Here is a 57,671-nt window from a genome sequence, read left to right as displayed (position 1 = left end):
CCGATAACCCGGAGCAAAGCATTCCCAAAGCAACCAACCAGGTTATCTACCGTATCCTGATTTTCTATGTAGGTTCGCTGGCGGTTCTGCTTTCCCTGATGCCGTGGACGCGCGTCACGGCTGATACCAGCCCGTTTGTCCTTATTTTCCACGAGCTGGGCGACACCTTTGTTGCTAATGCCCTGAACATCGTAGTGTTGACCGCCGCCCTTTCTGTCTATAACAGCTGCGTATACTGCAACAGCCGTATGCTGTTCGGTCTGGCACAGCAAGGCAATGCGCCAAAAGCGCTGATGAACGTCGACAAACGCGGCGTACCAGTAAACACCATTCTGGTCTCCGCACTGGTTACGGCGCTGTGCGTACTGATCAACTATCTGGCGCCGGAATCCGCCTTTGGCCTGCTGATGGCGCTGGTGGTTTCCGCACTGGTGATCAACTGGGCAATGATCAGCCTGGCGCACATGAAGTTCCGCAAAGCCAAACAGCAGCAAGGCGTTACCACACGCTTCCCGGCGCTGCTTTATCCGCTGGGTAACTGGGTGTGCCTGATTTTCATGGCTGCGGTGTTGGTGATTATGCTGATGACGCCGGGTATGGCGATTTCGGTATACTTAATTCCGGTATGGATTGCCATTCTTGGCATCGGCTACCTGTGCAAGCAGAAAACCGCTGGCGCGGTTAAAGCGCATTAATTCTCCCTCCCCCACCTGCATCGGGTGGGGGTTGTTACCTGCCTCACACTTTCCCACTCACGACTGTTTAGTCCATATCAGCGGCGTTATCCTGCAACGCAAAAACAACGGTGCCAGACAATAATTCTCTCCATATCTCATTAATGGAGTGCAGTTGATGGAAACCAGTAAGCTCACGGTGAAAGAAAAGATCGGCTATGGAATGGGCGACGCCGGATGCAACATCATATTTGGCGCCATCATGTTGTTTGTTAACTATTTTTATACAGATATTTTTGGTCTTGCGCCTGCCATGGTCGGCGTATTACTGCTCTCAGTACGCGTTATCGATGCCGTTACTGACCCTATAATGGGCGCGATGGCCGACCGCACCCGCAGCAAATATGGTCGATTTCGTCCATGGCTTTTGTGGATGGCTTTCCCTTACGCATTATTCATGCGTACTTATGTTTACCACCCCTGAGTGGACATATAACAGCAAAGTTATCTATGCGTTCGTCACTTACTTCCTGCTCTCTATCACCTATACGGCAATCAACATTCCTTACTGCTCGCTCGGCAGCGTCATCACCAACGATCCAAAGGAACGCGTCGCCTGCCAGTCATATCGCTTTGTATTGGTCGGTATTGCAACCCTGCTGCTGTCCCTCACCCTGTTGCCTATGGCTGACTGGTTTGGTGGGGAAGACAAAGCCAAAGGCTATCAGATGGCGATGGCGGTCCTTGCCTTCATCGGTATGTGTATGTTCCTGTTTTGCTTTGCAACTGTGCGTGAGCGCGTCCGTCCTGCGGTCCCGACTAACGACGACTTAAAAGCAGACCTGAAGGACGTGTGGAAGAACGATCAGTGGGTAAAAATTCTGCTGTTAACCCTGTGCAACGTCTGTCCGGGCTTTATTCGCATGGCCGCCACTATGTACTACGTGACCTGGGTTATGCAGCAAAGCACGCAGTTTGCCACGTTGTTTATCAGCCTTGGCGTTGTCGGCATGATGATCGGCAGCATGCTGGCAAAGGTGTTAACCGATCGCTGGTGCAAACTGAAAGTCTTCTTCTGGACCAATATCATCCTGGCGATTTTCTCCGGCGCGTTTTACTTCTTCGATCCAAAAGCCACCATGATGATTATGGTGCTCTACTTCCTGCTCAACATTCTGCATCAGATCCCTTCCCCACTGCACTGGTCGCTGATGGCGGATGTCGATGACTACGGCGAGTGGAAAACCGGTAAACGCATCACCGGAATCAGCTTTTCCGGCAACCTGTTCTTCCTGAAACTGGGCCTGGCGATTGCCGGAGCGATGGTTGGCTTCCTGCTCTCCTGGTACGGCTACGACGCAGGGGCGAAAGCGCAAAGCGACTCCGCCATTAACGGTATTATGCTGCTGTTTACCATCATACCAGGCGTAGGCTACCTGATTACCGCAGGCGTGGTTCGTCTGCTGAAAGTTGACCGCGAGTTTATGCAGCAAATCCAGGCAGATTTAGAAAAGCGTCGTGCCAACTACCGTGAACTGAATGAATACCACGATATAAAAACGACTGAAACCGTAAGGAAAGCCTAATGAATCAGTGGCCTAATCCCTTTATTGAACAACGTGCCGACCCGTTTATTTTACGTGACGGTAGCCACTACTATTTCATTGCTTCAGTGCCCGAATACGATCGACTGGAGCTCCGTCGCGCTGACACGCTGGAAGGGCTGCGCACCGCCGTCCCGGTTGTCGTCTGGCGCAAACCAGAAAGCGGCCCCATGAGCCAACTCATCTGGGCGCCTGAGATCCATCATCTGGCTGGTAAATGGTACATCTATTTTGCCGCCACCCACACACAGGTGCTCGACAAGCTGGGGATGTTCCAGCACCGTATGTTTGCGCTCGAATGTGCGGACACCGATCCGCTGGCAGGCAAGTGGACAGAGAAAGGCCAGATTAAGACACAGTTTGATACCTTTGCGCTTGATGCCACCACCTTTCATCACCAGGGAAAACAGTGGTATCTGTGGGCGCAAAAATCTCCCGATATCGCCGGCAACTCCAATATCTATCTCGCTGAGCTGGAAAATCCATGGACGATTAAAGGCGATCCGGTCATGCTCAGCCATCCAGAGTATGACTGGGAATGCCGGGGTTTTTGGGTCAACGAAGGTCCGGCTGTCATGGTTCACGGCGACAAGCTGTTTATCAGCTATTCGGCCAGCGCCACCGATGAGAACTACTGTATGGGATTATTGTGGATTGACCTCAACGCCGATCCGCTCAACCCGCAGAACTGGCACAAATCACCACGCCCGGTCTTTTCCACCAGCTACGAAAACCGCCAGTACGGACCGGGACACAACAGCTTTACGCAAACGCCGGAAGGTGAGGATGTGCTGGTGTACCACGCGAGAAATTACACCGAAATTGAAGGCGATCCGTTGTACGATCCAAACCGCCACACTCGCCTGAAGCTCGTGCGCTGGGACGAAAACGGGATGCCTGATTTTGGCGTGCCGCCAGCGGATACGTATTGAGTCATTGCGCCGTTATCCGGCCTACATATGCGCCAGGCCGGATAAGGCGGTTATGCCGCTATCCGGCAACAATCGCTAGATCAGTGTTCCATAAATTGTCAGCAGCGCAATGACCACCACCACCACAAACGAAGTCTTCTTCGCCATTGAAACAGCCGCTTTTGGCGTTTCGACTTTATCGGTATGGGGTTCACGCGCCAAAGAGAACTGCGCCAGGCGCGTTAGTACCTGATATTGCGAAGTATGTAGATCGGCAAGCGATGCAAACCAGGCTGGCAACGCCTTCTCGCCGTGTCCTAACAGCGCATAGACCACGCCCGCCAGACGCACTGGGATCCAGTCCAGCACATGCAGGATCGCATCAATACCCGATTGCAAACGCTGGTGCGGGGTCTGATAGCGCGCCAGCCAGGACTGCCAGGCACGTAAAAAGGCGTAACCCACCAGCGTTACCGGTCCCCACGGGCCACCGACAATCAGCCAGAATAACGGCGCCAGATAAAAGCGAAAGTTGTTCCATAACAGCGCGTTCTGCAGTTCGCGCAGGAACTCACGCTCATCACAGTCCGGCGGAACACCATGGATAAGCGTCAGCTCGCTGGCCATCGCCTCACGGGCGTGAGCGTCATCGCGAGCCGCCGCGTTCAGATAGGCATGATAATGAAGACGCGTTTTGCCAGCCCCAATACACAGCAAGCCAATTAAGATCCATACCACCAGCAAGGGCACGTTAAACAGCAGTCCATGAAGTGCGCGCAGCAACAGAAACGTCACCCCCATCGCAATCAGGGCCATGCCTACGGTACGCATCATTGAGAAATGCTTCACCCGGCGGAAAAATGCTTCAACCCGGTGATCAAGCTGCCAGTGCTCACCCAGCTTAAACAGGCGTTCAACAATCAACACCAGTAATGTTGTAAACAGCGTCATGTCATCTCCTTTTGCGACGAGGGGGTGACCAGGGCGCGAAACCTTGCCCAGTCAAAAGAGGGCCCGGGATCGGTCTTACGCTCGGGCGCAATATTGCAATGTCCTGTCATATTGTTAGCAATAGCCGGATAACGCGTAATCAGGGCATTGGTCACGGCTGCCAGTTGCTGGTACTGCACGTCGGTATAGGCCAGCGTATCCGTCCCTTCCAGCTCAATACCAATTGAAAAATCATTACAGCGTTCGCGCCCTTGATAGTTCGACACGCCAGCATGCCAGGCGCGTTTATCAAAGGGGACATACTGAACGATTTCACCATCACGGCGAATTAAACAATGGGCCGACACGCGCAGATGGGCGATCCCGGCAAAATAAGGATGGGCATTAGGATCAATCGTGCCGGTAAACAGCGCATCAATCCACGGTCCGCCAAACTCGCCGGGCGGCAGGCTGATATTATGCACCACCAGCAGAGAAGGGTTTTCGTCATCCGGGCGGCAATCGTAATGAGGAGAGGGTACGCGTCGCGCCTCTGCCAGCCCTCGTCTAACAACATGCAGAATCTCCTTATTGGTGGTGCTCATATCAGGTTCAGGGTAGCATGTTTCCACCTTATGATTCGTTAGCAATTTGGAGTTTTATCATGCCGCCTCGCCGCTATAACCCTGACTACCGACGTGACGCGCTGTTGGAACGCATAAATCTGGATATCCCTGCCGCTGTAGCTCAGGCGCTGCGTGAAGATTTAGGCGGAGAAGTTGATGCCAATAACGATATCACCGCACAGCTTTTGCCCGAAGATATGCGCTCCCACGCCACCGTGATCACCCGCGAAGATGGCGTTTTTTGTGGAAAACGCTGGGTGGAGGAAGTCTTTATTCAACTGGCTGGCGATGATGTCAACATCACCTGGCATGTTGAAGATGGCGACAGCATCAAGGCCAATCAGCCGCTGTTTGAACTGGACGGCCCTTCCCGCGTGCTGCTGACCGGCGAACGTACCGCGCTTAATTTTGTGCAGACCCTTTCAGGTGTGGCGAGCGAAGTGCGTAAATACGTCGACCTGCTGGCGGGAACAAAAACCCAGTTGCTGGACACGCGTAAAACCCTGCCTGGGCTGCGCACCGCCCTGAAATACGCCGTATTGTGCGGCGGCGGCGCGAATCATCGCCTGGGGCTTTCTGACGCTTTCCTGATTAAAGAAAACCACATTATTGCTTCTGGCTCAGTACGTCAGGCCGTTGAAAAAGCCTTCTGGCTGCACCCGGATGTGCCGGTTGAAGTCGAAGTGGAAAGCCTGGATGAACTTGATGACGCGCTGAAAGCCGGGGCCGACATCATCATGCTCGATAATTTCGAAACTGACCAAATGCGTGAAGCGGTCAAACGCACCAACGGCCAGGCGCGTCTGGAAGTGTCGGGTAACGTCACCTATGAAACGCTGCGCGAATTTGCCGAAACCGGCGTGGATTTCATCTCTGTTGGCGCACTGACCAAGCATGTTCGCGCACTCGATCTCTCGATGCGTTTTCGCTAAATACTGATGGTTTAGCCCGGTAGTGATTTCGCTTATCGGGCCATTCTGCATGCCGGAGAAGGCGTTTTCGCCGCTATCCGGCAGTTTCTTCGAGCCTCTTCGCAAATACGTTGTTTGATTCTGTAATCTCGTAAAGATCCTCGGAACCCGCCTTCCCATTCTGTTTTTTGCCTCTCGCCGTGACCCCGACCGTTTGCCAAAGTAGCGCCAGCTAACTCAAGGAGCGAACGATGGACAAGCAACGCGGCTTCACGCTTATCGAACTCATGGTGGTCATTGGCATTATTGCCATCCTTAGCGCCATCGGCATTCCGGCCTATCAAAACTATCTGCGCAAAGCTGCGCTGACAGACATGCTGCAAACCTTTGTTCCCTATCGCACGGCGGTTGAGCTTTGTGCGCTTGAGCATGGCGGAACAGCAACCTGCGATGCCGGAACGAATGGCATCCCTTCTCCAGCCACTACCCGTTATGTCTCCGCCATGAGCGTTGAAAAAGGGGTGGTCAGCCTCAGCGGACAAGAAAGTCTGAACGGACTAACCATCACCATGACGCCAGGTTGGGACAATGCCAACGGCATTACTGGCTGGAGTCGTAACTGCGTCATCCAGAATGACAGCGCACTGCAACAAGCCTGTGAAGACGTTTTCCGTTTCGACACCAATTAAGGAAAAGAGATGAATACCACCCAACTTACGGCACTGTGCCAACGTTATCAGGGAATATTACTGGATGCAGACAATGAAGTGGTGCACATCGCCGTCGTGGATGCCCCGTCCCACGAACTTCTGGACGCGCTGCATTTTGCCACCACCCGACGTATAGACATTGTCTGCTGGACGCGTCAGCAAATGGAAGGCCACACGCATACGCCGCGGAACATGCTCCCGGCTGTAGTCACCAAAAGCAGCGCCAGCGCAGCAGACCTGCTGAATCAGACGTTTCATTCTGCTCTGGTGCAACGGGCTTCTGATATTCATATTGAGCCAGCGGAAAATCACTACCGAATCAGATTACGTGTAGATGGCGTACTGCATGCTTTACCGGAAGTCACAACTGAGATGGGCATCGCTATCACTGCAAGACTAAAAGTTTTAGGCAGTCTGGATATTGCCGAGCACAGACTTGCGCAAGACGGACAATTTACCGTTGAGATTTCTGGAGAGCCGGTCTCGTTTCGCATCGCCACCCTGCCCTGTCGCTATGGCGAAAAAGTAGTGCTGCGGCTACTGCATCAGGTCGATCAAACGCTGGAGATCGCCGCGCTAGGAATGCAGGACGCGCAACTGGGCGCATTTTCGCACGCGTTACAGCAGCCTCAGGGGTTGATTCTGGTCACCGGACCGACCGGGAGCGGTAAAACAGTCACGCTGTACAGTGCGCTGCAAACCCGAAACACCCCGGATATGAATCTTTGTAGCGTAGAAGATCCGGTAGAAATCCCGATCGCAGGTCTTAACCAGACGCAAATTCATCCTCGCGCCGGTCTCACTTTTCAGGGCGTATTACGCGCGCTGCTGCGCCAGGATCCCGACATTATCATGGTGGGTGAAATCCGCGATGGCGAAACGGCTGAAATAGCCCTAAAAGCCGCACAAACCGGTCATTTGGTTCTATCAACACTGCACACTAACTCCACCACTGAAACGCTGATACGCCTGCAGCAAATGGGGGTCGCACGCTGGATGATCGCCTCCGCGCTGACGCTCGTCATTGCGCAGCGGTTGGTGAGAAAATTGTGTCCCCATTGCCGACAACGACTGGAAACGCCGATCGCGCTCCCGGAAGCGATATGGCCTGCGCCACTGCCACATTGGCAGGCCACTGGCTGTGAACATTGCTATCAAGGATTTTATGGTCGTACGGCATTGTTTGAAGTACTCCCCGTTACGCCGGCATTGCGCCAGAGCATCGCCAACGGTACGTCCGCAGAAGAAGTGGAGTCAGATGCAAAGCAATTGGGGATGAGTACGCTTTTCGAAACTGGTTGCCAGGCAGTCGAACAAGGGCTAACGACATTTGAAGAGCTGATACGCGTACTGGGCATGCCTCATGTCAGCTAAACAGCTTTGGCGCTGGCAAGGCATTAACAACGAAGGTCAACCGCTGGAAGGTGTATTGTGGGCCGATACCCGCCCCTCATTAATGCTTGCTCTCGAGCAACAGCGTATTACACCGCTACGTATAAACCGTATGCGCGCCAAAGCCTCACACTGGAGCCGTGAACGAAGCGCCGAAACCATACACCAACTGGCAACATTACTAAAAGCCGGGTTAACGCTCTCGGCAGGCCTAACCCTGCTGGCTGAACAGCATCCCAGCCGTCAGTGGCAGGCGCTACTGCGCACGCTGGCTCACGATATGGAGCAGGGCATTTCTCTCTCCACCTCTCTGTCGCAATGGCACCACGTTTTTCCGCCTCTTTATCAGGCAATGATCCGCACCGGAGAGCTTACGGGGAAGCTGGACGACTGCTGTTTTGAACTCGCCCGTCAGCAGAAGAATCAACAGCAACTTGCCGATAAAGTAAAAAAAGCCCTGCGCTATCCGATTATCATTATCACGATGGCGGTAATGGTCGTGTTTGCGATGCTGCAATTTGTACTCCCTGAGTTTGCCGCCATTTACCGGACGTTTAACACTCCGCTACCAGCACTCACTCAGTGGATTATTGCCATCGCGCACTTTAGCGGCCAATGGGGAGGGCTGATCGGAGCATTCAGCCTGGTCGCGGTTGCTGTATATTATTTGATAAAGCAGAAACCGTACTGGCTTATTCTGCGCCAGACATTACTGCTCGGTCTGCCGATTATAGGGCCGATGGTGAGAGGCCAAAAACTCACGCAGATCTTCACCGTGCTGGCGTTAACGCAAAATGCAGGAATTCCCTTTTTGCAGGGTCTTGAGAGCGTGACTGAAACGCTGGACAACCCTTTCTGGTCACAGCGCTTAGCGCGGGCACACCACGACATCAGCGCCGGAAAACCGGTCTGGTTAGCGCTTAAAAATTGCGGTGAATTCAGCCCATTGTGTATACAACTGGTCAGAACAGGTGAAGCTTCCGGCTCACTGGATGCCATGCTGCGCAATCTCGCACATCACCACGGCGAGAAAACGTTGTCTCAGGCGGAGAATCTGGCCGCGCTGCTTGAGCCTGCGTTGCTGGTCATTACGGGGCTTATCATCGGTACGCTGGTCGTCGCGATGTATTTACCGATTTTCCATTTGGGAGATGCGATGAGCGGGGTGGGATAGATTCAAATGCCTGATGGCGGCGTAACGCCATCAGGCATTTCACAGAACGACCTGTTTTTACAGGCTATTGAAAACGCGGTTTTCTTGTTCCTGTACGCGAATAAACGTTGTACGTTTGGTCAGTTCTTTCAGACGAGAAGCACCAACATAGGTACAGGCAGAACGCAGGCCGCCGAGGATATCACGCGCGGTATTATCAACCGGGCCACGCAGAGGCAGCTTAACGGTTTTACCTTCCGCTGCACGGTATTGCGCAACACCACCAACGTGACGCGTCATGGCTGATTCAGAGCTCATTCCGTAGAACAGCATGAATTTCTCACCGTTCTCTTCGACAATTTTGCCGCCGCTTTCTTCATGACCGGCCAGCATGCCGCCGAGCATCACGAAGTCCGCGCCGCCGCCAAACGCTTTTGCCACGTCACCCGGCATTGTGCAGCCGCCGTCGCTGACAATCATGCCACCCAGACCGTGGGCTGCATCGGCACATTCAATAACCGCAGAAAGCTGTGGATAGCCAACGCCGGTTTTTACACGCGTGGTACATACAGAACCCGGGCCGATGCCGACTTTAACAATGTCCGCGCCGGAAAGTACCAGCTCTTCACACATTTCGCCGGTGACCACATTGCCCGCACAAATTGTTTTTGTCGGCCATGCTTCACGCGCTTTCGACACAAACTGAACAAAATGCTCTGAGTAGCCATTTGCCACGTCAATGCAGATAAAGTTCAGCGCTGGGTTAAGCGCCAGAATCTGTTTGGTTTTTTCGAAATCTGCGTCAGAGGTACCGGTTGAAACCATCACGTGTTTGAGCACATCGGCAGAACTCTGCGCGATAAAGGCAGCCCAGTCTTCAACAGAATAGTGTTTGTGCACAGCGGTCAGGATGTCGAAGGATGCCAGTGCCGTTGCCATGGCAAACGTCCCGACAGTGTCCATGTTCGCCGCAATAATGGGGACGCCGGACCAGGTCTGACCTGAATGCTTAAAGGTAAATTGACGCTCCAACTCAACATCGGAACGGCTTTTGAGAGTAGAACGCTTAGGGCGGATAAGAACGTCTTTGAAACCTAACTTCAGATCTTCTTCGATACGCATGTGCGGATTCCTGGGGTTAATGGCGAAAAATCGAAACTCACAACTCCAGTGACGCTATCATACGCACTAATCAATGCCGCGCAAGACTGCGAAATTCTCTTTTTTTACGCTACAATCCCATAAATTTACCTGGCGAATAGTAGGTTAATCCTGCAACAGCCTCGCCTTCGCACGCTTAACTTTTAACTGTTTGATAATCAAACTCAAACTCCAGGATCTGCATCTATGAGGTATACGGTAGCCTTAACCGGCGGCATTGGCAGTGGTAAAAGTACCGTTGCAAATGCGTTCGCTGACCTCGGAATAAACGTCATTGATGCAGATATTATTGCGCGCCAGGTGGTTGAACCCGGTACACCTGCCCTTAAGGCGATCGAAGAACATTTTGGTTCCGAGGTTATAGCCGCGGACGGATCGTTGCAGCGGCGCATTTTACGCGAACGTATTTTTTCCAATCCTGAGGAGAAAAGCTGGCTAAATGCCCTGCTTCATCCGCTTATTCAGCAGGAAACGCAGCGCCAGTTTCAGCAAGCGACCTCCCCTTATCTGTTGTGGGTTGTACCGTTGCTGGTAGAAAATTCGCTGTATAAAAAAGCCAACCGTGTACTCGTGGTGGATGTTACCCCCGAGACACAGCTCAGACGCACGATGCAGCGCGATGACGTCACGCGTGAGCATGTTGAACAAATTCTTGCTGCCCAGGCAACGCGTGAAGCGCGTCTGGCCGTGGCAGACGATGTTATTGATAATAATGGCGCACCGGAAGCCATCGCCTCGGATGTCGCCCGCCTGCACGCGCTCTATTTGCAATGCGCGTTGCAGTTTGTCTCACAGGAAAAACCGTAATGCACACCCAGGTCCTTTTTGAACACCCTCTCAATGAGAAGATGCGTACATGGCTGCGCATTGAGTTTTTAATCCAACAGCTCTCCGTTAATTTACCTATTACAGACCATGCAGGCGCACTGCATTTTTTCCGTAATATCGGCGATTTACTGGATGTCTTTGAACGCGGTGAAGTCCGCACCGAACTCCTCAAAGAGTTAGAGCGACAACAGCGAAAACTCCAGGCCTGGGTTGAAGTTCCCGGCGTCGATCAAAGCAGGATCGACGCATTGCGCCAGCAGTTAAAAAGCGCGGGCAGCGTTCTGATTTCGGCCCCGCGTATTGGACAGACACTACGCGAAGATCGTCTGATTGGCCTCGTGCGTCAGCGTTTAAGCATTCCTGGCGGGTGCTGTAGTTTCGATTTGCCAACCCTGCATATTTGGTTGCATTTACCACAGCCGCAACGCGACGCGCAGGTTGAAGCCTGGCTTGCCAGCCTGAATCCGCTCAATCAGGCGCTAGCACTGGTGCTGGATTTGATTCGCAACTCTGCGCCGTTCCGTAAGCAAACCAGCCTGAATGGTTTTTACCAGGACAACGGCGAAGATGCCGATCTGCTGCGCTTGCAGCTGCCGCTTGATTCGCAGCTTTATCCGCAAATTTCTGGTCATAAGAGCCGTTTTGCCATTCGCTTTATGCCGCTGGATAGCGAAAATGGCCAGGTGCCTGAGCGTCTCGATTTTGAGCTGGCGTGCTGTTAAGGAGTCAACATGTCTGAACAAACTATCGTCAACTGCCCAACCTGTGGCAAACCCGTGATATGGGCTGAAGTCAGTCCGTTTCGCCCATTCTGCAGCAAACGCTGCCAGTTAATCGATCTGGGTGAGTGGGCCGCGGAAGAGAAACGCATCCCAAGCTCTGGCGATCTGTCGGAAAGCGATGACTGGAGTGAAGAGCAGAAGTAATTGCGCTAAAACGGTTGGCCGGGCAAGCATTGCGCCCCGTTAATAATTTACCGGATGCGGCGTTGCCTTATCCGGCCTACGAACACCATTAGCCAGCAATCAGCTTTTCAATGACCGGCGCATTCGCCGGCGGAAAATCTTCCGCATTTAGAGCAGCTTGCGCAATCCACTGCGCTGGTTGCCCCTCTTTTCCCCATGGTTCGCCTTCCCAGCTTTCAACCAGCCAGAACCACAGAGTGATATGCCGGTCCGGAAACTGATACTCCAGCTTTTCGAACAGCGAGCTATGGGTCGGCGTAATGCCCACTTCTTCCTGTAACTCGCGAATCAGCGCCTGCTCTGGCGTTTCACCCGCTTCAATTTTTCCGCCGGGAAACTCCAGCTTATTTGCCATGTGGGCATCAGCCGCACGCTGAGTTATGAAAATTTCATGGTGCTGATTACGAATAATCCCGACGGCGATCTGCAATATTTTCATCTTCATCGTCCATAAAAAAGGCGCAGAATTCTGCGCCTTTTCAGTAAGTTATTTTATTAGCTCAGACGGCCATGGCACTGTTTGTACTTTTTGCCAGAACCGCAAGGACACGGATCGTTACGACCCACTTTACGATCGCCGGTTTGTGCTGCCAGCTCTTCTGCCGCGGCAGAATCGTCACCTTTATGGCTCAACTGCTGCATCTGCGCTAAACGTTCAGCTTCTTCACGACGCTGCTGCTCCATCGCTTCTACTTCTTCAGGCATACGTACCTGAACTTTGCTCAGGGTGCTGATCACTTCGTACTTCAGTGATTCCAGCATTGATGCAAACATAGAGAAGGATTCACGCTTGTATTCCTGCTTCGGATCTTTTTGCGCATAACCACGCAGGTGAATACCCTGACGCAGGTAGTCCATCGCCGCAAGGTGCTCTTTCCACAGAGAGTCGAGAGTTTGCAGCATCACGCCTTTTTCGAAGTGACGCATCATCTCCGCGCCCACAACTTCTTCTTTACGCTGATAAACTTCGATAGCGTTTGCCAGAATACGTTCACGCAGCGTTTCTTCATGCAGCTCAGGCTCTTTATCCAGCCATTCTGAAATCGGCATGTCCAGATCGAAGTCGTTTTTCAGACGTTCCTGCAGACCCGGGATATCCCACATTTCTTCCAGAGACTGCGGCGGAATATAGGCATCAATCGTCGCTTTGAAGACATCTTCACGGATGCTGTTGATGGTCTCGCTAACGTCAGTTACGTCCAGCAGTTCGTTACGCTGGGTGTAGATTGCGCGACGTTGGTCGTTGGCAACGTCATCATATTCCAGAAGTTGCTTACGAATGTCGAAGTTACGGCTTTCCACTTTACGTTGCGCGTTAGCAATCGCTTTAGTTACCCACGGGTGTTCAATCGCTTCACCTGGCTTCATACCCAGTTTACGCATCATGCCGGACACGCGGTCAGAGGCAAAAATACGCATCAGCGCATCTTCCATCGACAGATAGAAACGCGAAGAACCCGCATCACCCTGACGACCCGAACGGCCACGCAGCTGGTTATCGATACGACGAGATTCGTGGCGCTCAGTACCGATAATATGTAAACCACCGGCGGCTAACACCGCATCATGGCGAACCTGCCACTCTGCTTTGATCTGCGCAATTTGTTCCGGAGTCGGGTTTTCCAGCTCGGCAACTTCCGCCTGCCAGCTACCGCCCAGTACGATATCGGTACCACGACCCGCCATGTTCGTCGCGATAGTCACGGCTGACGGATAACCCGCCTGAGCAACGATATCCGCTTCGCTGGCGTGGAACTTAGCGTTCAGGACGTTGTGCTTGATACCGGCTTTAGTTAATTCGTTAGAGACCACTTCCGATTTTTCAATGGAGATAGTACCCACCAGCACCGGCTGGCCATTTGCGGTACGTTCTTTAATATCTTCAATGATCGCCTGAATTTTTTCCGCTTCGGTCATGTACACCAGATCCGGTAAATCCTTACGGATCATCGGACGGTTGGTCGGCACAACCACGGTATCCAGTTTGTAGATGGAACTGAATTCAAAGGCTTCAGTGTCTGCTGTACCAGTCATACCGGCCAGTTTTTCGTACAAACGGAAGTAGTTCTGGAAGGTAATAGATGCCAGCGTCTGGTTCTCGTTCTGGATATCTACGCCTTCTTTGGCTTCAACGGCCTGGTGCAGACCATCGGACCAGCGACGGCCCTGCATGGTACGACCGGTGTGTTCGTCGACGATGATCACTTCACCGTCTTTCACGATGTAGTCAACGTCGCGGGTAAACAGTACGTGTGCGCGCAGCGCGGCAGTCACGTGGTGCATCAGCATAATGTTGCCCGGAGAGTACAGCGACTCGCCTTCATCCATAATGCCTTCGTTAACCAACAGTTCTTCAATCAGCACCAAACCACGTTCAGTCAGGTTAACCTGGCGCGCTTTCTCATCAACGGAGAAGTGGCCCTCACCCTGGAACGTGTCGGAATCTTCCTTCTCCTGACGAATCAGGTGCGGGATGATTTTGTTCACTTTTTTATACATTTCCGAGCTGTCTTCAGCCGGACCGGAAATGATCAGCGGTGTACGCGCTTCATCGATCAGGATGGAGTCGACTTCATCGACCAGCGCATAGTGCAGTTTTCGCTGAACGCGCTCTTCCGGGCTAAACGCCATGTTGTCGCGCAGGTAGTCAAAGCCGTATTCGTTGTTGGTACCGTAAGTAATATCGGCATTGTAGGCTTCACGCTTGGCTGGCGCAGGCAGGCCAGACATGTTGATACCCACGGTCATGCCGAGGAATTCAAACAGCGGGCGGTTATTTTCGGCGTCACGCTGAGCCAGGTAGTCGTTCACGGTAACCACGTGTACGCCCTTCCCGCTTAATGCGTTCAGGTAGGCAGGCAGTGTGGCGGTCAGGGTTTTACCTTCACCTGTACGCATTTCCGCGATGCAGCGATCGTTCAGGACCATACCGCCCAGCAGCTGAACGTCGAAGTGGCGCATGCCGAACACACGCTTACTCGCTTCGCGGACCACCGCGAATGCTTCCGGGATCAGGCTCTCAACGCTGGCGCCTTTTTCCAGACGGGCGCGGAATTCAGCGGTCTTCGCTTTCAGCTCATCATCGGAGAGTTTTTCCATCTCCGGTTCCATTGCGTTGATGACATTGACCACTTTGCGCATACGACGCAGCGTACGCTCGTTACGGCTACCGAATACTTTTGTTAATAATTTGATTAGCATAATAAAATCTCAAACGCCCCGCATTGCGGAGTCAAAAATTATAAGTTGGAAGGTTCTTTTTTAGCTGAGGCGTTGAGGGCCAGCGCGGATTCCCTGCAGCTGACTGATCCAGACCGGAACGCTAAACGCGGCCTGAGAGGTAAAATGGGCGTATGTCACGCGACTCACGGTCGCGGGCGGTCTGCCTTCTTGCGTCAGCATCGCGCTGAGCGTATTCAGTAACGCAAGATGGTGCGCCTGGATTGGCAACGGCTCTTCGGCAACGGGTAGCGCCTGAGGGGCCATAGCAAAAGAAAGATGGCGAATAACCGTACGAATAGCATGCTGATGCCAGTAGTCGACGGTAAAATTCGGGCGGCGATTGGTCGCTTCCAGCAAAGCAAGCTGGTTAAAGTTAACTTTAGCGCCTTGATCGTGATTGCTGGCGGTCGCCTTCGCAGGGGTATTAGGTTCAGCAGCATTACCGAGCGCGGGCAGGCCAAAACTAGCCGCGACCATCCCCAACAGGAGATGCGGCCAGAAGTACCGTCTGCCTAACTGTCGCCAGCGCGTCAGTATTCCACTCACGTTATTGCCACCTGATATACCCTGCGTTTGGGGTTACAAATGCAAAACCATTTTTGCGCACAAATATTACCATTAATGCGTTCGCACCACAGCAGTAATGACGCAAGTCGCGGGTAAATATGCTTAAGAAAGCAGCGATCGAACGGTATTTTAATCTACCTGTGGGAAAAGTCGCTTCAGAGAAGGTGGTTTGCAATCGGAAGATAAAAAAAACGACTGGCTCACCTGGCCGGAGAGAGTGCCAGATTAACCAGTCGAATTTATGCGACAGGTATACACTTCATCTTTCAAGCTGCCCCTTTGTTGGCTGCTTTCTCTCACCCCAGTCACGTACTAGTGTACGCTCCTGCGGATTCGTTCAGTTGCCGCCTTGATGCAACTTGAATGATTTTGTGTATAGTTATTATGCCAGTACGGTCGAAGGTGCTTTGAACGCCAGTGGCAGTTCTGCATCGTCCTGGAAGGTCACATATTCCCAGGCTTCCTGTTTTGCCAGGACCGCCTGCAACAGTTTGTTATTCAATGCATGACCGGATTTATACGCGGTGAATGCACCAATAATGTTATGACCACACATGAACAAGTCACCAATCGCGTCGAGCATTTTGTGACGAACGAATTCGTCTTCAAAACGCAGGCCGTCTTCGTTCAATACGCGATAATCGTCAACAACGATGGCACAATCGAAGCTGCCGCCCAGACACAGGCCGCGGGACTGCAGATATTCGATATCACGCATGAAGCCGAAAGTACGCGCGCGGCTGATCTGGCGCATGAACGCATCCGCAGAGAAGTTCATCGCGTAGCGCTGCGTGCTGGAGTCGATTGCCGGATGGTTAAAGTCGATGGTGAAATCCAACGTAAAACCATTGTATGGCTTAAACTCAGCCCACTTATCGCCATCTTCGACACGAACGGTCTCTTTGATGCGAACAAATTTTTTGGCGCTGCTCAGTTCTTCAATACCTGCATCAAGCAGCAGATAAACGAACGGAGCGGCACTGCCATCCATAATCGGGATTTCCGGGGCGTTAACTTCAATAACGATGTTATCGATACCTAAGCCCGCCAGAGCAGCATTAAGGTGCTCTACGGTTGAAATCCGCACATCATGCTCATTGACCAGACACGTACAGAGCATGGTATCACGCACAGATTTGGCATCGGCCGGGAAATCTACCGGAGGATTCAAGTCGGTGCGACGATAGATGACCCCGGTGTTGGCCGGCGCAGGGCGTAATGTCAGGGTGACTTTTTTGCCGGTATGCAAACCGACGCCAGTCGCCTGAACGATACGTTTAAGAGTCCTTTGTTTGATCATCGTATAATCTCGCCAAATTACCTATCCAACCGAAGTGTACTATACATTCGGTGGGCCAGTTTAGCACAAAGAGCCACAATTCCCAAATTCCAGCTAATTCTTAATCAGCTTGCTTACGCAGGAATGCTGGGATATCCAGATAATCCGGCTCTTTCGTGGTTTGCGGCGTATTGTCGTTAACCACTTTCGCTACCGGTTTCTGCTCTTGCGTCAACGGCGCCATACCGTGCTGCTGGTAACGATCCATTACCGGCTGCTGTACCTGCTTGTTGGTCACCAGAGTGATTTCAGGACGCTTGTCCATACCAATTCCAGTCGCCACAACGGTCACGCGCAGTTCGTCGTTCATATCCGGATCCAGAGAGGTACCGATAACCACAGTCGCGTTATCCGATGCAAATGCACGGATCGTGTTACCCACGGTTTCAAACTCATCCAGACGCAGGTCGAAGCCCGCAGTAATGTTGACCAGCACACCACGCGCGCCGGACAGATCGATGTCTTCCAGCAGCGGAGAAGAGATAGCCATTTCAGCCGCTTCTTCTGCACGGTCTTCACCGCTTGCCACGCCGGAGCCCATCATCGCGTAGCCCATTTCGGACATCACGGTGCGCACGTCTGCAAAGTCGACGTTCATCAGACCCGGACGAGTAATCAGTTCAGCGATACCCTGAACCGCGCCTTTCAGCACGTCGTTCGCTGCGCCAAACGCATCCAGCAGGGAGATACCGCGACCCAGCACTTTCAGCAGCTTGTCGTTCGGGATAGTGATCAGAGAGTCCACATGTTTGGACAGCTCGGTGATACCCTGCTCTGCGAATGCCATACGCTTCTTGCCTTCAAAGTTGAAAGGCTTAGTCACGACGGCAACGGTCAGGATACCTAAATCTTTTGCTACTTCAGCCACCACTGGCGCTGCACCGGTACCGGTACCGCCGCCCATGCCAGCTGCGATGAACACCATGTCTGCGCCGTCAAGCGCTGCACGCAGAGCTTCACGATCTTCGTCTGCCGCATTACGACCGACTTCCGGGTTTGCACCCGCGCCCAGACCTTTGGTGATGCCGCTACCAATCTGAATGGTCTGTCCAACCGCCGTTTTACGCAACGCCTGAGCGTCGGTATTCACAGCGAAGAATTCAACACCTTCGATGCGCTCACGCACCATGTGTTCAACGGCATTACCGCCGCCGCCGCCGACGCCGATGACTTTAATCACCGCGTCATTGGTAAGTTCCATAGGTTCAAACATAGTTTCTCTCTCCGTTGTGCCTGTCGCCTGAGACCGTGAATGTGCGTTGGTCTCTTTAAAAATTAAAACTCTTTTCGCAGCCAGCTATTGAGTCGTTTGATCCACGAGCCAACTGATGCCGTTACGCGTTTTTCAACTTCAGCTTCACCACTCAAATGGGATTCTTTCCCGTAGTGAAGCAGCCCCACCGCCGTGGAATAATACGGCTCCTGAGCATAATCCGTCAGACCGGTAATATTCAGCGGTGCGCCAATACGTACTTGCGTATGGAACACGCGCTGTGCGCAGGCCGCAAGACCTTCAATTTGCGCAGCACCGCCGGTTAACACAATCCCCGCCGCCAGATGATGTTTCACACCCTGCTGGCGAAGCTGTTCCTGTAATTGCAAAATTTCTTCGTTGACCAGGTTGAGCAGCTCGGTATAACGCGGCTCAATGACCTCTGCCAGGGTCTGACGTTGCAGGCTACGCGGTGGACGCCCCCCCACGCTTGGCACTTCAACGCTCTCGTCTTTACCGACGATGGAACCCAGTGCGCAACCATGGCGCACTTTGATAGCTTCTGCATCGCTCGGCGGCGTACCGAAGGCATACGCGATATCGCTGGTCACGACATTCCCTGCATAAGGGATCACTTTAGTGTGGCGCAACGCCCCGCCAGTATAAACGGCGATGTCCATTGTACCACCACCAATATCCACCACGCAGACACCCAGTTCACGTTCATCTTCCGTCAACACGGAATAACTGGCTGCCAACCCGGCAAAAATCAGTTGGTCAACTTTCAGGCCACAACGTTCAACGGCTTTGACAATATTCTTCGCCATGTCGTTGTGGCAGGTAATAAGATGGACTTTTGCCTGCATACGCACGCCGGAAAGACCGACCGGATTTTTGATACCTTCCTGGTAATCGATGGCGTATTCCTGCGGAATAACGTGCAGAACACGATGTTCATCGCGAACGCGTACGGATTTTGCCGTATGTACCACGTTCTCCACATCTTCCTGCGTCACTTCCTCTTCGGAAATGGGCACCATACCAATTTCATTCTGACAGCTAATATGCTTACCGGAAAGCGCCAGATACACAGAGGAGATCTGGCAATCTGCCATCAGTTCAGCCTGGTCAATGGCGCGTTGTACGCACTTCACCACTGACTCAAGGTCATTCACCCCGCCTTTATCCATACCTCGCGATGGGCAACTGCCCACGCCAATGATATTGACCATACCGTCGGGCAGAACTTCCCCTACTAAAGCGGCTACCTTCGCGGTGCCAATCTCCAGTCCAACTACCAGTTTTCTGTCCGTCGCCTTGATCATTGTTGTTCTGCCTGTGCCTGATTCTGTTGCTGATTAGATTCCTCAGGAGGCAAGGGAACCCAGCCTACTGCCGCTCCTGAGTCATAACGCAAATCAACGTAGCTAATCCGTTTGCCATCGGTTTGCGCCTGCTGCTGTAAAACCGGGTAGAGTTCCACAAAGCGAGCCAAACGTTTTATCGTATCGCCCCTGCCCAGATTGAGCTTAATATCGTTATTCAGCGTCAACTGCCAGGAACGACGCGCGGTCATCGCCGCTTCCTTCAGGGTGAATCTATCCTTAGCCAGCACCTGCCCCATATCACGGAACCCTTGCAACACTTCACTTGCGCTGCCTTCCGGTCCGTACAACATAGGTAATACCTGCTTATTGGCCCGACCGGTTGGGACGCTGAACGTATTTCCTTCTGCATCCACCATGTGTTGGTCATTCCAACGCGCTATTGGCACATATTCAACCAGATGAATCTTCAATTCATCAGGCCATTGCTTTCTGACGCTCGCCTGTTTTATCCAGGGGAGACGTTCAATCTGGCTCTGGATGATGTTCACATCCTGAGTCATAAAGGTACCCGGAGCGCCCAGCGCAAGGATGGACTGACGGATATCGTCATTGCGCGTGTAATGCCGTTCGCCGGTTAACACCAGTTTTGACAATGGCAAACGCTGCGCATCTTCCATCCACCCCAACACTACCCAGCCGCTGACAAACACGGTGCACAGCACTGTCAGCAGGAACAGTATTCCTGCAAGACGCGTTCCATTATTGCGGCGTGAGGAGTTTACTTCTTCTTCATCACCGTTTCGCGTGTTCAGCGCAGCCTGCGACATATCAGTCCGCCAACTCCAGAATTCTTACCACCAACTGCGAGAAGCTCAGGCCTGCCTGACGTGCCGCCATCGGCACCAGGCTGTGGCTGGTCATACCTGGAGAGGTATTGGCTTCCAGCAGATAAAACTGGCCATCGCTGTCCAGCATGACGTCAATGCGACCCCAACCTTTACAGCCCAATGCGGTCCATGCTTTCAGGACTAATTCCTGCAAACGGGCCTCTTGTTCGGCTTCCAGACCTGCAGGGCAGAAATATTGTGTCTCATCAGAGAGATACTTCGCCTCATAATCATAGAAGGTTCCCGCGGGTTGGATACGTATTGACGGTAAAATTTCTTCGCCGAGTATCGCAACTGTAAATTCCGGGCCACTGAGCCATTTTTCAATCAGTACTTCTTCATCATGCTGAAAAGCCAATGCTAATGCACCCTGCAAAGCATTTTCTTCTTCAACTTTTGACATCCCTACGCTGGAGCCTTCACGGCTTGGCTTCACAATCAGCGGCAAACCTAACGCAGAAATTTTTGTAACTGCTTCATCGCTAAGACCTTTTTCGAACTCAGCGCGGGTCAATGCAACCCATGGTGCGACGGGTAAACCTGCGCCCTGCCACAGCAGCTTGCTGCGCAGTTTGTCCATCGAAATTGCGGAAGCCATGACGCCGCTGCCGGTATATGGCAGGCCAATTTGCTCCAGCATGCCCTGCAACGTGCCATCTTCCCCGCCACGACCATGCAACGCAATAAACACCTTCTGAAAACCCATAGATTTCAGAAGAGTGACATCGACCTCTTTAGGATCAACCGGATGGGCATCAACACCACCTTCGCGTAACCCTGCCAGTACGGCCGCGCCGGAATTCAGCGAAACTTCACGTTCTGCGGAGGTTCCCCCTAACAGGACCGCGATTTTATCAGCCATGTTGTTCTTCCTCCGGGTTTTGCGGCTTCAGTTTGATTTCAGCTAAGGAACGCGCGATTTTGCCGATATTTCCAGCGCCCTGCACCAAAATCAGATCGTTGCCGGTTAATACTGGTGCCAGCATTTCTGCCACCAGGGCCGGATCGGATACCAGAATCGGATCGATCTTACCGCGACCACGAATCGTACGGCACAGCGAGCGGCTGTCGGCCCCCGGAATCGCGGCTTCGCCCGCGGCGTACACGTCCAGCATCAACAGCGCATCGACCTGGGTCAGCACGTTGGCAAAGTCGTCATACAGATCGCGTGTACGCGTAAACCGGTGCGGTTGGAACAGCATGACCAGATTTTTGTCGGGCCAGCCCGCACGCGCGGCTTTAATCGTGGCGTCCACTTCCGTTGGGTGGTGACCATAATCATCGACCAGCATCGCGGTCCCGGTTTTACCGTTCACTGGCTCAAGCGGGAATTCGCCGAGGAAGTCGAAACGACGTCCGGTACCCTGGAAGCTCTCCAGCGCACGCAGAATAGCGTCATCTTCAATACCTTCTTCCGTCGCAACCGCCACCGCAGCCGCGGCGTTCAGCGCATTGTGGCGGCCCGGCGCGTTTAACGTCACACGTAAATCGGCCATCCCCTGACGCACCAGCGTGAAGTGCCCTTGTGGGCCAATCTGCTGGTAATCTTCAACGCGCACATCGGCATCATCACTAAAACCATAGGTTGTGGTTTGACGACCAACTCGCGGTAACAGCTCGCGGATCACCGGATCGTCAACGCACATCACCGCACGACCATAAAACGGCAAGTTATGCAGGAAATTAATAAACGTCTGCTTTAAATTTTCGAAGTCGCCATGGTAGGTATCCATATGGTCGGCTTCGATATTGGTGACAATCGCCACCATCGGCTGCAAATGCAGGAACGACGCATCGCTTTCATCCGCTTCCGCAATCAAATAACGGCTATGTCCCAGGCGCGCGTGAACGCCCGCGGCCTTCACCAGACCGCCGTTGACAAAAGTGGGATCCAGGCCCGCTTCCGCGTAAATGCTGGAGACCATTGCCGTGGTCGTGGTTTTACCATGCGTACCGGCAATAGCGATGCCGTGACGAAAACGCATTAACTCCGCCAGCATTTCCGCACGACGGATCACCGGAATGCGCGCTTCATGCGCCGCAACAATTTCCGGGTTATCCGCAGAAATGGCGCTGGAGACCACCACTACGCTCGCATCGCGCACATTTTCAGGGCGATGGTTGAAGAAAATCGTGGCGCCCAGATTCGTCAACTGCTGCGTCACCGGATTCGGCGCTAAGTCAGAACCGCTGATCTGATAACCTTCATTGGCCAAAACTTCGGCAATACCGCCCATACCAGCACCACCGATGCCGACAAAGTGGATGTGCCGAACGCGACGCATTTCGGGCACGATGGAACGCAGTTTTGCCAGTTGTTGTGTATTCATTCTTTAGCCATTAACTTCTTAGTTCATGCGATGCAAAAGGCATCACCACAATTACGCCCGGGCAGCCCGGCTCACTTCATTTGCCACGCGCTCAGTGGCATCCGGGATGGATGCGGCGCGCGCACGTTCTGCCATGGTTAATAAGGTTTCTCGCGACCACCCGGCAAGGGTGCTGGCGACGGCATCCACAGTAAACTGCGGCTGCTCGAGAATTTTGGCGGCGCCCGCTTTTTCCAGCGGCAGCGCATTCCAGTACTGCTGTCTGTCTTTATGCTGGAACGGCACAAACAGCGCGGGTAAACCTGCGGCGGCAATCTCGCTCACCGTCAGCGCCCCTGAGCGACAAACCACGACATCCGCCCACGCATAGGCCGCTGCCATATCATCAATAAACTCAGTAACCTTGTGCTGCGGTTGTCCCGCGTCGGCATACGCCTGCTCGACGGTCTGCTGCGCGCCTTTGCCGCTCTGATGCCAGATAGTTACCGCATCGCCAAGCTTTGCGGCAACCTGCGGCATCGTCTGGTTCAAAACACGTGCGCCCTGCGATCCACCGACCACCAGCACGCGAACCGGACCTTCACGACCGGCCAGACGCGTTTCGGGCAACGGCAGCGCCAGCACGTCGGTGCGTACAGGGTTGCCCACCACTTCCGCATTTGGGAAAGCACCGGGAAAGGCCTGCATCACCTTCGTTGCAATCTTCGCCAGCCATTTATTGGTTAACCCTGCAATGCCGTTCTGTTCATGCAGTACAACCGGAATGCCTAAGGACCAGGCAGCCAGTCCGCCAGGGCCGGACACATATCCACCCATTCCCAGCACCACATCAGGCTTAAACTGCTTCATGATGGCGCGCGCCTGACGCCAGGCGTTAAAAATACGCACGGGCGCGGCTAGCAGCGCGTTGACGCCTTTGCCACGCAATCCGGAGATGCGAATAAAGTCAATTTCAATGCCGTGTTTCGGCACTAAGTCCGCTTCCATACGATCGGCGGTGCCCAGCCAACGAACCTGCCAGCCCTGGGCCATTAAATGGTGCGCGACCGCCAGCCCCGGGAACACATGCCCGCCGGTACCGCCTGCCATCACCATTAACCGCTTCGGTTGACCACTCATCGTGCACCTCGTGTAAACGCCTGGGCTTTTTCCAGACGCGTTTCATAATCAATACGTAACAAAAACATGATGGCCGTCGACATAATCAACAAACTGGAACCACCATAACTGATCAGCGGCAACGTCAGACCTTTGGTTGGCAGCATACCTGCTGCAGCGCCGACGTTTACCAGTGCCTGGAAGCTAAACCAGATCCCAATGGAGCAGGCTAAAAAGCCTGAAAAACGGTGATCTATTTCCAGCGCCTTACGGCCAATCGACATCGCGCGAAAAGCGACGAAGAATACCATTAAAAGTGCCAATACCACACCGATATAACCCAGCTCTTCCCCAATAATGGCGAAGATGAAGTCGGTGTGCGCTTCCGGTAAATACTCGAGCTTTTGGACGGAATTACCTAAGCCTTGCCCCCAAACCTCACCGCGACCAAAAGCCATCAGCGATTGCGTCAGCTGGTAGCCACTGCCGAACGGATCTTCCCATGGGTTCCAGAAGGAGGTTACGCGGCGAATACGATACGGCTCAGCAAGGATCAGCAGCACAACCGCGGAAATCCCCATGCCGATGATGGCAATGAACTGCCACAGTTTCGCACCGGCGAGAAACAGCATCGCCAGGGTAGTGACAAACAGCACCACCACCGTACCCAGGTCAGGCTGTGCCAGCAGCAAAATAGCCAGCACCAGGATCACGCCCATTGGTTTTAAGAAGCCGCGCAGGTTGTTACGCACTTCATCAACTTTACGCACCAGGTAGTTGGCGAGATAACAGAACAGCGACAACTTGGTAAATTCCGCAGGCTGAATACGCAACGGCCCCAGCGCAATCCAGCGCGACGCACCGTTAACGGAACTACCCACCACCAGCACGATCAACAGCATGATGATCGAGGCTATCAGCATCGTCGTACTGTATTTTTGCCAGAACTCCATCGGCAGACGCAGCGTCACCATCGCCAGACAGAACGCGAGGAAGATGTACAGCGCGTCACGCTTGGCAAACAGGAAAGGATCGCCCGCCAGACGTTGCCCTACGGGCATCGATGCCGATGTCACCATCACAAAGCCGATCGCTGCCAGACCAAAGGTCAGCCACAGCAGCATGCGGTCATACATGATCAGGCTGTCCGCGTCTTTATCACGCGAAGCCATCACCCAGCCTTTAAGTGCCGCGAAGATCCACGCCAGGACACCCAGTCCCGGTAAGCGCGGCATTCTCAGACGAGGGAGAGATAAGCGCATCAACCCAACTCCTTCGCCAGGCGGGTAAAGACGTCACCGCGTTGCTCAAAGTTCTTGAACTGGTCGAGGCTGGCGCAGGCGGGCGACAGCAACACCATATCACCCGGTTTCACGTGCGGTGCGAGCAGGCGCATTGCCTGCTCCATGGTTTCAGTTTGTTCCGTAACGTCAGGTCGCAGAGCGGCAAGCTGCGCGCCATCACGACCAAAGCAGTACAGACGAATGTTGTCGCCGGTCAGGTAACGTTGCAGCGGCATAAAGTCAGCGGATTTCCCGTCGCCGCCCAGCAGCAGGTGCAAAGTACCATCAACATGCAGGCCATTCAGCGCGGCCTCAGTGCTGCCCACGTTGGTGGCTTTAGAATCGTTAATCCAGCGCACGCCGTTGTGCTCAAGCACGGTCTGAAAACGGTGCGCCAGACCGGTAAACGTGGTCAGCGCTTTCAGACTCGACGCCCGCGGCAGACCCGCAGCATCCGCCAGCGCCAACGCGGCCAGGGCATTGGTATAGTTATGCTGGCCGGAAAGCGTCATCTCTTTCACGTTGAGGACTTTTTCCCCCTTCACCCGCAGCCAGGTTTCGCCCTGCTGACGGTTCAGGTGATAGTCACCCATGTTGACGCCAAAGCTCACGCAACGCTCATCCGCCCCGCGAATCGGCATGGTCAGCGCATCATCAGCGTTGACCACGCAGATTTGCGCGTTTTCATAGACGCGCAGTTTGGCCGCACGGTACTGCTGCAAGCCAAACGGATATCTGTCCATATGATCTTCGGTGACGTTCAAAATGGTGGCGGCTACGGCGTGTAAGCTGGAGGTTGTTTCCAGCTGGAAGCTCGACAGTTCCAGAACATACAGCTCACGTTCGTCGTCCAGCAGCATCAGCGCGGGCAGGCCGATATTACCGCCAACACCCACGTTCACACCGGCCGCTTTCGCCATCTCGCCTACCAACGTAGTAACAGTACTTTTCCCGTTGGAACCGGTGATCGCAACGATCGGCGCCTGCGCTTCGCGACAGAACAGCTCAATGTCGCCAACAATTTCAATTCCCGCATCGGCGGCGGCGCTCAGTGAAGGATGCGCCAGGGCGATACCAGGGCTGGCGACGATGAGATCGGCGGCCAGCAGCCAGTCATCATTCAGGCTGCCAACATGACGCTCAACCGCTTCCGGTAATTTGTCCAGACCAGGTGGCGTCGCGCGGGTATCCATTACGCGCGGCGTCACGCCACGCGCCAGGAAGAAATCCACGCAGGACAGCCCGGTCAAACCCAGACCGATAATGACGACTTTTTTACCCTGGTAATCAGCCATGATTAACGTACCTTCAGCGTTGCCAGGCCAATCAGCACCAGCATCAGCGAAATAATCCAGAAGCGCACAATTACGCGCGGTTCCGGCCAGCCTTTCAGTTCATAGTGATGGTGAATCGGCGCCATACGGAAGATGCGCTGTCCGCGCAGCTTAAAGGAGCCAACCTGCAGAATGACCGACAGGGTTTCTACGACAAATACGCCGCCCATGATCACCAGCAGGAATTCCTGACGCAGCAGCACGGCAATAATGCCCAGCGCGCCGCCCAGCGCCAGCGATCCGACGTCGCCCATAAAGACCTGCGCCGGATAGGTGTTAAACCACAGGAAGCCTAAGCCCGCGCCGACAATCGCCGTACAGACGATCACCAGTTCGCCGGCATGACGTAAATAAGGAATGTGCAGATAGTTGGCGAAGTTCATGTTACCGGTCGCCCAGGCCACCAGCGCAAAACCCGCGGCCACAAACACGGTCGGCATAATCGCCAGACCATCAAGGCCGTCGGTGAGGTTAACCGCGTTACCAGTCCCCACAATCACAAAGTACGCCAGCAGGACGTAGAACAGTCCCAGTTGCGGCATCACGTCTTTAAAGAATGGCACCACCAGCTCGGTGGCGGGGGTATCTTTACCGGCCAGATACAGCGCAAAAGCCACGCCCAGCGCAATCACCGACATCCAGAAGTATTTCCAGCGCGCGATCAGGCCTTTGGTGTCTTTGCGTACCACTTTACGGTAGTCATCGACAAAACCGATAATGCCGTAACCGACCAATACCACCAGCACACACCATACATATGGATTCGACGGGTATGCCCACAGCAGTACGGAGATAACAATCGCGGTGAGGATCATAATCCCGCCCATGGTCGGCGTACCGCGTTTACTGAAGTGTGATTCCGGACCGTCGTTACGTACGACCTGTCCAAAGGACATTTTTTGCAAGCGGGCGATCATGCGCGGGCCCATCCACAAAGAGATGAACAGCGCGGTCAGCAGGCTGACGATGGCGCGAAACGTCAGATAGGAAAAGACGTTAAAGCCGGAATAATATTTGACCAAATGTTCGGCCAGCCAAACTAACATGTTCCATTCTCCTGTAATGCGCGTACTACCTCTTCCATGGCGGCACTACGTGAACCCTTCACTAAAATCGTCATGATCTGATGTTCTGCAATCAGCGCCTTAAGATGCGCGGTCAGCGCGGTTTTATCCGCAAAATGCTCACCAACGCCGCTGGCATGGCTAATTGCCTGACTCAGTTTCCCTGTACTCAGCACCCGGTCGATACCTGCAGCCTTTGCAGCCTCACCTACCTGTACGTGGCAGGCTTCGCTTTCCGCGCCAAGCTCTGCCATATCGCCAACCACCAGCACGCGGTAGCCGGGCATTTCGGACAGCACCTGTACCGCTGCGGTCATTGAGCCGACGTTAGCGTTGTAGGAGTCGTCCAGCAGCAGCTGATTTTCTGCCAGTTGAACCGGGAACAGACGCCCCGGCACCGCTTGCAGATCCTTCAGGCCCGCTTTGATCGCCTCTGGCGTCGCGCCTACCGCCATAGAGAGCGCAGCCGCCGCCAGGGCGTTAGCAATGTTGTGACGACCCGGCAGCGGCAGCAGAACATCAATGCTTCCGGTTGGCGTTTGCAGCGAAAACTCTGTGCCGTGTGAGGTCACATGAACGTTATCCGCCGAAAAGTCGCTGTTAGCCGCATTCGGCGAGAAGCGCCAGACTTTGCGATCGCCGATGATGCTTTGCCAGTTCAGCCAGTCGTTGTTGTCGGCATTCATAATGGCGATACCGTTCGCTGACAGGCCGGTAAAAATCTCACCTTTTGCCTTTGCAACACCGGCCAGAGAGCCGAAGCCTTCCAGATGCGCGGCGGCCAGGTTGTTCACCAGCGCCGCTTCCGGACGTGTCAGACCAACGGTCCAGGCGATTTCCCCCTGATGATTGGCGCCGAGCTCAATTACGGCATAGTCGTAATCGTTGTTTAAGCGCAGCAGCGTCATCGGTACGCCGATGTCGTTGTTCAGGTTGCCCGCGGTATATAGGGTGTTGCCGCATTGACTCAGAATGGACGCCGTCATCTCTTTGACGGACGTTTTCCCGGAAGAGCCGGTCAGCGCAACAACGCGCGCCGGAACCTGGGCGCGAACCCACGCGGCCAGTTCACCAAACGCCAGACGCGTATCTTTAACAATCAGCTGCGGCAGATCGATGTCCAACGGACGGCTGACCAGCAGCGCACCCGCCCCGCTCTCTTGCGCTTTGTCGGCAAAATCGTGGGCGTCAAAGCGTTCGCCTTTCAGCGCCACAAACAGGCAGCCCGGCGTCACTTTACGCGTATCGGTTGTCACCGCATCAAGGGTCAGATCGGCCCCTTTTAATTCGCCACGGAGGATCTCCGCCAGTTGGCTGAGCGTTACGCTAATCATGCGATTACCCCCAGCAGACGCGCTGCCGTGACGCGGTCAGAATAGTCGAGGCGCTGTGAACCAACGATCTGGTAGTCTTCATGACCTTTACCGGCCACCAGCACCACGTCATTTTCTTTCGCCTGCATAATGGCATTTGTCACCGCTTCTGCGCGACCTTCCATTACCTTCGCCTGTCCGGCATCCAGCATCCCCGCCAGAATGTCGTTAATAATGGCGCGCGGCTCTTCAGTACGTGGGTTGTCATCGGTCACCACGACAACATCAGCAAACTCTTCAGCAATCGCGCCCATCAACGGGCGTTTGCCTTTGTCGCGATCGCCGCCGCAACCAAAGACGCACCACAGTTTGCCAGCACAGTGCAGACGTGCCGCCTGCAGCGCTTTTTCCAGCGCATCTGGCGTATGGGCATAATCAACCACAACGGTGGTTTTACCCGGCGCGCTGAACACTTCCATACGCCCGCAAACCGGCTGCAATTGTGTCGCCGTTTTCAGTAAATCAGCTAACGGATATCCCAGCGCCAGCAGCGTCGCCAGCGCCAACAGCAGATTGCTGACGTTAAACGCGCCCATCAGGTGGCTTTCAATTTCGCCGTCACCCCATGAGGAGGTAAAACGAATCGTTGCCCCGCTGTCGTGATAATTCACGTCAACCGCTTTTAACCAACGACCGTGACAGTTCGGATTGATGTGGTCTTCCATCGAAACGGCAACCGCATCCGGGAGTTTGGCCAGCCAGCGACGACCGACTTCATCATCCGCGTTGACGATGGCCTGACCGCATTGGTGCGTGGAATACAGCAGCCATTTCGCCGCTTCGTAATGTTCCATATCGCCGTGGTAGTCAAGATGATCACGGCTTAAGTTAGTAAATACTGATGCGGCAAACTTCAGCGCCGCCACGCGATGCTGAACCAGACCGTGTGAAGACACTTCCATCGCGCCAACCGTTGCGCCTTGCGCAACCAGCCCCGCCAGCACATGCTGGACATCAACGGCTGAGCCGGTAGTATTTTCCGTCGGGATCACTTTGCCCAGCAGGCCATTGCCTACTGTTCCCATTACCGCGCTGGTTTCGCCAAGCAGTTGGCTCCACTGCGCCAGCAATTGGGTAGTGGTGGTTTTACCGTTGGTCCCGGTCACGCCGACCAGACGCATTTTTTCAGAAGGCTCGTGGTAAAAACGGCCTGCCAGTGCAGATAAACGTTCGTTAAGCTGGCTGAGATAGATAACCGGCACGCCGTGCATTTCACGGATTTCACCGTCAGTAGCTTCATCTTTTGCTTCTGCAATAATGGCAGCCACACCTTGCGCTATCGCCTGCGGGATATACCGACGCCCGTCCGCCTGATGACCCAATACTGCGACAAAGAGATCGCCCGATGCAGCCACACGGCTGTCAAGCGTCATCTCCCGCAGTGCTCGCTCCGGTGCACCCGGCACCCATGGAGCAAGAAGGTCGCGCAAATTACGATCTGCCACCTGTTGCCTCGCCTTGATTATTCACAAATTCATTTTTATCGCCCGTTGTCAGCGCATCCGGCTCGATGTTCATGGTGCGCAGTACGCCGCCCATGATGGCACCAAAGACCGGCGCGGAAACGGCGCCACCGTAGTATTTACCCGCCTGCGGATCGTTGATAACAACAACCAGCGCGAAGCGCGGCTGACTCGCAGGCGCAACGCCTGCGGTATAAGCAATGTATTTGTTGATGTAGCGGCCATCCGGGCCTACTTTTTTCGCCGTACCGGTTTTAATGGCGATACGATAACCTTTAATCGCCGCCTTCACGCCGCCGCCGCCGGGCAGCGCCACGCTTTCCATCATGTGCACCACGGTACGCACGGTTGATTCCGGGAAGATACGCTCGCCAGGAACCGGAGGGTCAACTTTGGTGATCGACAGCGGACGATATACGCCATAGCTGCCGATCGTTGCATAGACTCGCGCTAACTGTAACGGCGTTACCATTAGCCCGTAGCCGAAAGAGAAGGTGGCCCTCTCTATGTCAGACCACCGTTGTTTTTGAGGATATAAGCCACTGCGTTCTCCGACCAACCCCAAATTGGTCGCTTTTCCCAGCCCAAAACGTGAGTAAGTGTCTACTAACGCTGAGGACGGCATCGCTAACGCCAGCTTGGAAACACCGACGTTACTCGACTTCTGCAAAACCCCGGTGAGGGTCAATTCGCTATAACGCGCCACGTCTTTGATTTCGTGACCATTAATTCGATAAGGGATGGTGTTAAGTACGGTATTTTCACGTACAACACCACGCTGCAGCGCCGTCATCACCACCATCGGTTTGACGGTAGAACCCGGCTCAAACACGTCGGTAATGGTACGGTTACGCATCGCATCTTTCGGCGTACCGGTGAGATTATTCGGGTTGTAAGACGGACTGTTGGCCATTGCCAGCACTTCACCGGTGTTCACATCCACCAGTACCGCACTGCCTGACTCCGCCTTGTTAAACGCCACCGCGTTATTCAGTTCACGGTAAACCAGCGCCTGTAAACGCTCATCAATGCTTAGCGCAAGGTTATGCGCCGCCTGACTGTCGGTAGAGGAAATATCCTCAATGACGCGGCCATAACGGTCTTTACGTACAATACGTTCGCCCGGTTGCCCGGTGAGCCACTTGTCGAAGCTCTTCTCAACGCCTTCAATCCCCTGACTGTCGACGTTAGTAAAGCCGATGAGGTGAGCGGTCACTTCTCCGGAAGGATAGTAACGGCGGGATTCTTCGCGCAGATGAATACCTGGCAGCTTCAGTTTCTTGATGTAGTCAGCCATGTCAGGGTTTACCTGACGCGCCAGATAGATAAAGCGCCCTTTCGGGTTGGCGTTAATGCGGGAAGCCAGTTGATCGAGTGGGAGGTTCAGGGCAGTCGACAACGCCCGCCAGCGTTCACCAACGCTCACGCCTCCTGCATCATGCACCTCTTTCGGGTCGGCCCAAATCGCCTTCACCGGAACGCTCACCGCCAGCGGACGACCCGAGCGGTCGGTAATCATCCCGCGTGACGTAGACACTTCCTGGACGCGCAGAGAACGCATGTCGCCCTGACGCACCAACATGTCCGGCGCGATGATTTGCAGCCAGGCAACGCGCCCGAGCAGAAAACCCAGTGCCAGCAAAATACAGCCGCACAGTAACGCAAAACGCCAACTGATAAAGTTGGCTTGTTCTTCCTGGCGTTTTGGTTTGTGCGTTTTTGCCGCTGCTTTCATGCGTCGCGTTTATCCTTATTTTTGTACTACGATATTTTCTTGTGAGGGATCAACATGCTGCATTTGCAGCTTTTCCGTTGCGATCCGTTCAACACGGCTATGGTCGCCGAGCGCGTTCTCCTCAAGGATCAAGTTACGCCATTCGATATCCAGCGCATCTCGCTCCAGAACCAGCTGCTCACGCTGCGCGGTCAGTAACCGCGTATGGTGTGCTGTTGTCACGACGGTAACCGCCGTCAAAATAATGCAAATGAACAGGCAGAGTGGCAGCTTCCCATACCGCAAAAGATCGTCACCGATCACGCCAGGCAAGGCATGGCGCTCGTTGCTTCCTATCGATCCTTTAACTTTGCTGAGGGCTTCTGTCACTCTGCTGATCATGCGTTCGTCCTCTCTGCAATACGCAGAACTGAACTACGGGCACGAGGATTTTCAGCTACCTCTTCTTCACCCGGCATCATCTTGCCTAGTGCTCTTAACTCACGGCCGCCCAGTTTTTTGATCTGCGCTTCGGTCATCGGTATTCCAGCCGGAACCTGAGGACCACGGCTTTGTTCGCGCATAAAGCGTTTCACAATGCGATCTTCAAGCGAATGGAAACTGATTATCGAAAGGCGACCACCTGGTGCCAGCACGCTGAGCGAGCTTTTTAGCGCCTGCTCTATCTCCTCCAGTTCACTGTTCACCCAAATGCGCACCGCCTGGAAGGTACGGGTCGCGGGATGTTTGAATTTGTCTTTCACCGGCATTGCCGCCGCAATCACCTCTGCCAGCTCTTTAGTGCGGGTCATTGGTTCGATGCGGTTGCGCTCCACGATGGCGCGAGCAATGCGTTTGCCGAAGCGCTCTTCGCCAAAGGTTTTGATCACCCAGGCAATGTCTGCTTCATCGGCGGTTTGCAGCCATTCGGCCGCTGACTGACCGCGTGTCGGGTCCATTCGCATATCTAACGGACCGTCACGCATAAATGAGAATCCGCGCTCAGCATCGTCAAGCTGCGGAGAAGAAACCCCAAGATCGAGAAGAATCCCGTCGATCTTACCGGTCAGTCCGCGCTCGGCGACGTAGTCAGCCAGCGCAGAAAAAGGTCCATGGACGATGGAAAAACGGGGATCGGTAATCGTCTGTGCAACGGCAATAGCCTGCGGATCGCGATCGATGGCCAGTAAACGTCCCTCTTCGCCAAGCTGGGAGAGGATCAGACGTGAGTGACCACCGCGACCAAATGTCCCGTCAATGTAGATGCCGTCTGGACGAATATTCAGGCCGTTTACGGCTTCATCCAGCAACACCGTTGTATGTTTATAATTTTCCATCATTTTATAGAGACAAATCCTGCAATCGTTCCGACAGCGCGCCGGTAACAGACTGCTCAGCGTCGATATCTTCCTTGACCTGTTGATACCAGGTCGTTTCATCCCACAGCTCAAACTTATTGAACTGCCCAACCAGCATCACTTCTTTCGTTAACCCTGCGTGTTGACGCAGAATGGGCGCTATCAATAAGCGACCAGCGCTATCCATCTGACATTCGCTGGCATGACCCAACAACAGACGCTGTACGCGACGCTCAACTGGATTCATGCTAGACAGACGCGATAACTTCTGTTCGATGATTTCCCATTCAGGCAGGGGGTACAGCAGCAGGCACGGGTGATGGATGTCAATGGTGCAAACCATTTGACCGGTAGCGCTCTCGAGCAGTTGATCCCGATAACGGGTAGGCACGGATAAGCGCCCTTTACTGTCGAGATTAACTAACGTTGCTCCCCGGAACATGCCAGCCTCACCCCCGATTACCACTTTATCCCACAAATTCCCACTTAAAGGAGTTTACGGAGCGGAGGAAAACCTTGTCAAGCAAGTCACGGCGCTTAGCGGAGCAAAAAACACATTGTTTACGGCTAATATCAGCGTTGAACAAATTCCGTACAGCAAACGAAGCAAATTAACGTCATGAATATTTGTAAGAAAAAAATCCAACAACTCATGATTGTTTAAAACAACTGAATATCATCAAAAGAAAATATAAAGTGTCAGTTTGCGACGCGAGCGGCATTTTAGGACAATATGCAGCGAGATAACAGTACCAGTTAATCAGTCTGTACGCCGCACAGGAGCGAGGTGAAGGTGAGATTGCCGCAACGCAGCAGCAAAGTGTTTGTTAATTCGGCAAATCCCTACAAGCATGTAACAAAATAATACAACCGTAACGCGTCGTTACTTCTCAATAACCCCAAAATGGAGAGTTGCATTTTTAATTCGGCATAATTTAAGAATCAATTTCAGATAATTCTAAAGAATATTCTTAATTATAATGCGGTTATTTCTGAGAATGGAATAATTGATGACGTCAGAGGCTTATCCCGCCGACATCATCAATTGAGGCTCTTAGTTACGGCTAAGTATACCGCGACGGTACAGATTACGCCGTATACGCGTTAATCCTGGTTTTGGTTTTCGCGGCTCATCCAGGCTTGCCAGCACAATCTCCAGCACGCGCTCAGCAACATCGCGATGACGCTGCGCTACCGCCAGTACCGGGCACTGCAGGAAGTCGAGCAGTTCGTGGTCGCCAAACGTCGCAATCGCCAAATCAGACGGTAACTGCCCGTCGCGACGCAGGGTCACATCCATCACTCCCTGCAGCAGAGCAAACGACGTGGTAAACAGCGCCTGAGGCATTGGATGCGTTTCCAGCCATTTATCAAACAACTGCGCGGCCGCTTCACGTTCATAGCTGTTGGCATAGAGGAAATGCACTTCACGCGGATCGTCTTTCCATGCGGTACGGAAACCCTGTTCGCGCAAGAAACTGACGGATAATTCAGGGAGCGCCCCCAGATAGAGCACGGTTTCAGCAGGGAATTTACGTAACTCCTCCGCCAGCATTTGGGCATCATCCTGGTCTGCGCCCACCACGCTGGTGAAATGTTCGCGATCCAGCGCGCGGTCCAGCGCCACAATCGGGAATGAACTGTTCGCCCAGCGCTGATAGAACGGGTGTTCAGGCGGCAAGGAGGTCGACACAATAATGGCATCAACCTGGCGTTGTAAAAGATGCTCAATACAACGCATTTCGTTATCCGGCTGATCTTCAGAGCAGGCAATCAACAGTTGATACCCGCGCTGACGCGCCTGGCGCTCCAGATAGTTTGCGATCCGGGTATAGCTCGTGTTCTCGAGATCCGGGATCACAAGCCCAATAGAACGTGTGCGTCCAGCACGTAGCCCGGCCGCCACGGCGTTCGGGTGGTAATTATGCTCACGCACCACCGCCATGACTTTTTCGACCGTTTTGTCGCTTACGCGATATTGCTTTGCTTTGCCGTTAATAACGTAGCTTGCAGTCGTTCGCGAAACGCCGGCCAACCGAGCGATTTCATCCAGTTTCACAATTGCCCCTTGCGTAAAATGTACAAACCATAACCTTTTAGATGGCATGGGTTAAACTTCTTAACATCTAAGCGCAGAATAATGACTGCGGCAACCGCTTTTGTCTCTGGTTACTGCTGATTTCGCAAAAAAAAAGCAACCGATAGCCAATGCTTCTCGCCCAGGCCGGATAAGCATTAGCACCATCCGGCAAGGTATTATTGCCTGATGCCGACGCTAGCGCGCCTCATCAGGCCTACGTTATCCCTGCACGTTAGCGCATAATTTTATCGCCGCGAGAAAGTCCCACCACGCCGGAGCGGGCAACCTCCACAATTTTGGCGACTTCACGCAGGGTTGCCAGAAACGCATCCAGCTTATCGCTGGTGCCCGCCAGTTGTACGGTGTAGATCGACGGCGTAACGTCGATGATTTGCCCGCGGAAAATCTCCGTGTTACGTTTCACCTCTTCCCGGCCATAACCGCTGGCCTGGATTTTCACCAGCATGATTTCTCGTTCAACGTGCGCGCCCTGCCCCAGTTCGCTGACGCGCAGAACATCCACCAGCTTGTGAAGCTGCTTTTCGATCTGCTCCAGGACTTTCTCATCCCCAACCGTCTGAATCGTCATCCGCGATAAGGTCGGATCGTCAGTCGGCGCGACGGTCAGGCTTTCAATGTTGTATCCACGCTGGGCGAAGAGGCCAATCACACGCGACAATGCACCCGACTCGTTTTCCAGCAATACTGATAATATCCGGCGCATAATCAGGTCCTCTCCGTTTTGCTTAACCACATTTCATCCATCCCGCCCCCACGAATCTGCATCGGGTAGACATGCTCACTGCCATCGACGGTGACATCGACAAACACCAGACGATGGTTACGCACATGTTCCAGCGCTTCGCCCAGCTTGCTCTCCAGTTCATCTGGATGATTAATCTGGATACCAATATGCCCATAAGCCTCGGCAAGGCGTACAAAATCGGGCAGCGACTGCATGTAAGACTGGGAGTGGCGCCCGGAGTAGATCATGTCCTGCCATTGTTTGACCATGCCGAGATAGCGGTTGTTAAGGTTGAGCACCAGCACCGGCAGTTCATATTGCAGCGCCGTCGACAGCTCCTGGATATTCATCTGAATGCTGCCATCTCCGGTCACGCACACCACCGTTTCATCGGGCAGCGCCATTTTCACCCCCAACGCCGCGGGTAAACCGAATCCCATGGTGCCGAGGCCGCCTGAGTTAATCCAGCGGCGTGGTTTATCGAACGGATAGTAAAGTGCGGCAAACATCTGATGCTGACCAACATCAGAGGTCACATATGCCTCCCCTTTCGTCAGACGCCAGATGGTTTCTATTACCGCCTGTGGTTTAATACTTTCGCTTTGCGTGTCGTATTTCAGGCACTGACGGGCGCGCCATTGTTCAATCTGTTGCCACCAGTCACGGTTATCATCCAGCGGCTGCTGTGATTTTTCCTGCTCCAGCAACTCAAGCATCTGATCCAGCACCAGGCGAGCATCGCCCACAATCGGAATATCCGCCGTGACGGTTTTTGAAATGGAGGTCGGATCGATGTCGATATGCAGTACGGTCGCATTCGGGCAATATTTGGCCAGGTTATTGGTCGTTCGATCGTCGAAGCGAACGCCGACGGCAAAGATCACATCGGAATGATGCATGGTCATATTGGCTTCGTAAGTACCGTGCATGCCCAACATACCCAGCGCCTGGCGATGCGTGGCCGGAAACGCGCCTAACCCCATCAGCGAGGAAACAACCGGCAGATTCAGTGCTTCGGCAATCTGCCCCAGCTGTTGGTGGCAGGCGGCATTCACCGCGCCACCGCCCACATAGACCACCGGTTTCTTCGCCGCTACCAGCGTTTGCAGAGCACGTTTTATCTGACCTTTATGTCCGGTCGTTGTCGGATTATATGAACGCATACTTACAGACTCCGGCCAGCTGTAAGGCAGTTTTTTCGCCGGATTCAGAATATCTTTCGGCAAATCCACTACCACCGGTCCCGGACGACCGCTTGCCGCCAGCCAGAAGGCTTTTTTCAGCACCTGCGGGATGTCTTCCGTTTGTTTAACCAGGAAGCTGTGTTTTACCACCGGGCGGGATATGCCCACCATGTCGCACTCCTGAAAGGCATCGTAGCCAATCAGGGAGGTGGCAACCTGTCCGGAGAGGATCACCAGTGGAATGGAATCCATATATGCCGTTGCAATCCCGGTGATTGCATTGGTTGCCCCCGGTCCGGAGGTGACCAAAACAACGCCGACTTCCCCCGTGGCGCGCGCCAGGCCATCAGCCATATGTACCGCGGCCTGTTCATGACGGACCAGCACATGATCAACACCGCCGACCGTATGTAGCGCATCATAAATATCGAGGACGGCCCCCCCGGGATAACCGAATACCTGCTTCACACCCTGATCGATGAGCGATCGGACGACCATCTCGGCTCCAGACAACATCTCCATGGCTTGCCTCACTCTTATAATGAATTACGGTTTAACAACACATTAACCGCTGACGATGACGCATGGCAATTGACTCCGAAGGGGTGGCACTGGAGTAAATTAGAATAAAACGGAGGAAAGAATCGAATAAATGGAGAATTAAACCATCATAAGCAATTGATATGATAAATAATCGCTTAAAAAGGGAGACTTACAGCAATTACTCTATTTTTTTACAGGTCAGGGTATATATAAAAAGTAGAGTTCAGCATAAAATTTCAGACATAAAGAAAAAAGCAGAATAAACCAGATGTATCCCCCGATTTATTCTGCCAACTGCTACTGCTTGCAGACGGAGACCAACAGCTCTTCCATCCATTGATGTCCTTTATCGCGACCCGCAGCCTCATGCCATGAAAGATAACATGTGCGGCTATTCAATTTTAAAGGTAAAGGCAATATTTGCAGTTCTAAAGAATCGGCGAACTCTTCTGCCAACCAACGCGGCGCAATAGAAACCAGATGCGTTTGCGACACAATATTAAGCACGCTAATTAATGCCATTCCCTGATAAGCCACGCAGGATTGTTTATCCGTTGTGTCATACCACGGCTGGCTGAATGATGCGAAGCGATCGAGGGAAACCACGGCATGCTGTTCATTATAGAGATCGCTTTCCAGCAATGGGCCACTAATACGCGGATGCTTTTTACTCGCCACTAACACCATTTCGTCATTGAATAATGGAATACTGGAGAATTCTGGACGACGGAACTCTTCATAGCTAATAACAAACTCAGTTTCCTGATAACGTAATTGATGCTCAGTATTTTGATTGAGTGAAGATTTAAAAACGACATTAATATTCGGTGCGACTTGCTCAACTCGATTATAAATCAATGAAGTAAGAATATTATCCAACGGGCTACATACACAGAGATTGAAAACACGCTCACTGCTGGCAGGTTCAAAGCCGGAACCAGGCAGTTCATTCTGCACTAATTGCAATGCCTGGCGAACAGAGCCAAACAACTGAAAAGCTCTTGCTGTAGGCTGTATCCCGCGTCCATATCGAACAAAAAGCTCATCGTTAAACATGACCTTCAGGCGCGCGACCGCATTACTGACAGCGGGTTGCGACATCCCCAACGTATGCGCGGCACGGGTAATATTTTGTTCCTGCATCACCGCATCGAAAACGGTTAATAGATTGAGATCAACCATACGAAGCTGTGGCTTACCCATCTCTATAAGATTCGTTTTATCTATTATTTTTACTTCTGGCATATTTAACTCCACTGTCACTCTAAACTCCCTTTTCCCAGACGGAGTGAAGAAATAATCTCCGTTAATATGATTTACCATGCATATAAAATGAGAAAAAGAAAAAACATTAAAATTAGGAAAACATAAAGGCACAAACCTAAATGAACAAAAGACCAATGCGAGCGCAGTGTGGCAGAGGTCACTGCACGATGATTCATATGTTTAAATTTCAAAAACAATATAACCATAAGCACGACGAATACACAATCATACGCACCGTGAATACGTATTTAAGTTTTAATTAAATGTTTATATTATTAATACATTAAAAGTTAACATTAATTTATCAATTATGTGGCGTCAGGCTGGCTTAACACATTCAGAGTTGCTATAAGAACAGGCAAATCATAAAGATATAAAATCTCAATAGAGTAGTTTTCTTCGATTCATCGTTACAATAAATGCAAATAAATATGCTCAAATATGTCAAACCGTGAAAAGTATGTTCAGCCATCAGCGGATTAATTTTATATACCCCGAAAAATTCAGCACAATTCGCTTAAGTTTTGCAGAAATTTCATCCCTTAATCAGAGCCTTCCCGAGGGATGGGGTTGACATCAGTCTTCATATCCAGTACCACTAAAAGCATATCGCATTCGCCTGGAGCTTGATTGATGACTTACATTGCTCGTTTCAACGGTCTACTACTACTAAACGCACCTTCGTTGCGCGGTAGACTGGTGGACGACATTCAGCATTAAGTCAGCTCCAGTTAAGACAAAAAACCCGCGCCGTTGCGCGGGTTTTTTTATGCTCGAAGCAAGGCGCCCTAAAGACCAAGGACCTAAACCATGAGCCAGCAAGTCATTATTTTCGATACCACCTTACGCGACGGTGAACAGGCGTTACAGGCGAGCCTGAGTGTGAAAGAAAAACTGCAGATTGCGCTGGCCCTCGAACGAATGGGCGTTGACGTGATGGAAGTCGGTTTCCCGGTCTCTTCACCGGGTGACTTTGAGTCCGTACAAACCATCGCTCGTCAGGTTAAGAACAGCCGCGTTTGTGCCTTAGCACGCTGCGTAGAAAAAGATATCGACGTTGCCGCAGAATCTTTGAAAGTCGCCGAGGCTTATCGCATTCATACGTTTATCGCCACTTCGCCGATGCATATCGCGACGAAATTACGCAGCACGTTGGATGAAGTGATCGAGCGCGCTGTCTACATGGTTAAGCGTGCGCGTAATTATACGGATGACGTGGAGTTCTCATGCGAAGATGCTGGACGAACCCCTATCGCCGACCTGGCCCGCGTGGTTGAAGCGGCGATTAATGCGGGTGCCAAAACCATTAATATCCCCGATACCGTTGGCTACACTATGCCTTTCGAATTTGGGGCAATCATTTCTGGTCTGTATGAACGCGTACCGAATATCGATAAAGCCATCATCTCCGTACATACCCATGATGACTTAGGCCTGGGCGTCGGCAACGCGCTGGCAGCCGTCCACGCCGGTGCTCGCCAGGTGGAAGGTGCGATGAACGGCATCGGCGAACGCGCCGGTAACTGCTCACTGGAAGAAGTGATCATGGCGATCAAAGTGCGCAAAGATATCCTGAACGTACAGACTCGTATTAATCACCAGGAAATCTGGCGCACCAGCCAGTTAGTCAGCCAAATCTGCAATATGCCTATTCCGGCCAACAAAGCCATTGTCGGTAGCGGGGCGTTTGCCCACTCCTCCGGCATCCATCAGGACGGCGTGCTGAAAAATCGTGAAAACTACGAAATCATGACGCCTGAATCCATCGGCCTGAACCAGGTGCAACTGAACCTGACTTCCCGTTCCGGACGCGCCGCGGTGAAACACCGTATGGACGAGATGGGATATAAAGAGAATGAATACAGCCTGGACAACCTGTACGACGCGTTCCTGAAGCTGGCGGATAAAAAAGGTCAGGTATTTGATTACGACCTGGAAGCACTGGCCTTTATCAATAAACAGCAGGAAGAGCCGGAGCATTTCCGTCTGGATTACTTCAGCGTACAGTCCGGCTCAAATGACATTGCCACCGCCTCCGTCAAGCTGGCCTGCGGTGAAGAAGTCAAAGCCGAAGCGGCGAACGGTAACGGTCCGGTCGATGCCATTTATCAGGCCATCAACCGTGTGACTGAATACAACATTGAACTGGTGAAATACAGCCTGACCGCCAAAGGGCACGGTAAAGATGCGCTGGGTCAGGTAGATATCGTGGCCAACTATAACGGTCGTCGTTTCCACGGCGTCGGTCTGGCTACGGATATCGTCGAATCTTCTGCTAAAGCGATGGTTCATGTGCTGAATAACATCTGGCGCGCCGAAGAAGTCGAAAAAGAATTGCAACGCAAAGCTCAGAACAACGAGAACAACAAGGAAACCGTGTGATGTCGAAGAATTATCATATTGCTGTTTTGCCGGGTGACGGTATTGGCCCGGAAGTGATGGCGCAAGCCCTGAAGGTACTGGACGCAATCCGCAACCGTTTTAACATGCGTATTACCACCAGCCACTACGACGTGGGTGGTGCCGCTATTGATAACCACGGTCAGCCGCTGCCGCCTGCAACGGTTGAAGGCTGTGAGCAAGCTGACGCCATTCTGTTTGGCTCCGTTGGCGGTCCGAAATGGGAAAATCTGCCGCCAAACCAGCAGCCTGAACGCGGCGCGCTGCTGCCATTACGTAAGCATTTCAAATTATTCAGCAACCTGCGCCCGGCTAAGCTGTACCAGGGTCTGGAAGCATTTTGCCCTCTGCGGGCAGATATCGCCGCGAACGGTTTCGACATCCTGTGCGTGCGCGAACTGACCGGCGGGATCTACTTCGGTCAGCCAAAAGGCCGCGAAGGCAGCGGTCAACATGAAAAAGCATTTGATACCGAGGTTTATCACCGTTTTGAGATCGAGCGTATTGCGCGTATCGCATTTGAATCCGCTCGCCAGCGCCGCCGCAAAGTCACGTCGATTGATAAAGCCAACGTACTGCAAACATCGATTCTGTGGCGCCAAATCGTCAATGAAATTGCGAATGAATATCCAGACGTTGAACTGGCGCATATGTACATCGACAACGCGACAATGCAGTTGATTAAAGATCCGTCCCAGTTCGACGTGCTGTTGTGCTCCAACCTGTTTGGCGACATCCTGTCTGACGAATGCGCCATGATCACCGGATCAATGGGTATGTTACCGTCCGCCAGCCTGAATGAGCAGGGCTTTGGTCTGTACGAACCCGCAGGCGGTTCCGCCCCGGATATCGCCGGAAAAAACATTGCCAACCCTATCGCCCAAATCCTGTCGCTGGCGCTGCTGTTGCGCTACAGCCTGGATGCCAATGATGCGGCCACCGCTATTGAGAGCGCCATCAATCGCGCATTAGAAGAAGGCATTCGCACCGGTGACTTAGCCCGTGGCGCTGCCGCAGTCGGTACTGATGAAATGGGTGACATCATTGCCCGTTACGTCGCAGAAGGGGTGTAATCATGGCTAAAACGTTATACGAAAAATTGTTTGATGCGCACGTTGTCTTTGAAGCGCAAAACGAAACCCCGCTGTTGTATATCGACAGGCATCTGGTGCATGAAGTGACCTCTCCGCAGGCGTTTGATGGCCTGCGCGCGCATGGACGTCAGGTGCGCCAGCCCGGTAAAACCTTCGCCACCATGGACCACAACGTCTCCACGCAGACCAAAGACATTAACGCCTCCGGCGAAATGGCGCGTATTCAGATGCAGGAATTGATCAAAAACTGCAATGAATTTGGCGTCGAACTGTACGACCTGAACCACCCGTATCAGGGTATCGTCCACGTGATGGGACCTGAGCAAGGCGTAACGTTGCCGGGTATGACCATCGTCTGCGGCGATTCCCACACCGCCACACACGGCGCATTTGGCGCACTGGCCTTTGGTATTGGCACCTCTGAGGTTGAACACGTTCTGGCAACGCAGACCCTGAAACAGGGGCGCGCCAAAACCATGAAGATTGAAGTCAACGGTCAAGCAGCGCCTGGCATTACCGCTAAAGATATCGTACTGGCGATTATCGGTAAAACCGGTAGCGCAGGCGGTACCGGACACGTCGTTGAGTTTTGCGGCGAAGCCATCCGCGCGCTGAGCATGGAAGGCCGCATGACCCTGTGCAACATGGCCATTGAAATGGGCGCCAAAGCGGGTCTGGTCGCACCGGATGAAACGACCTTTAACTATGTGCAGGGTCGTTTACACGCACCGAAAGGCGAGGATTTCGCCCACGCGGTAGAGTACTGGAAAACGCTGAAAACCGACGACAATGCAACGTTTGATACCGTCGTTACTCTGCAGGCAGAAGAGATCGCGCCGCAGGTCACTTGGGGTACGAACCCGGGTCAGGTCATCTCGGTGAACGATAATATTCCCGATCCGGCTTCATTTGCCGATCCCGTTGAGCGCGCATCGGCTGAAAAAGCGCTGGCGTATATGGGGCTGAAACCGGGCATTCCTTTAACTGAAGTGGCTATCGATAAAGTGTTCATCGGTTCCTGCACCAACTCGCGTATTGAAGATTTACGTGCCGCGGCGGAAATCGCCAAAGGACGTAAAGTCGCGCCTGGCGTTCAGGCGCTGGTAGTGCCGGGTTCTGGTCCGGTGAAAGCGCAGGCGGAAGCGGAAGGTCTGGACAAGATCTTCATCGAAGCAGGATTTGAATGGCGTTTGCCTGGCTGTTCCATGTGCCTGGCCATGAACAATGACCGCCTGAACCCTGGCGAGCGTTGCGCATCCACCAGCAACCGTAACTTTGAAGGTCGTCAGGGCCGCGGTGGTCGTACGCACTTAGTCAGTCCGGCCATGGCTGCCGCTGCCGCCGTCACCGGTCATTTTGCCGACATTCGCAGCATCAAATAAGGAAACTACCATGGCAGAGAAATTTACCCAGCATACCGGCCTGGTTGTCCCACTGGATGCCGCCAACGTTGATACCGACGCAATTATTCCTAAACAGTTTTTGCAGAAGGTTACGCGCACCGGTTTTGGCGCACATCTGTTTAACGACTGGCGTTTCCTGGACGAAAAGGGGCAACAGCCTAATCCAGAGTTTGTGCTGAACTTCCCGGAATATAAAGGCGCCTCAATTCTGCTGGCACGGGAAAACTTTGGCTGCGGCTCTTCACGTGAACATGCGCCATGGGCGCTGACCGATTACGGCTTTAAAGTGGTGATCGCGCCAAGCTTCGCCGACATCTTCTACGGCAACAGTTTCAATAACCAACTGTTGCCGGTGACCCTGAGCGACGCGCAGGTAGATGAATTGTTCGCGCTGGTGTTAGCCAACCCGGGGATCAAATTTGAAGTGGATCTCCAGGCGCAGGTGGTGAAAGCAGGCGATAAGTCCTACAGCTTTAAAATCGACGACTTCCGCCGCCACTGCATGCTGAATGGTCTGGACAGCATCGGGCTGACGCTGCAGCATGAAGCGGCCATCACCGAGTATGAAGACAAGCAGCCAGCGTTTATGCGCTAGTCATTGCGATACCGGATGCGCTGCGCTTATCCGGCCTACAAACGCACTCCAACTGTAGGCCGGATAAGCGCAGCGCATCCGGCAACATGATTAGACGTCCTTCACCCGCCCGGTCATCACCAGCGTAACGACAGAAATTGCCGCAATCACCCAATAGACGGCAAAGTGGCCGTAGCTTTGCGCAACAGCTCCCTGAATCACTCCCGCCAGGATGACTCCCGTTGAAATACTGTTAGTAAATAGTGTGGTCGCTGACCCCGCTCGTCCGGGCATCAAATCCTGAAACCACAGCATGCCTATCCCGGCGATAATACCGATAAATACCGCGTTAAACAGTTGCAGCACCAGCAGCGCCGTACGGCTGTGAAAGAAGATTAAACCCAGATAAAACAGCACGCCCGCCGCAACTGCCGCGATCATCATTCGCCGTTTACCAAAGCGCTTCACGTAATAGCCCGCCAGAATCATCGCCGGAATTTCCAGCCCAGCCGCCGTTCCCATCAGGATCCCGGCCAGCTTGTCCGGCAAGCCCAGCTCAAGGCTTATCCACAGCGGCATATCGATGATGTACATGGTATTGCAGGTCCACATCAGCGTGGAGGCAATAAACAGCATGCGCACATTTTTGTCCTGCCAACCGCCAGTGTGTTCGAGCGGCACATCTACAGGCTGCTCCACCCGCGCGACGGACGGCAGTATCAGCGCAATCAGCACCAGGCTAATGGCAAAAATCCCTGCGGCAATGGAAAACATCGCCGTAAAGCCGTAATTCAGCGCCAGCATGAAGGCCAGCGGCGGTCCAATCACCCATGCCAGTGAAAGCTGCGCACGCATCACCGAGCTAAACATCACCACTTCACGCGCGGAGTTATCAGCATATTCTCGCGCCAGCGCAAACAGCTGCGGCATCGCGGTATTCGCCAGCGAGGCCAGCAGCACACCGCAGGTGATCAGCGTAAGATAGTGGCGATTAAACGCAAACAGCAGCGCGTTGCCAATTGCCATCAGGCAACAGAACATGATCAGCTTGCGCCGATCGCCCTGGCTGTCGGATCGTTTCGCGAGACCCAGGCTGACAACGATCCCGACAATCGCATTGACGGTGTAAAACAGCCCGACCCAAAATGGCTGCGCCCCGACTTCACGGCTCAGGAACAGGCTCAGCGTGGGGGCCTGTAATGCCCCCGCCACGCCCATCATAAAAGCGACCAGCATAAATGCCGCGTAAACGCCGTTGAGGCGCCGTCCCATGGTCATAATCCAGAGCATATCTTTCCTTTTAAGCGCAGCTGAAACGAAAAAAGCCAGCAGAAAAAATCTGCTGGCGGGTGATTTTACACCAATACTCAGTCACACATGATGTCTGCAATTCCCAATTCAGGAGTCAGGCTGTCACCTCCCACTGCATCAGCTCTTCGAGCATCTTTAAGCGCTGCGGTGCGCTCAGGCAAGCCAACCAGGACGATTTTTCCGTCGCGGTAAAGTACTCCAACCAGAACTGACGCATAGATGACCCCTTCGTTGTCTCATCGCTTCATCGGAATTTATTATTGGCTTAATATAGGGATTATAAAATTGCTGAGTTTTCCGCAGGAGTTCCCCTTTTATGTCTTCTGGTCGTTTGCAACAACAGTTCATCCGTCTGTGGCAATGCTGCGACGGCAAAACGCAAGACACGACGCTTAACGAGCTGGCGGAGCTTCTGAGCTGCTCGCGCCGCCATATGCGTACGCTGCTTAATACCATGCAGGAACGCGGCTGGTTAACGTGGGAAGCCGAAGTTGGACGAGGTAAACGCTCGCGCCTGACATTCCTCTATACCGGGTTGGCGCTCCAGCAGCAGCGGGCAGAAGACCTGCTGGAACAGGATCGCATCGATCAACTGGTGCAACTGGTCGGTGACAAAACGGCCGTACGGCAGATGCTGGTTTCCCACCTCGGCCGCAGTTTTCGCCAGGGTCGACACATCATGCGCGTTCTCTATTATCGTCCCATGCACAACCTGCTTCCGGGTACGGCATTGCGCCGCTCCGAAACCCATATCGCCCGGCAAATCTTCAGCGCCCTAATACGGGTAAATGAGGAAAATGGGGAACTGGAAGCGGACATCGCCCATCACTGGCAGCAGATTTCACCTTTACACTGGCGATTTTTCCTGCGCCCGGGGATCCATTTCCATCATGGCCGCGAACTGGAAATGGAAGATGTCATCGCCTCGCTGACGCGCATTAACGCTCTGCCGCTGTACTCACACATCACGCAAATCGTCTCGCCCACGGCCTGGACGTTGGATATCCATCTGTCCCAGCCTGACCGCTGGCTTCCCTGGTTATTGGGGCAAGTCCCCGCCATGATCCTGCCGCGAGAATGGGAAACGTTAAATAACTTCTCCAGTCACCCGATTGGCACTGGCCCATATGCGGTGATTCGCAATACCAATAACCAACTGAAGATTCACGCATTTGATGATTACTTTGGCTACCGGGCGCTGATCGACGAAGTTAACGTTTGGGTGCTGCCCGACATCGGCGAAGAGCCTGGCGGCGGGTTGACGCTAAAAGGCCCCACGGAGGATGAAAAGGCAATCGAGAGCCGGCTCGAAGAAGGCTGCTACTACCTGCTGTTTGATACGCGCACCCACCGTGGCGCTAATCAGGAGGTCCGCGAGTGGGCTAGCCGCGTTCTCTCGCCAACCCATTTAATCTGCCACGCCGACGAACAGTACCAACGACTGTGGTTCCCCGCCTACGGTTTGCTTCCCCGCTGGCACCATGCCAGACCCGGCCATGGTGAAAAACCAGCCGGACTGGAAACGCTGACTCTCACTTACTATCGCGATCACATCGAACACCGGATTATCGCGCAGATCATGAAAACGCTGCTGGCGGAACATCAGGTACAGTTGAATATTCAGGAGATCGACTACGATCAATGGCATGCGGGTGAAATAGTTAGCGATATCTGGCTCAACAGCGCCAACTTTACCCTACCGCTGGACTTCTCGTTGTTCGCGCATCTCTGCGAAGTCCCATTACTGCAAAACTGTATCTCGCGGGACTGGGAAAACGATGCCGCCCGCTGGCGAACGGGCGAAATGAGCCTGGCGGCATGGTGCCAACAGATGCTCGCGACAAAGGCCATTGTGCCGTTGATCCACCACTGGCTGATCATTCAGGGCCAGCGCAGTATGCGCGGGCTACGCATGAATACTCTAGGCTGGTTTGATTTTAAATCGGCGTGGTTTGCACCGCCGGATCCTTAATTGCTGCTGAGCAACAAAATCATTACACTAACGCCGTTCTCAACGGGGTGCTAAATAAAAAACATACACAAAATCATTCGATCTGCGTATGGGCTGAGAGATACCCGTCGAACCTGATCCGGATAATGCCGGCGAAGGGATTTGAGTCAGTTCCTCAAGTCCTTTGCCACCCAACTCTTGAGGTGCAAAGTGTTTAAAAAATGTCTTCCGCTTTTACTGCTGTGCGCAGCGCCTGCCTTCGCTAAACCTGTACTGACCGTCTACACCTACGACTCGTTCGCAGCTGACTGGGGCCCAGGCCCGACAATCAAAAAAGCCTTTGAAGCTGACTGCAACTGCGAGCTGAAACTGGTCGCGCTGGAAGATGGCGTCTCACTGCTTAACCGCCTGCGCATGGAAGGAAAAAACAGCAAAGCCGACGTCGTGCTGGGTCTGGATAACAACCTTCTGGAAGCCGCAACGCAAACCAAATTGTTCGCCAAAAGCGGTGTACCAGGTGACGCCGTTAACGTGCCCGGCGGCTGGAAAAACGATACCTTCGTTCCGTTTGACTACGGCTATTTCGCCTTCGTTTACGATAAGAACAAGCTGAAGAATCCGCCCAAAAGTCTGAAAGAACTGGTAGAAAGCGACCAGAAATGGCGCGTCATTTATCAGGATCCGCGCACCAGCACGCCTGGTCTGGGTCTGCTGCTATGGATGCAGAAAGTCTATGGCGATAAAGCGCCAGAGGCGTGGCAGAAACTGGCAGCCAAAACCGTCACCGTCACCAAGGGCTGGAGCGAAGCCTACGGCCTGTTCCTGAAAGGTGAAAGCGATCTGGTGCTCAGTTATACCACCTCTCCGGCCTATCACATCATCGCCGAGAAAAAAGACAACTACGCCGCAGCCGACTTTAGCGAGGGCCATTATTTGCAGGTGGAAGCCGCCGCTCGTACCGCGGCCAGCAAGCAGCCGGAACTGGCCGAGAAATTCCTGAAGTTTATGGTGTCTCCGGCATTTCAGAATGCGATTCCGACCGGCAACTGGATGTATCCGGTAACGCAGGTCGCCCTGCCGCCAAGATTCGAGCAACTGAATAAACCAGCCACCGCGCTGGAATTTACGCCGCAGCAGGTTGCAGCTCAACGCCAGGTATGGATTAGCGAATGGCAACGCGCCGTCAGCCGTTAATTCCCGGCTGGCTGGTTCCAGGGCTTACCGCCGCCACGCTGATGGTGGCCGTGGCCCTGGCCGCGTTTCTGGCACTGTGGTTTAACGCCCCGCAGGGAGAATGGCTCTCGCTGTGGCAGGACGACTACCTGTGGCACGTGGTGCGCTTTTCTTTCTGGCAGGCTTTTTTATCCGCAGTGCTGTCGGTCATCCCGGCGATTTTCCTGGCCAGAGCGCTCTATCGTCGTCGTTTTCCTGGACGTCTGGCGCTGCTGCGCCTGTGCGCGATGACGTTAATCCTGCCAGTGCTGGTGGCGGTCTTCGGTATTCTTAGCGTCTATGGTCGTCAGGGCTGGCTGGCCTCGCTCTGGCATACATTGGGGCTGGAATGGACCTTTTCGCCATACGGTTTACAGGGCATTCTGCTGGCGCACGTCTTTTTCAATCTGCCGATGGCCAGTCGTCTGCTGTTGCAATCACTGGAAAATATTCCCGGCGAACAACGACAGTTAGCCGCTCAGTTGGGTATGCGCGGCTGGCATTTCTTCCGCTTTGTTGAATGGCCATGGCTACGCCGTCAGATCCTTCCCGTGGCGGCGCTCATCTTTATGCTCTGTTTCGCCAGCTTCGCCACCGTTTTGTCGCTGGGCGGCGGGCCGCAGGCCACCACCATCGAGCTGGCGATTTATCAGGCGCTTAACTTTGATTACGATCCCGGTCGTGCAGCCATGCTGGCGTTGATCCAGATGGTTTGTTGTTTAGCGCTGGTACTGCTCAGCCAACGTCTGAGCCGCGCTATTGCTCCCGGCACCACGCTGGTTCAGGGCTGGCGCGATCCCGACGATCGTTTGCACAGCCGCCTGACAGACGCTCTGCTGATTATTCTGGCCCTGCTGCTGTTACTGCCGCCGCTGCTGGCGGTGATTGTCGATGGCTTTAACCGCCATATGCTGGATGTTCTTAGGCAACCTGTACTGTGGCAGGCGCTGGTAACCTCGCTGCGCATTGCGCTGGCGGCAGGAGCGTTGTGCATTGTACTCACCATGATGCTGTTATGGAGCAGCCGTGAACTACGTGCCCGACAGCAGGTGCTGGCAGGTCAAATGCTGGAGCTGAGCGGCATGATGATCCTCGCCATGCCGGGTATCGTGCTAGCTACCGGCTTCTTTCTGCTGCTCAATAATACTATTGGGCTCCCCGAATCTGCCGACGGCATTGTCATTTTTACCAATGCGCTGATGGCGATCCCTTACGCGCTGAAAGTGCTGGAAAACCCAATGCGTGACGTCACTGCGCGCTACAGTATGTTGTGCCAGTCGTTGGGAATAGAGGGATGGTCGCGGCTGAAAGTGGTTGAACTGCGCGCCCTGAAGCGTCCGCTGGCGCAGGCGATGGCTTTTGCCTGCGTGCTGTCGATTGGCGATTTTGGCGTGGTGGCGTTATTTGGTAATGAGGATTTCCGCACCCTGCCGTTTTATTTATATCAGCAGATTGGCTCTTATCGCAGTCAGGATGGCGCGGTTACGGCGTTATTACTGCTGATCCTGTGCTTTACGCTGTTTACCGTTATTGAAAAATTGCCGGGTCGAAATGTTAAAACTGATTGATATCACATGGCTTTATCACCATTTGCCCATGCGCTTTACGCTGTCGGTCACGCGCGGCGAGCAGGTAGCGGTCCTCGGGCCCAGCGGCGCCGGGAAAAGTACGTTGCTGAATCTGATTGCCGGCTTTCTCACGCCAGCCAGCGGCACGATGATGATTGAAGGTGAAGATCACACCGCCACGCCGCCCTCACGCCGCCCCGTTTCCATGCTGTTTCAGGAAAATAACCTGTTCAGCCACCTGAGCGTGCAGCAAAACATTGGCCTGGGCCTTAATCCGGGATTGAAGCTGAACGCGCTTCAGCGGGAGAAAATGCGCCACATCGCCCAGCAAATGGGGATCGACTCTTTGCTGGAGCGCCTCCCCGGTGAGCTTTCCGGCGGACAGCGACAACGCGTGGCGTTGGCGCGTTGCCTGGTGCGAGAACAACCCATTTTGCTGCTCGATGAACCGTTCTCTGCGCTCGATCCTGCGCTGCGCCAGGAGATGTTAACGCTGGTCGCCGAGGTCTGTCGCGAGAAACAGCTTACATTGCTGATGGTTTCTCACAGCGTAGAAGATGCGGCGCGAATTGCGCCCCGATCGGTTGTGGTCGCCGACGGGCGCATCGCCTGGCAGGGCGAAACGGATGAGTTATTACGCGGTCAGGTCAGCGCCTCGGCGCTGCTGGGCATTAAAGCATAGTGCGTTGCCGGATAAGGCGAAGCCGCCATCCGGCAAAGGAATCGCTAGTAACCCACAACTTTGCGCAGAATATCGATATACACCGGCATCAGCGGATGACGCAGTAACGCCACCAGCGCGACCACGCCGATCCCGAGCGTCAACGGCGCCAGATACAGCAAACGGCTGCGGGGGAAATACGCAGTTAGGCGATCGACAGCCGCTTTACCACTGCGCCACAGCCGCCAGCACAGCCAACCGCCCACCCATAGCAGCAGCGCCGTCCCCAGCAGCAACCATTTGAAATCTCCGCTCTGCATATCAGAAGGAATATCAATTGCCGCCCCCGCCAGGATCCCCGGCAAGAAGTAGAACGGCGGCCACAGGATGCAGCCAATAATGTTCGGGACGATAAATTTAGCGACAGGCAGATCCAGCATGCCCGCCACCATTGGCACCAGCGGACGCGTCGGCCCGACAAAACGGCCCACCAAAATAGTAAACATGCTGTGCTGATGCAGCGCGTGCTCGGTTTTATCCAGCAACGCCTTGTTCTTTTTCATAAACGACCAACGGTGCAGCGGCTTTTTAAAGCGCCAACCCAACCAGAAGGAGATCCAGTCCCCCAACAGGCAACCAATGATGCCCGCAAGCCAGGCATGCCAGAAGTTCAGTTCGCCGCTGCCAATCAGCGCCCCCAGCCCCGCCATCATCACGGTCCCGGGCAGAATCAGGCCAACCAGCGCCAGCGACTCCAAAAAGGCCACCAGAAGTACGGCGATCAGAGAGTACAAGGCGGACTGGAGAATAAAGTGTTCAAGCAATGCTTGCATAATGTGTCCGTCAGATTTACGAATCAGGGATTTTGATAACCCTTCTCAACTTCGTCAAGCCATCAATTGTCTGAATAGATTGCGAGTTATGACAACTTTCAGGACACATCATTCACTTTTTATTCACATCCAGCGCGAAACTCGCTCGGGCTGGCGCCGGTACATTTTTTGAAAACACGAGAAAAATAGAGCTGATCGTCAAAGCCAACATTGCGCCCGACGGTGGCGATCGGCATACGTGTGGTACTCAGCAATAGCTTTGCCTGGCTGATGCGCTGATCCTCACGCCAGCTTAATACGCTAATTCCAAGCTGTTGGCGGAAGAGATGCGACAAGCGGGAAGGCGACAGGCAGACATGCTGCGCGACGCTGGCGATGTCAAAATTACTGTCCGCCAGGTGATCGCTGATGTACTGGCAGGCATCGCGTACGCGGTTGTCCATGGGCGGGTGCAGCGATTCGTTAATAGCTTCCATCCGTCGCAGCAATAACTGCTCCAGTAAATTAATCGCTAACAGTTCGGAATAGCGGCCTTCTCCCTGTCCGGCGTTGATTATCTGCCCAAACAGTTCATTAAAATGCGGCTGATGCGCTTCATCCGGACGAAAGAAACCGGTCTGGGCAAAAATGGCCGGCCAGGCCAGCCACTCCTGCCAGTAAGCGCGCGGGCGAAAGTAAACCCACTGGTGATACCATTCGCTGGCGTCAGGATGACGTCCATAATGGTGAATTTCTCCAGGTGGAAACAGCAAAATATCACCAGGTCGGCAGACAAACTGCTTGCCCTGATTATTAATAACCCCTTCGCCACGGATGGTGAGATTGAGGATATAACCCTTCATCCCCAGCGGTCTGTCGATAAAAAAATCCAGGTACCCGTTTGCCTCAATGGGGGTTAATCCGGCCACCAAATGCGCGTTAAACGAATAGCCTGGCAGCAAGGGATCGTTTTGCGTTTCAGCCATAATTTCAATACTCCCTATATTCTGCTAAGAAACAATTTGTCCATATAACGCCAGATATCATCGGCGTCGCCCCTGCGTGCCGCAGTGTTTGCGGTAATGGACCATCAACCCCGCTTGTGAAAAGCAATTTGTAAAAAACATGTACTGGGCCAACGTCAAAATCAGCTAACAAAAGTGTCTATAACTACGGCAGAAATGTCCACATTGATTATTTGCACAGCGTCACACTTTGTGATCCCACAGCATTTTAGTCCATAAGATTAGCGGATCCTGCCTGACGGTTTTTATCCCCACTCACTACTGTTTATCCATACCCGTATTTTTGGATGGAGTAAGACGATGGCGATTGCAATTGGCCTCGATTTTGGCAGTGATTCAGTACGCGCATTGGCAGTGGAATGTGCCACCGGTGAAGAAATCGCCACCAGCGTAGAGTGGTACCCACGTTGGCAGCAAGGGCAGTATTGCGACGGCCCGAACAACCAGTTTCGCCATCATCCGCGCGACTACATTGAATCCATGGAAGCGGCGCTGAAAACCGTACTGGCCGAACTGAGCGCGGAACAACGCGCGGAAGTGGTCGGCATTGGCGTTGACAGTACCGGTTCAACCCCGGCCCCCATCGATGCCGACGGCAACGTACTGGCGCTGCGTCCGGAGTTCGCGGAAAACCCAAATGCAATGTTTGTTCTGTGGAAAGATCACACCTCAGTAGAAGAAGCTGAAGAAATCACCCGCCTGTGCCACACGCCGGGCAAGAGCGATTACTCCCGCTATATCGGCGGTATTTATTCCAGCGAATGGTTCTGGGCCAAAATCCTGCATGTGACTCGCCAGGACCACGCGGTTGCCGAAGCTGCGGTCTCGTGGATTGAGCTGTGCGACTGGGTTCCGGCCCTGCTCTCCAACACCGTACGCCCGCAGGATATTCGCCGCGGTCGCTGCAGCGCCGGGCATAAATCCCTGTGGCATGAAAGCTGGGGCGGTCTGCCGCCAGCCAGCTTCTTTGACGAACTTGACCCCATCCTCAACCGCCATCTGCAATACCCAATGTTTACCGATACCTTCACGGCCGACCTGCCGGTTGGCACCCTGTGCGCCGAGTGGGCACAGCGTCTGGGGTTAGCGGAAAGCGTGGTGATTGCCGGCGGCGCTTTTGACTGCCATATGGGGGCGGTCGGCGCGGGCGCACAGCCCAATACGCTGGTGAAAGTCATCGGCACGTCGACCTGCGACATTCTGATTGCCGACAAACACAGCGTTGGCGAACGCGCGGTGAAAGGCATTTGCGGCCAGGTTGATGGCAGCGTGGTGCCACATTTTATTGGCCTCGAGGCGGGTCAGTCTGCATTCGGCGATATTTATGCCTGGTTTAGCCGCGTGCTGAGCTGGCCGCTGGAACAGCTTGCCGCGCAGCACCCGGAGCTGAAAACACAGATTAAAGCCAGCCAAAAACAGCTGCTGCCTGCGCTCACCGAAGCCTGGGCGAAAAATCCATCGCTTGATCATCTGCCGGTGGTGCTCGACTGGTTCAACGGTCGTCGTACGCCCAATGCCAACCAGCGTCTGAAAGGCGTAATTACCGATCTGAATCTGGCAACCGACGCGCCGGCGCTGTTCGGTGGTCTGATTGCCGCCACGGCCTTTGGCGCACGCGCCATCATGGAATGCTTCACCGAACAAGGCATTGCGGTTAACAACGTCATGGCGCTTGGCGGTATCGCCCGTAAGAACCCGGTCATCATGCAGGCCTGCTGTGACGTGCTAAACCGTCCGCTGCAGATTGTCGCTTCAGACCAGTGCTGTGCGCTCGGTGCGGCAATCTTCGCCGCCGTTGCCGCGAAAGTACACGCCGATATCCCAGCCGCGCAGCAACAAATGGCAAGCGCCGTGGAAAACACGCTGCAACCTCGCCCAGAGCAGGCTCAACGTTTTGAACAGCTTTACCGCCGCTATCAGCAATGGGCAGTAAGCGCTGAACAACAATACCTTCCGACTGCCGCTCCGGCGCAACAAGCCCCGGTAGACCAGGCAACCCTGACACATTAAGGACACGACAATGACGATTTTTGATAACTATGAAGTGTGGTTTGTGATTGGTAGCCAGCATCTGTATGGCCCTGAAACCCTGCGTCAGGTAACCCAACATGCCGAGCACGTTGTTAACGCACTGAATACTGAAGCTAAACTGCCCTGCAAACTGGTATTAAAAGCGCTGGGTACTTCACCTGACGAAATTACCGCTATCTGTCGTGATGCCAACTATGACGATCGCTGCGCAGGCCTGGTGGTCTGGCTGCATACCTTCTCCCCGGCAAAAATGTGGATTAATGGTCTGACTATCCTCAACAAACCGCTGATGCAGCTCCACACCCAGTTCAACGCCGCCCTGCCGTGGGACAGCATTGATATGGACTTTATGAACCTGAACCAGACCGCGCACGGCGGCCGTGAGTTCGGTTTCATCGGCGCACGTATGCGTCAGCAGCATGCCGTGGTCACTGGTCACTGGCAGGATAAACAAGCGCACGAACGCATTGGCTCCTGGATGCGCCAGGCCGTGTCCAAACAGGATACCCGCCATCTGAAAGTCTGCCGTTTTGGCGACAATATGCGCGAAGTTGCGGTCACCGATGGCGATAAAGTCGCTGCGCAGATCAAGTTCGGCTTCTCGGTAAATACCTGGGCCGTGGGCGATCTGGTGCAGGTAGTGAACGCAATTAGCGATGGCGAAATCAACGCGCTAATCGATGAATATGAAAGCACCTACACCATGACGGCGGCGACGCAAGTCCACGGTGAAAAGCGTCAAAACGTACTGGAAGCGGCCCGTATTGAGCTGGGGATGAAGCGCTTCCTGGAACAGGGCGGATTCCACGCCTTCACCACCACATTTGAAGATTTGCACGGCCTGAAACAGCTTCCGGGTCTGGCCGTACAGCGTCTGATGCAGCAAGGCTACGGCTTTGCGGGCGAAGGCGACTGGAAAACCGCCGCTCTGCTTCGCATCATGAAGGTGATGTCAACCGGTCTGCAGGGCGGCACCTCATTTATGGAGGATTACACCTACCACTTCGAGAAAGGCAACGATCTGGTGCTCGGTTCCCACATGCTGGAAGTGTGCCCGACCATCGCGGTGGAAGAGAAACCGATCCTCGACGTACAGCATCTCGGCATTGGTGGTAAAGACGATCCCGCCCGTCTGATCTTCAACACCCAAACCGGCCCGGCAGTGGTTGCCAGCCTGATCGATCTCGGCGATCGTTTTCGCCTGCTGGTTAACTGCATCGACACGGTGCAAACGCCGCACTCCCTGCCGAAACTGCCGGTGGCTAACGCGCTGTGGAAGGCACAGCCGGATCTGCCAACCGCATCTGAAGCCTGGATCCTCGCCGGTGGCGCGCACCACACCGTGTTCAGCCACGCGCTGGATCTGAACGATATGCGCCAGTTCGCTGAAATGCACGATATCGAGATCGCAGTGATCGACAACGATACCCGTCTGCCGGCCTTTAAGGACGCACTGCGCTGGAACGAAGTGTATTACGGCTTCAAACGTTAACAACTGCCGGTTGGCAGCGTAGACACCTTATCCGGCCTACAGGGCTGTGCGATTTGTAGGCCGGATAAGCATAGCGCCATCCGGCAAGATTCATCGGAGAGCATCATGTTAGAAGATCTCAAACGTCAGGTACTGGAAGCCAATCTGGCGTTACCTAAGCACAATCTGGTCACCCTGACCTGGGGGAACGTCAGCGCTGTCGATCGCGATCGCGGCGTGTTTGTGATCAAACCTTCCGGGGTCGATTACAGCGTAATGACCGCAGAAGATATGGTCGTCGTCAGTATCGCTACCGGTGAAGTTGTAGAAGGTACGAAGAAACCCTCTTCCGATACCCCGACGCACCGTCTGCTGTATCAGGCATTCCCAACCATTGGCGGTATTGTTCATACTCATTCACGCCATGCAACCATCTGGGCGCAGGCCGGTCAGTCGATTCCGGCCACGGGTACCACCCATGCGGATTATTTCTACGGTTCTATTCCCTGCACGCGGAAAATGACCGAGGACGAAATCAACGGCGAATATGAGTGGGAAACCGGTAACGTGATCGTTGAAACCTTTGAGAAACAAGGCATTGACGCTTCGCAGATGCCTGGCGTGCTGGTGCATTCTCACGGTCCGTTTGCCTGGGGAAAAAATGCCGAGGATGCGGTGCATAACGCCATTGTGCTGGAAGAAGTCGCCTATATGGGGATCTTCTGCCGTCAACTCGCGCCACAGTTGCCGGATATGCAACAAACCCTGCTGGATAAACACTACCTGCGCAAACACGGCGCAAAAGCCTACTATGGGCAGTGAAATTAATACAAGCGCGCCCGGAAAGAGTGGCGCGCTTTCTTTTTATTCCGTTATATATTCTGCAAACGAACTGCGATACA

The 57,671-nt window shown here is 53.7% G+C and carries 52 protein-coding genes, 1 pseudogene and 1 riboswitch (2 of these 54 running past the window's edge); of the genes and pseudogenes, 22 read left to right on the top strand and 31 right to left on the bottom strand.

Annotated features, from left to right (window positions below; all coding sequences use genetic code 11):
- The 3 genes and pseudogenes from aroP to OGW16_RS07645 all read left to right on the top strand — a co-directional run.
- Positions 1 to 695, top strand: the 3' portion of a protein-coding gene (aroP, locus tag OGW16_RS07655; RefSeq protein ID WP_008786209.1) for an aromatic amino acid transporter AroP. Its footprint begins 679 nt before the window's first position; only the last 695 of its 1,374 coding nucleotides appear in the window; its start codon lies beyond the left edge, outside the window; its stop codon occupies positions 693 to 695.
- A gap of 157 nt (positions 696 to 852) precedes the next feature.
- Positions 853 to 2,260 (top strand): annotated as a pseudogene (locus tag OGW16_RS07650) (glycoside-pentoside-hexuronide (GPH):cation symporter).
- Complete coding sequence (locus tag OGW16_RS07645; RefSeq protein ID WP_047406165.1) at positions 2,260 to 3,210, top strand: glycoside hydrolase family 43 protein; 951 nt, start codon at positions 2,260 to 2,262, stop codon at positions 3,208 to 3,210. The pseudogene OGW16_RS07650 and the gene OGW16_RS07645 overlap by 1 nt, the downstream one beginning before the upstream one ends.
- A gap of 75 nt (positions 3,211 to 3,285) precedes the next feature.
- Here OGW16_RS07645 and ampE read toward each other — a convergent pair whose 3' ends face one another.
- Positions 3,286 to 4,140, bottom strand: coding sequence for a beta-lactamase regulator AmpE (ampE, locus tag OGW16_RS07640; protein WP_043018439.1), 855 nt, complete (start codon positions 4,138 to 4,140; stop codon positions 3,286 to 3,288).
- Complete coding sequence (gene ampD / locus OGW16_RS07635; protein ID WP_502873968.1) at positions 4,137 to 4,724, bottom strand: 1,6-anhydro-N-acetylmuramyl-L-alanine amidase AmpD; 588 nt, start codon at positions 4,722 to 4,724, stop codon at positions 4,137 to 4,139. Before ampD ends, ampE begins: the two co-directional genes overlap by 4 nt.
- A 59-nt stretch (positions 4,725 to 4,783) precedes the next feature.
- Between ampD and nadC the strand changes: the two genes are divergently transcribed.
- From nadC to hofC, 4 genes are all read left to right on the top strand, one after another.
- The gene (gene nadC / locus OGW16_RS07630) at positions 4,784 to 5,677 is read left to right on the top strand and encodes a carboxylating nicotinate-nucleotide diphosphorylase (protein ID WP_075146341.1); all 894 of its coding nucleotides are present in this window, start codon (positions 4,784 to 4,786) and stop codon (positions 5,675 to 5,677) included.
- A gap of 230 nt (positions 5,678 to 5,907) precedes the next feature.
- The gene (gene ppdD, locus OGW16_RS07625) at positions 5,908 to 6,345 is read left to right on the top strand and encodes a prepilin peptidase-dependent pilin (protein WP_043018436.1); all 438 of its coding nucleotides are present in this window, start codon (positions 5,908 to 5,910) and stop codon (positions 6,343 to 6,345) included.
- A gap of 9 nt (positions 6,346 to 6,354) precedes the next feature.
- Entirely contained in the window at positions 6,355 to 7,740 is a 1,386-nt protein-coding gene (gene gspE, locus OGW16_RS07620) for a type II secretion system protein GspE (RefSeq protein WP_087052180.1), read from the top strand.
- Positions 7,730 to 8,932 carry a protein transport protein HofC gene (hofC, locus tag OGW16_RS07615; protein WP_075145204.1) on the top strand — a complete coding sequence of 401 codons (1,203 nt, stop codon included), beginning with the start codon at positions 7,730 to 7,732 and terminating at the stop codon, positions 8,930 to 8,932. Before gspE ends, hofC begins: the two co-directional genes overlap by 11 nt.
- A 57-nt stretch (positions 8,933 to 8,989) precedes the next feature.
- On the opposite strand, the gene OGW16_RS07610 is transcribed toward hofC, so the two are convergent.
- Positions 8,990 to 10,033, bottom strand: coding sequence for a GMP reductase (locus OGW16_RS07610; RefSeq protein ID WP_047406183.1), 1,044 nt, complete (start codon positions 10,031 to 10,033; stop codon positions 8,990 to 8,992).
- Positions 10,034 to 10,258: 225 nt separating this feature from the next.
- Between OGW16_RS07610 and coaE the strand changes: the two genes are divergently transcribed.
- From coaE to yacG, 3 genes are read left to right on the top strand one after another with little or no spacing between them, the layout of a single operon-like run.
- Positions 10,259 to 10,879, top strand: coding sequence for a dephospho-CoA kinase (coaE, locus tag OGW16_RS07605; protein ID WP_043018432.1), 621 nt, complete (start codon positions 10,259 to 10,261; stop codon positions 10,877 to 10,879).
- On the top strand, positions 10,879 to 11,622 hold the full coding sequence (zapD, locus tag OGW16_RS07600; protein WP_087051014.1) for a cell division protein ZapD: 744 nt from the start codon (positions 10,879 to 10,881) through the stop codon (positions 11,620 to 11,622). Before coaE ends, zapD begins: the two co-directional genes overlap by 1 nt.
- 9 nt (positions 11,623 to 11,631) lie before the next feature.
- Entirely contained in the window at positions 11,632 to 11,826 is a 195-nt protein-coding gene (gene yacG / locus OGW16_RS07595) for a DNA gyrase inhibitor YacG (RefSeq protein ID WP_087051013.1), read from the top strand.
- An 88-nt stretch (positions 11,827 to 11,914) separates the two neighbouring features.
- Here the strand turns inward: yacG and mutT are convergent, their stop codons facing one another.
- The 23 genes from mutT to leuO all read right to left on the bottom strand — a co-directional run bounded on the left by mutT (position 11,915) and on the right by leuO (position 39,235).
- Positions 11,915 to 12,304, bottom strand: coding sequence for an 8-oxo-dGTP diphosphatase MutT (mutT, locus tag OGW16_RS07590; RefSeq protein ID WP_047406187.1), 390 nt, complete (start codon positions 12,302 to 12,304; stop codon positions 11,915 to 11,917).
- Positions 12,305 to 12,360: 56 nt separating this feature from the next.
- Positions 12,361 to 15,066 carry a preprotein translocase subunit SecA gene (secA, locus tag OGW16_RS07585; RefSeq protein WP_043018428.1) on the bottom strand — a complete coding sequence of 902 codons (2,706 nt, stop codon included), beginning with the start codon at positions 15,064 to 15,066 and terminating at the stop codon, positions 12,361 to 12,363.
- A 60-nt stretch (positions 15,067 to 15,126) separates the two neighbouring features.
- The gene (gene secM / locus OGW16_RS07580) at positions 15,127 to 15,633 is read right to left on the bottom strand and encodes a secA translation cis-regulator SecM (protein ID WP_047406191.1); all 507 of its coding nucleotides are present in this window, start codon (positions 15,631 to 15,633) and stop codon (positions 15,127 to 15,129) included.
- A 403-nt stretch (positions 15,634 to 16,036) separates the two neighbouring features.
- Positions 16,037 to 16,954, bottom strand: a complete 918-nt coding sequence (gene lpxC / locus OGW16_RS07575) for a UDP-3-O-acyl-N-acetylglucosamine deacetylase (RefSeq protein ID WP_006686706.1) — start codon at positions 16,952 to 16,954, stop codon at positions 16,037 to 16,039.
- 100 nt (positions 16,955 to 17,054) lie between these two features.
- Entirely contained in the window at positions 17,055 to 18,206 is a 1,152-nt protein-coding gene (gene ftsZ, locus OGW16_RS07570; RefSeq protein WP_003018753.1) for a cell division protein FtsZ, read from the bottom strand.
- Between the two features lie 62 nt (positions 18,207 to 18,268).
- Complete coding sequence (gene ftsA, locus OGW16_RS07565; RefSeq protein ID WP_003018755.1) at positions 18,269 to 19,531, bottom strand: cell division protein FtsA; 1,263 nt, start codon at positions 19,529 to 19,531, stop codon at positions 18,269 to 18,271.
- Complete coding sequence (ftsQ, locus tag OGW16_RS07560) at positions 19,528 to 20,361, bottom strand: cell division protein FtsQ (RefSeq protein ID WP_003018758.1); 834 nt, start codon at positions 20,359 to 20,361, stop codon at positions 19,528 to 19,530. Before ftsQ ends, ftsA begins: the two co-directional genes overlap by 4 nt.
- 1 nt (position 20,362) lies before the next feature.
- The gene (locus OGW16_RS07555) at positions 20,363 to 21,283 is read right to left on the bottom strand and encodes a D-alanine--D-alanine ligase (RefSeq protein ID WP_043018426.1); all 921 of its coding nucleotides are present in this window, start codon (positions 21,281 to 21,283) and stop codon (positions 20,363 to 20,365) included.
- Positions 21,276 to 22,751 (bottom strand): UDP-N-acetylmuramate--L-alanine ligase, encoded by a 1,476-nt coding sequence (gene murC, locus OGW16_RS07550; protein ID WP_043018425.1) that lies wholly within the window; start codon positions 22,749 to 22,751, stop codon positions 21,276 to 21,278. The genes OGW16_RS07555 and murC overlap by 8 nt, the downstream gene beginning before the upstream one ends.
- A 51-nt stretch (positions 22,752 to 22,802) precedes the next feature.
- The gene (gene murG / locus OGW16_RS07545; RefSeq protein ID WP_075145206.1) at positions 22,803 to 23,870 is read right to left on the bottom strand and encodes an undecaprenyldiphospho-muramoylpentapeptide beta-N-acetylglucosaminyltransferase; all 1,068 of its coding nucleotides are present in this window, start codon (positions 23,868 to 23,870) and stop codon (positions 22,803 to 22,805) included.
- A complete protein-coding gene (ftsW, locus tag OGW16_RS07540) occupies positions 23,867 to 25,111 on the bottom strand; it encodes a cell division protein FtsW (RefSeq protein WP_019078372.1) in 1,245 nt (414 codons plus the stop codon). The genes murG and ftsW overlap by 4 nt, the downstream gene beginning before the upstream one ends.
- The gene (gene murD / locus OGW16_RS07535) at positions 25,111 to 26,427 is read right to left on the bottom strand and encodes a UDP-N-acetylmuramoyl-L-alanine--D-glutamate ligase (protein ID WP_286518221.1); all 1,317 of its coding nucleotides are present in this window, start codon (positions 26,425 to 26,427) and stop codon (positions 25,111 to 25,113) included. The genes ftsW and murD overlap by 1 nt, the downstream gene beginning before the upstream one ends.
- Before the next feature lie 2 nt (positions 26,428 to 26,429).
- A complete protein-coding gene (gene mraY / locus OGW16_RS07530) occupies positions 26,430 to 27,512 on the bottom strand; it encodes a phospho-N-acetylmuramoyl-pentapeptide-transferase (protein WP_016151694.1) in 1,083 nt (360 codons plus the stop codon).
- The gene (murF, locus tag OGW16_RS07525) at positions 27,506 to 28,864 is read right to left on the bottom strand and encodes a UDP-N-acetylmuramoyl-tripeptide--D-alanyl-D-alanine ligase (protein ID WP_286518219.1); all 1,359 of its coding nucleotides are present in this window, start codon (positions 28,862 to 28,864) and stop codon (positions 27,506 to 27,508) included. The genes mraY and murF overlap by 7 nt, the downstream gene beginning before the upstream one ends.
- The gene (gene murE, locus OGW16_RS07520) at positions 28,861 to 30,348 is read right to left on the bottom strand and encodes a UDP-N-acetylmuramoyl-L-alanyl-D-glutamate--2,6-diaminopimelate ligase (protein ID WP_043018421.1); all 1,488 of its coding nucleotides are present in this window, start codon (positions 30,346 to 30,348) and stop codon (positions 28,861 to 28,863) included. Before murE ends, murF begins: the two co-directional genes overlap by 4 nt.
- Positions 30,335 to 32,101, bottom strand: a complete 1,767-nt coding sequence (ftsI, locus tag OGW16_RS07515; RefSeq protein ID WP_016151691.1) for a peptidoglycan glycosyltransferase FtsI — start codon at positions 32,099 to 32,101, stop codon at positions 30,335 to 30,337. The genes murE and ftsI overlap by 14 nt, the downstream gene beginning before the upstream one ends.
- Positions 32,102 to 32,116: 15 nt before the next feature.
- Complete coding sequence (gene ftsL, locus OGW16_RS07510; protein ID WP_006686695.1) at positions 32,117 to 32,482, bottom strand: cell division protein FtsL; 366 nt, start codon at positions 32,480 to 32,482, stop codon at positions 32,117 to 32,119.
- Positions 32,479 to 33,420 (bottom strand): 16S rRNA (cytosine(1402)-N(4))-methyltransferase RsmH, encoded by a 942-nt coding sequence (gene rsmH / locus OGW16_RS07505; RefSeq protein ID WP_042312345.1) that lies wholly within the window; start codon positions 33,418 to 33,420, stop codon positions 32,479 to 32,481. The genes ftsL and rsmH overlap by 4 nt, the downstream gene beginning before the upstream one ends.
- 1 nt (position 33,421) lies before the next feature.
- Positions 33,422 to 33,880 carry a division/cell wall cluster transcriptional repressor MraZ gene (gene mraZ, locus OGW16_RS07500; RefSeq protein ID WP_005124560.1) on the bottom strand — a complete coding sequence of 153 codons (459 nt, stop codon included), beginning with the start codon at positions 33,878 to 33,880 and terminating at the stop codon, positions 33,422 to 33,424.
- 612 nt (positions 33,881 to 34,492) lie between these two features.
- Positions 34,493 to 35,497, bottom strand: coding sequence for a catabolite repressor/activator (gene cra, locus OGW16_RS07495; protein WP_016151689.1), 1,005 nt, complete (start codon positions 35,495 to 35,497; stop codon positions 34,493 to 34,495).
- Positions 35,498 to 35,750: 253 nt separating this feature from the next.
- Positions 35,751 to 36,242, bottom strand: coding sequence for an acetolactate synthase small subunit (ilvN, locus tag OGW16_RS07490; RefSeq protein ID WP_003829566.1), 492 nt, complete (start codon positions 36,240 to 36,242; stop codon positions 35,751 to 35,753).
- Positions 36,243 to 36,244: 2 nt separating this feature from the next.
- A complete protein-coding gene (gene ilvI / locus OGW16_RS07485; protein ID WP_072033399.1) occupies positions 36,245 to 37,969 on the bottom strand; it encodes an acetolactate synthase 3 large subunit in 1,725 nt (574 codons plus the stop codon).
- 318 nt (positions 37,970 to 38,287) lie between these two features.
- Positions 38,288 to 39,235: a transcriptional regulator LeuO gene (leuO, locus tag OGW16_RS07480; protein ID WP_286518216.1), complete on the bottom strand. Its 948-nt coding sequence runs from the start codon at positions 39,233 to 39,235 to the stop codon at positions 38,288 to 38,290.
- A gap of 654 nt (positions 39,236 to 39,889) precedes the next feature.
- On the opposite strand from leuO, the gene leuL reads away from it, so the two are divergent.
- The 5 genes from leuL (at position 39,890) to leuD (ending at position 44,748) form a co-directional block, all read left to right on the top strand.
- Positions 39,890 to 39,976, top strand: a complete 87-nt coding sequence (leuL, locus tag OGW16_RS26350) for a leu operon leader peptide (protein ID WP_100193950.1) — start codon at positions 39,890 to 39,892, stop codon at positions 39,974 to 39,976.
- Between the two features lie 90 nt (positions 39,977 to 40,066).
- Positions 40,067 to 41,638, top strand: coding sequence for a 2-isopropylmalate synthase (gene leuA / locus OGW16_RS07475; protein WP_047406224.1), 1,572 nt, complete (start codon positions 40,067 to 40,069; stop codon positions 41,636 to 41,638).
- Positions 41,638 to 42,729, top strand: coding sequence for a 3-isopropylmalate dehydrogenase (gene leuB / locus OGW16_RS07470; protein ID WP_016155686.1), 1,092 nt, complete (start codon positions 41,638 to 41,640; stop codon positions 42,727 to 42,729). Before leuA ends, leuB begins: the two co-directional genes overlap by 1 nt.
- A gap of 2 nt (positions 42,730 to 42,731) precedes the next feature.
- Entirely contained in the window at positions 42,732 to 44,132 is a 1,401-nt protein-coding gene (gene leuC / locus OGW16_RS07465) for a 3-isopropylmalate dehydratase large subunit (RefSeq protein ID WP_043018417.1), read from the top strand.
- A gap of 10 nt (positions 44,133 to 44,142) precedes the next feature.
- Positions 44,143 to 44,748 (top strand): 3-isopropylmalate dehydratase small subunit, encoded by a 606-nt coding sequence (gene leuD / locus OGW16_RS07460; RefSeq protein WP_043018416.1) that lies wholly within the window; start codon positions 44,143 to 44,145, stop codon positions 44,746 to 44,748.
- A gap of 90 nt (positions 44,749 to 44,838) precedes the next feature.
- On the opposite strand, the gene OGW16_RS07455 is transcribed toward leuD, so the two are convergent.
- Entirely contained in the window at positions 44,839 to 46,017 is a 1,179-nt protein-coding gene (locus OGW16_RS07455; RefSeq protein WP_043018415.1) for a sugar efflux transporter, read from the bottom strand.
- Positions 46,018 to 46,132: 115 nt separating this feature from the next.
- Positions 46,133 to 46,255, bottom strand: coding sequence for a glucose uptake inhibitor SgrT (gene sgrT, locus OGW16_RS07450; protein ID WP_043018414.1), 123 nt, complete (start codon positions 46,253 to 46,255; stop codon positions 46,133 to 46,135).
- Between the two features lie 99 nt (positions 46,256 to 46,354).
- Here sgrT and sgrR point away from each other — a divergent pair, with 99 nt between their 5' ends.
- From sgrR to thiQ, 4 genes are all read left to right on the top strand, one after another.
- The gene (gene sgrR / locus OGW16_RS07445) at positions 46,355 to 48,010 is read left to right on the top strand and encodes an HTH-type transcriptional regulator SgrR (RefSeq protein ID WP_075145209.1); all 1,656 of its coding nucleotides are present in this window, start codon (positions 46,355 to 46,357) and stop codon (positions 48,008 to 48,010) included.
- Between the two features lie 33 nt (positions 48,011 to 48,043).
- A riboswitch (TPP riboswitch) is annotated at positions 48,044 to 48,168 on the top strand.
- Between the two features lie 31 nt (positions 48,169 to 48,199).
- Complete coding sequence (gene thiB / locus OGW16_RS07440) at positions 48,200 to 49,183, top strand: thiamine ABC transporter substrate binding subunit (RefSeq protein WP_286518214.1); 984 nt, start codon at positions 48,200 to 48,202, stop codon at positions 49,181 to 49,183.
- A complete protein-coding gene (gene thiP, locus OGW16_RS07435; RefSeq protein ID WP_213731784.1) occupies positions 49,159 to 50,769 on the top strand; it encodes a thiamine/thiamine pyrophosphate ABC transporter permease ThiP in 1,611 nt (536 codons plus the stop codon). The genes thiB and thiP overlap by 25 nt, the downstream gene beginning before the upstream one ends.
- Positions 50,753 to 51,451: a thiamine ABC transporter ATP-binding protein ThiQ gene (gene thiQ / locus OGW16_RS07430; protein WP_043018410.1), complete on the top strand. Its 699-nt coding sequence runs from the start codon at positions 50,753 to 50,755 to the stop codon at positions 51,449 to 51,451. The genes thiP and thiQ overlap by 17 nt, the downstream gene beginning before the upstream one ends.
- 44 nt (positions 51,452 to 51,495) lie before the next feature.
- On the opposite strand, the gene OGW16_RS07425 is transcribed toward thiQ, so the two are convergent.
- The gene (locus tag OGW16_RS07425) at positions 51,496 to 52,263 is read right to left on the bottom strand and encodes a DedA family protein (protein WP_043018409.1); all 768 of its coding nucleotides are present in this window, start codon (positions 52,261 to 52,263) and stop codon (positions 51,496 to 51,498) included.
- Positions 52,264 to 52,382: 119 nt separating this feature from the next.
- Positions 52,383 to 53,228 carry an arabinose operon transcriptional regulator AraC gene (gene araC / locus OGW16_RS07420; protein WP_006686679.1) on the bottom strand — a complete coding sequence of 282 codons (846 nt, stop codon included), beginning with the start codon at positions 53,226 to 53,228 and terminating at the stop codon, positions 52,383 to 52,385.
- Between the two features lie 339 nt (positions 53,229 to 53,567).
- Here araC and araB point away from each other — a divergent pair, with 339 nt between their 5' ends.
- The 3 genes from araB (at position 53,568) to araD (ending at position 57,591) form a co-directional block, all read left to right on the top strand.
- Positions 53,568 to 55,277: a ribulokinase gene (araB, locus tag OGW16_RS07415; RefSeq protein ID WP_286518210.1), complete on the top strand. Its 1,710-nt coding sequence runs from the start codon at positions 53,568 to 53,570 to the stop codon at positions 55,275 to 55,277.
- Positions 55,278 to 55,287: 10 nt separating this feature from the next.
- Positions 55,288 to 56,790 (top strand): L-arabinose isomerase, encoded by a 1,503-nt coding sequence (araA, locus tag OGW16_RS07410; protein WP_286518208.1) that lies wholly within the window; start codon positions 55,288 to 55,290, stop codon positions 56,788 to 56,790.
- A 105-nt stretch (positions 56,791 to 56,895) separates the two neighbouring features.
- Complete coding sequence (araD, locus tag OGW16_RS07405) at positions 56,896 to 57,591, top strand: L-ribulose-5-phosphate 4-epimerase (protein WP_043018406.1); 696 nt, start codon at positions 56,896 to 56,898, stop codon at positions 57,589 to 57,591.
- A 42-nt stretch (positions 57,592 to 57,633) separates the two neighbouring features.
- On the opposite strand, the gene OGW16_RS07400 is transcribed toward araD, so the two are convergent.
- Positions 57,634 to 57,671: the end of a DUF4751 family protein gene (locus tag OGW16_RS07400; RefSeq protein WP_043018405.1), read on the bottom strand. It continues 346 nt past the right edge of the window; the window shows 38 of its 384 coding nt (coding positions 347-384); its start codon lies off the right edge, out of view; its stop codon occupies positions 57,634 to 57,636.

Source organism: Citrobacter sp. Ce104 (assembly GCF_030334595.1).
Taxonomy (GTDB): domain Bacteria; phylum Pseudomonadota; class Gammaproteobacteria; order Enterobacterales; family Enterobacteriaceae; genus Citrobacter; species Citrobacter europaeus.
Note: the sequence above shows the minus strand (reverse complement) of the source record. Positions and strands in the feature narration are given on the sequence as shown.

Excerpts from the sequence above, each read along its gene's own strand:
- ftsW (WP_019078372.1), bottom strand. The coding sequence starts at position 25,111 with ATGCGCTTATCTCTCCCTCGTCTGAGAATGCCGCGCTTACCGGGACTG.
- nadC (WP_075146341.1), top strand. The coding sequence starts at position 4,784 with ATGCCGCCTCGCCGCTATAACCCTGACTACCGACGTGACGCGCTGTTG.
- leuC (WP_043018417.1), top strand. The coding sequence starts at position 42,732 with ATGGCTAAAACGTTATACGAAAAATTGTTTGATGCGCACGTTGTCTTT.
- thiQ (WP_043018410.1), top strand. The coding sequence starts at position 50,753 with ATGTTAAAACTGATTGATATCACATGGCTTTATCACCATTTGCCCATG.
- OGW16_RS07555 (WP_043018426.1), bottom strand. The coding sequence starts at position 21,283 with ATGGCTGATAAAATCGCGGTCCTGTTAGGGGGAACCTCCGCAGAACGT.
- mraZ (WP_005124560.1), bottom strand. The coding sequence starts at position 33,880 with ATGTTCCGGGGAGCAACGTTAGTTAATCTCGACAGTAAAGGGCGCTTA.
- mutT (WP_047406187.1), bottom strand. The coding sequence starts at position 12,304 with ATGAAAATATTGCAGATCGCCGTCGGGATTATTCGTAATCAGCACCAT.
- OGW16_RS07425 (WP_043018409.1), bottom strand. The coding sequence starts at position 52,263 with ATGCAAGCATTGCTTGAACACTTTATTCTCCAGTCCGCCTTGTACTCT.
- leuB (WP_016155686.1), top strand. The coding sequence starts at position 41,638 with ATGTCGAAGAATTATCATATTGCTGTTTTGCCGGGTGACGGTATTGGC.
- OGW16_RS07610 (WP_047406183.1), bottom strand. The coding sequence starts at position 10,033 with ATGCGTATCGAAGAAGATCTGAAGTTAGGTTTCAAAGACGTTCTTATC.
- lpxC (WP_006686706.1), bottom strand. The coding sequence starts at position 16,954 with ATGATCAAACAAAGGACTCTTAAACGTATCGTTCAGGCGACTGGCGTC.
- ppdD (WP_043018436.1), top strand. The coding sequence starts at position 5,908 with ATGGACAAGCAACGCGGCTTCACGCTTATCGAACTCATGGTGGTCATT.
- thiP (WP_213731784.1), top strand. The coding sequence starts at position 49,159 with ATGGCAACGCGCCGTCAGCCGTTAATTCCCGGCTGGCTGGTTCCAGGG.
- murG (WP_075145206.1), bottom strand. The coding sequence starts at position 23,870 with ATGAGTGGTCAACCGAAGCGGTTAATGGTGATGGCAGGCGGTACCGGC.
- araC (WP_006686679.1), bottom strand. The coding sequence starts at position 53,228 with ATGGCTGAAACGCAAAACGATCCCTTGCTGCCAGGCTATTCGTTTAAC.
- rsmH (WP_042312345.1), bottom strand. The coding sequence starts at position 33,420 with ATGATGGAAAATTATAAACATACAACGGTGTTGCTGGATGAAGCCGTA.
- leuL (WP_100193950.1), top strand. The coding sequence starts at position 39,890 with ATGACTTACATTGCTCGTTTCAACGGTCTACTACTACTAAACGCACCT.
- sgrR (WP_075145209.1), top strand. The coding sequence starts at position 46,355 with ATGTCTTCTGGTCGTTTGCAACAACAGTTCATCCGTCTGTGGCAATGC.
- ampD (WP_502873968.1), bottom strand. The coding sequence starts at position 4,724 with ATGAGCACCACCAATAAGGAGATTCTGCATGTTGTTAGACGAGGGCTG.
- ftsZ (WP_003018753.1), bottom strand. The coding sequence starts at position 18,206 with ATGTTTGAACCTATGGAACTTACCAATGACGCGGTGATTAAAGTCATC.
- leuO (WP_286518216.1), bottom strand. The coding sequence starts at position 39,235 with ATGCCAGAAGTAAAAATAATAGATAAAACGAATCTTATAGAGATGGGT.
- murD (WP_286518221.1), bottom strand. The coding sequence starts at position 26,427 with ATGGCTGATTACCAGGGTAAAAAAGTCGTCATTATCGGTCTGGGTTTG.
- ftsL (WP_006686695.1), bottom strand. The coding sequence starts at position 32,482 with ATGATCAGCAGAGTGACAGAAGCCCTCAGCAAAGTTAAAGGATCGATA.
- coaE (WP_043018432.1), top strand. The coding sequence starts at position 10,259 with ATGAGGTATACGGTAGCCTTAACCGGCGGCATTGGCAGTGGTAAAAGT.
- leuA (WP_047406224.1), top strand. The coding sequence starts at position 40,067 with ATGAGCCAGCAAGTCATTATTTTCGATACCACCTTACGCGACGGTGAA.
- ampE (WP_043018439.1), bottom strand. The coding sequence starts at position 4,140 with ATGACGCTGTTTACAACATTACTGGTGTTGATTGTTGAACGCCTGTTT.
- ilvI (WP_072033399.1), bottom strand. The coding sequence starts at position 37,969 with ATGGAGATGTTGTCTGGAGCCGAGATGGTCGTCCGATCGCTCATCGAT.
- araD (WP_043018406.1), top strand. The coding sequence starts at position 56,896 with ATGTTAGAAGATCTCAAACGTCAGGTACTGGAAGCCAATCTGGCGTTA.
- gspE (WP_087052180.1), top strand. The coding sequence starts at position 6,355 with ATGAATACCACCCAACTTACGGCACTGTGCCAACGTTATCAGGGAATA.
- ftsQ (WP_003018758.1), bottom strand. The coding sequence starts at position 20,361 with ATGTCGCAGGCTGCGCTGAACACGCGAAACGGTGATGAAGAAGAAGTA.
- murC (WP_043018425.1), bottom strand. The coding sequence starts at position 22,751 with ATGAATACACAACAACTGGCAAAACTGCGTTCCATCGTGCCCGAAATG.
- araA (WP_286518208.1), top strand. The coding sequence starts at position 55,288 with ATGACGATTTTTGATAACTATGAAGTGTGGTTTGTGATTGGTAGCCAG.
- araB (WP_286518210.1), top strand. The coding sequence starts at position 53,568 with ATGGCGATTGCAATTGGCCTCGATTTTGGCAGTGATTCAGTACGCGCA.
- mraY (WP_016151694.1), bottom strand. The coding sequence starts at position 27,512 with ATGTTAGTTTGGCTGGCCGAACATTTGGTCAAATATTATTCCGGCTTT.
- murF (WP_286518219.1), bottom strand. The coding sequence starts at position 28,864 with ATGATTAGCGTAACGCTCAGCCAACTGGCGGAGATCCTCCGTGGCGAA.
- hofC (WP_075145204.1), top strand. The coding sequence starts at position 7,730 with ATGTCAGCTAAACAGCTTTGGCGCTGGCAAGGCATTAACAACGAAGGT.
- OGW16_RS07645 (WP_047406165.1), top strand. The coding sequence starts at position 2,260 with ATGAATCAGTGGCCTAATCCCTTTATTGAACAACGTGCCGACCCGTTT.
- secA (WP_043018428.1), bottom strand. The coding sequence starts at position 15,066 with ATGCTAATCAAATTATTAACAAAAGTATTCGGTAGCCGTAACGAGCGT.
- ftsA (WP_003018755.1), bottom strand. The coding sequence starts at position 19,531 with ATGATCAAGGCGACGGACAGAAAACTGGTAGTTGGACTGGAGATTGGC.
- sgrT (WP_043018414.1), bottom strand. The coding sequence starts at position 46,255 with ATGCGTCAGTTCTGGTTGGAGTACTTTACCGCGACGGAAAAATCGTCC.
- zapD (WP_087051014.1), top strand. The coding sequence starts at position 10,879 with ATGCACACCCAGGTCCTTTTTGAACACCCTCTCAATGAGAAGATGCGT.
- ilvN (WP_003829566.1), bottom strand. The coding sequence starts at position 36,242 with ATGCGCCGGATATTATCAGTATTGCTGGAAAACGAGTCGGGTGCATTG.
- yacG (WP_087051013.1), top strand. The coding sequence starts at position 11,632 with ATGTCTGAACAAACTATCGTCAACTGCCCAACCTGTGGCAAACCCGTG.
- leuD (WP_043018416.1), top strand. The coding sequence starts at position 44,143 with ATGGCAGAGAAATTTACCCAGCATACCGGCCTGGTTGTCCCACTGGAT.
- OGW16_RS07455 (WP_043018415.1), bottom strand. The coding sequence starts at position 46,017 with ATGCTCTGGATTATGACCATGGGACGGCGCCTCAACGGCGTTTACGCG.
- ftsI (WP_016151691.1), bottom strand. The coding sequence starts at position 32,101 with ATGAAAGCAGCGGCAAAAACGCACAAACCAAAACGCCAGGAAGAACAA.